The organism is Metabacillus niabensis (assembly GCF_020524345.1).
GTDB classification, from domain to species: domain Bacteria; phylum Bacillota; class Bacilli; order Bacillales; family Bacillaceae; genus Metabacillus; species Metabacillus niabensis_B.
In genome coordinates this window covers 1-57,671 of sequence record NZ_JAIVLH010000027.1, presented here as the reverse complement: position 1 = coordinate 57,671, position 57,671 = coordinate 1, and the positions used below count along the sequence as shown (strand labels likewise).

The following is a 57,671-nucleotide window of genomic DNA, read 5'->3' as shown; positions in this document are numbered from 1 at the left end:
TCGATTGTTTTCAAGGGGTGGCTTGCCGGGAGAAGAAGATCCTGAAGTCACAGTAGAAGCAATTGTAAAAGCAACAGATTATATGGCTAAAAGGCGTATTGGTGCACTTATGTCAATTGAAAAAGAAACAGGTATGAGCGACTATATCGAAACGGGAATTTCATTAAATTCAAGAATATCCTCTGAGCTCTTAATTAACCTGTTTATTCCTAATACACCATTACATGATGGTGCGGTTATCATACAGAAAAACCAAGTAGCTGCTGCTGCATGCTATCTGCCTTTATCAGAGAGCCCTTTTATTTCAAAAGAGCTCGGAACAAGACATAGAGCAGCATTAGGAATTAGTGAAGTCACAGATAGTTTAACAATTATTGTCTCGGAAGAAACAGGCAATGTGTCTGTTGCCAGAAATGGTGAATTACATCGTAACTTATCTCAAGATGAGCTGAGGGATATTCTCCAAAAAGAACTTTATACGCAAACAAAAGCTGTTTCCTCAAACCGTTGGCAATGGAGGGGGAAAAAAGATGGATAAGTTGATGAATAATCACTGGGTTATGAGAGTGATAGCCCTGTTTTTAGCTTTAATGCTTTATGCATCTGTAAATATTGAATCAGGTACTCAGGCAAATAAATCAACATCACCATTAAATACTTCAACTTCTTCTTCACTAGAGACAGCAGTTGTTACAGATATACCGGTTGTTACATACTTTGACGAAGAAGATCTAGTGGTAACCGGGGTACCGGAAACCGTAAATGTTACTTTAGAAGGTCCAACAGGTTCGTTGCTAAAGGCGAGACAGCAAAAAGACTTTGAAGTTTATGCAGAGTTAACTAATTTATCAATCGGATCACATCGGGTGAATTTAAAGATTAAAAATTTATCCAGTGATTTAAAAGCAACGATAAGTCCTTCAGTCATTACAGTTTCAATTGAAGAAAAGATATCAAAGGATTTTCCGGTTGAAGTGGAATATATAAATGAAGATAAATTAGAAGAGGGTTATTCACCTGATCAACCAATTGTTAGTCCAAATAGTGTCCGTGTTACTGCATCAAAAGAAATTATTGAACGAATATCTAAGGTTCAAGCGACCATTAATTTAGAAGGTGCAAAAGAGACAATAAATAAAGAATCCAGAATTACCATCTATGATAGTGACGGCAATATATTGCCTGTCGAGGTAGAACCGTCTGTAGTCGACGTTACAGTTCCTATAAAGAGTCCAAGTAAGGTTTTACCTTTTAAAGTGGTACGGGAAGGAGAACTGAAAAAAGGACTCAGTATTTTAAGTATGGAAACTGATCCGAAGGAAATTACAGCATATGGACCACTCGATGTGCTGGAAAATTATGATTTTATAGATGGGGTAAAGGTGGATTTATCCGAAATTGAAAAAGATACTGTGCTAGAAGTTGATGTACCTCTACCAGAAGGAATTGAAAAGATTAGTCCTGAAACGGTGAAAATTGAAATTGATGTAGATGAACAACAAGAGAAATCATTCTCGGATAAGAAAATTGAAGAAGTCGGAATGGCAGAAGGAAAGGTGTTTGACTTTCTAGATCCTGATATTGGAGTATTGGATATTAAAATCTATGGTGCTCCAAGTGTAATAAACGAAATTAATTCTGCGGATATCGAGTTATATATAAACCTTTCTAACTTAAGTGATGGAGAACATGAAGTACAAGTTCAAGTAAATAGTCCACAAAATATTACTTGGTCATTAGAGCAAGAAAAAGTAAAAGTGAGAATTTCATCTGCCTCCTAGGCAGATAAAATAAAGGAGCGAAACCAATGGGAAAGTATTTTGGTACAGATGGAGTACGAGGAGTTGCAAATAGTGAATTAACACCGGAGTTGGCCTTTAAAATCGGTCGATTTGGCGGGTATGTTTTAACTAAGGATAAAGAAAGACCAAAAGTCCTGATAGGTCGTGATACTCGTATTTCTGGTCATATGCTTGAAGGTGCTTTAGTAGCGGGATTATTATCAATTGGGGCAGAAGTCATGCGTTTGGGTGTAATTTCAACTCCAGGTGTTGCCTTTCTAACGAAAGCACTGGGAGCTGAAGCGGGTGTAATGATCTCCGCGTCTCATAATCCGGTCGAAGACAATGGAATTAAATATTTCGGTCCAGATGGATTCAAATTATCTGACGAACAGGAGCTTGAAATTGAGCGTCTAATGGACGAAGAAGAAGATACTTTACCAAGACCGGTAGGAAAAGATTTAGGACAAGTTAATGATTACTTTGAAGGTGGTCAAAAGTACCTGCAATTCCTAAAACAAACAGTGGATGAAGACTTTACTGGTATCCATGTTGCATTAGACTGTGCCCATGGCGCAACGTCATCTCTTGCTACACATCTATTTGCTGACTTAGACGCAGATGTTTCAACAATGGGAACTTCTCCTAATGGGTTAAATATAAATGAAGGTGTAGGATCTACACATCCGGAAGCGTTAGCTGCCTTCTTAAAGGAGAAAAATGCAGATATTGGATTGGCATTTGATGGAGATGGTGACCGTCTTAACGCAGTTGATGAAAATGGCGATATCGTTGATGGAGATCAAATTATGTACATATGTGCAAAGCACTTGAATAGCGAAGGACGATTAAAGAAAAGCACAGTTGTTTCAACTGTAATGAGTAATTTGGGTTTCTATAAAGCACTTGAAGAGCAGGATATTAAAAGTATTCCAACAGCAGTCGGTGACCGCTATGTTGTGGAAGAAATGAAAAAAAATGACTATAATTTAGGTGGAGAGCAATCAGGTCATATTATCTTTTTAGATTATAATACTACAGGTGATGGTCTTTTAAGTGGTTTACAATTGGTTAATATTATGAAGTTAACTGGTAAGAAATTGTCAGAACTTGCAAATGAAATGAAAAAATATCCACAATTACTTATCAATGTAAAAGTAACGGATAAGTACAAAGTAACAGAAAATGAAAAAGTAAGTGAAATAATCTCTGCGGTTGAACAAGAGATGGGTGGAAACGGACGCATTTTAGTTCGACCTTCCGGTACAGAACCGCTTGTACGGGTTATGGCTGAAGCGCCGACAGAGGAACAATGCCGTGATTATGTGGAACGAATTGTAGCAGTTGTTAAAGAGGAAATGGGATTAGAATAAGAGGCGGGTTAACCCCCGTCTTTTTTCATTTTATTAAGGATGGTCGTTGTTAACATAATAGCTTAAAAAACATATAAATAAGGTATGTCGATCAATTTAACCATTAAGGATGGTAAAAATTGATTGACGACTTATTTTCTTCTGTTGTATCATTAATTTTGTTGTTTTACTTATACTAACAGGAAGGAGTAATAGGAGATTTATTTGTATTCACCTAAAGCGCCTGAACTAAGCGTGAACGCATAACAGCTTAGTTGACGAGGATGGAGGTTATCGAAATTTCGGCGGATGCCTCCCGGCTGGTATGGTTACAGCCGTAAGCTTTTCCTTAAACCAAAGAGGTAACTTTTTGAACAAAGGGAAAAGTATAGCCTTCCAAAAAATAAAAACATGTGTGAGGGGACAGTGATGTCTCCATTTAAAGAATATTGGCTCCTGTCCCTGGTTTCACACTATGGGAGGAAAAAAACATGTGCGGAATCGTAGGTTATATTGGAAACAATGACTCAAAGGAAATTTTATTAAAGGGTCTTGAAAAATTAGAGTATCGTGGATATGACTCTGCAGGAATCGCTGCAATGAACCAAGAAGGGGTTCACATTTTTAAAGAAAAAGGACGTATTGCAAAGCTTCGTGAAATCGTAGACAAAAAGGTTGAAGCTTCGACTGGGATTGGGCACACAAGATGGGCAACTCATGGTGTACCTAGCCAAATAAATGCACACCCACATCAAAGTACTACTACAAGATTTACTCTTGTACACAATGGTGTAATTGAGAACTATTCAATTTTAAAACGTGAGCATTTGCAAGATGTTCAATTAAAAAGTGATACAGATACTGAAATTATTGTTCAAGTAATCGAAAAGTTCGTAAAAGAAGGATTAGAGGTTGAGGAAGCGTTCCGTCAAACGTTATTAATCTTAAAAGGCTCATATGCAATAGCTTTATTGGATGAGCAAAATCCTGACATGATTTATGTTGCGAAAAATAAAAGTCCACTACTAGTTGGTTTAGGCGATGGAAGCTTTAATGTCATTGCATCAGATGCAATGGCAATGCTTCAAGTGACAGACCAGTACGTGGAAATTATGGATAAAGAAATGGTATTTGTTGAACGCGAAACAGTTACAATAAAAGATTTAAAAGGTAATGTAATTGAACGTGCTCCTTACAAAGCTGAGCTTGATGCAAGTGACATTGAAAAGGGCACATATCCTCACTACATGTTAAAAGAGATTGATGAACAACCATTAGTAACAAGAAAAATCATTGCAAAATACCGCAATGAGGATGGAGGAATCACAGTTGATGCCGATATCGTCGAGGCAGTTAACAGCGCCGACCGTATTTATATCATTGCAGCAGGTACCAGCTACCATGCAGGATTAATCGGTAAACAATTTATTGAAAATTGGGCGAAAATCCCTGTAGAAGTGCATATTGCAAGTGAGTTCTCATATAATATGCCACTCTTATCGCCAAATCCACTCTTTATTTTCATCTCACAAAGTGGAGAAACAGCGGATAGCCGTTCAGTATTAGTCCAAATAAAAGAACTTGGTCATAAAGCATTAACAATTACGAATGTTCCAGGATCTACGCTATCTCGTGAAGCGGATTATACACTATTATTACATGCCGGTCCTGAAATTGCTGTTGCATCTACAAAAGCATATACAGCACAATTAGCTGTATTATCAATCCTGTCAGCTGTTGCAGCAGAAGCAAAAGGTCAATCTTTAGAATTCGACCTGACAAAAGAACTTGGTATTGTTGCAAATGCAATGGAAGTTTTATGTGACCAAAAAGAAGAAATGGAAGCAATCGCAAAAGAATTCTTTGCAACAACACGTAATGCATTCTTTATCGGACGATCTGTTGACTACTATGTTGGTCTTGAAGGTGCATTAAAACTAAAAGAAATTTCCTACATCCAAGCGGAAGGATTTGCAGGTGGTGAGCTGAAGCACGGTACAATCGCTCTTATCGAGAACGGCACACCAATCATTGCTTTAGCAACACAAGAACATGTAAACCTAAGTATTCGTGGTAATGTGAAGGAAGTAGTGGCTCGTGGAGCTAACCCATGTATTATCTCAATGAAGGGTCTTGAAGAAGAAGACGATCGTTTTGTTCTTCCAAGCATTCATGAGGAATTAGCTCCTTTAGCTGCCGTTGTACCACTACAACTGATCTCTTACTATGCAGCATTACACCGTGGTTGTGACGTAGATAAGCCTCGTAACTTAGCTAAGAGTGTGACGGTTGAATAAATTTGAAGCATAAGTATTAATAAATGTGGATTTGAAATAAAGTCACGATGTTTATAAAAAAGATGCGATGTTTTGAATAAAGTCGCGACGTTTATAAAAAAGATGCGAAGCTTTACCCCTTTGGTTATTATTTAGCCAAAGGGGTGTTTTTTATGTCGAAACGAAAAAGAATCACTCAAATTGAGAAATGGATAAAAGAAGGTCGAGGCTCTGGTATTGGTATAGATTATAAGCCGTGGTTAAAGATTCAGGATGTATCTTCATTAGGTCGCTCTACTCGTTTAAAAGGGATAAAGACGAGTAGGCAGCATGAGTTTTTATCCGATTTGGAACGAAACTATTTTTACTTAACTGAATATTCCGATGTCGTTATTGATATTCGAGAACAGTTTCCTTTATTGCCGTTGGAAGAAACAATAGTCATTGCAGATGAGTTAGGTATAAAACATCCTACTGATCCTAAAACTGGTGAACCTATTGTGATGACAACGGATTTTTTATTAACGATAGATAAAGGACAAGGCGTGTTTGAAGTAGCTAGGACAATAAAGATGAAAGATGAACTATTAAAAGAGCGTGTACTTGAGAAGTTTGAGATAGAAAGAGAGTATTGGCAGCGAAGAGACATTGATTGGGGCATTGTAACGGAAGTAGAAATTCCTAAAATGATGGCACGGAATATTAGCTATATACATGATTATTACGATATTCGAGATTATGACGTTTTTCAAGAAATGAGTTCACAGCATATTGAAGATTTATCAATGTCATTGATGCAGCGTTTATTAAACGGTAAAAGCAGTATTAGAGAGATTACGAGTAAATTTGATGCTGATACGCATCTGCCTTTTGGTAGTGGCGTTACATTGTTTTACCATTTACTCGCTCAAAAAATTATTCGAATTGATATGCTAGAGCCTATAAATTTAGAACACACAATAGCTATTAAGTCTATTGATGAAAGCAAGTTGAGGCAGGTGAAATACGGATGATTTACATTAATCAAGTACTTCAATATGTATCTGATTCTAAAAGAATACGTGTTATTGAAATTGAAGAATCATATGTATATATAGTGAATATTGATACAACCAGTGCTATGCCTCAAAGAGAACTATATTCCAATTTGCAAACAGAAATGAATCAAGGTGGGTTATTAGTTGTTAGTGATCCATATTCTAGAGCTATTCCTGATAATGAACTTTCTGAAGTGCAAATTTATAAACGTGAGGAAGATTGGGAAACCATCGAAAAATATATTATTCCCAATATGAAAGAGTTGCTGAAGAAAAAAGGTAGAGAAAAGAAAATTACTGAGATAGTTGACGAAAGTGGTCTTGGCAAAACTAAAGTAAAGAAACTTCTTAGCCGTTATTGGCAACGTGGTATGAGCAAAAATGCTATGCTTCCTGATTATGCCAATTCTGGTGGTAGAGGAAAAACTAAAACGTTAACGAAAGAAAAAGTCGGTCGTCCAAGAAGGGTGAATATCAGTGGAGAATATCAAAAAGGTATTAATATAACAGATGAAGTGAAATTGCAGTTTGAACATGCAATTAATAAATACTACCGAAAGACAAATAACTATTCACTAAAAGATGTCTATCACTTTATTCTTCGAGATTTTTACTCAGATCGTTATAAAGAAAATGGTGAGATGCAATACTGCATTTGGGAAGCTAATCGTATCCCTTCCTATAATCAATTTTACTATTGGTTTAAAAAATTCGAAGACCCTAAAAAGGATATTCAATTCCGCAAAAGTGCAAAAGAATATGAATTGAAGCATCGTCCTATTTTAAGTGATTCAAAGTCTGAAACAAACGGTCCAGGCACTCGTTTTCAAGTTGATGCAACCATTGCAGATATTTATTTAGTTAGTTCATTTGATGTGAATAGAGTGATTGGTCGTCCAGTTATTTATGCTGTGCTGGATGTATATTCACGTATTATTACAGGGTTATACGTTGGTCTTGAAGGACCATCATGGCTAGGTGCAATGATGGCATTAGATAATATGGTGGCAGACAAAGTGGAATTCTGTAAAGAATACGATATTGAAATTACTAAAGAACAGTGGCCATCACATCATTTACCTGAAATCATTATTGCTGATAGAAGTGAATTTGAAGGCTATGCTGTAGAGAGTCTGATTAATAACTTAAATATTAAAATTGAAAATACAACGGCTTATCGAGGCGATCTGAAAGGGATTGTGGAACGGAAATTCCGTACATTTAATGGCAAAGTAAAACAAAAGGCACCGGGAGCAATTCAAAAAGAATTTCGTGAGCGTGGCGATCAAGATTATCGTTTAGATGCTACGTTGAACTTAAAAGAGTTTACTGCATTAATCATTACATTAGCACTTCATCATAACCATAAGATCATTGATAAATATCCAATGGAAAAGGAAATGATTACAGATGGTGTAGTGCCATCGCCTATTAATCTATGGAATTGGGGTATCGAAAATCGTAAGGGTCGATTAAGAACAGTAGATCGTAATATATTACGTTTAAATGTATTACCACGAGGTAGGGCGACTATTTCTAGAGCAGGTATTAAGTTTAAAAACCTATTATATGGATCACGGAGAGCAATTGAAGAACAGTGGTTTTTAAAGTTGAAAAATCGCAGTTTAGATATTGTTTATGATCCTCGAAATGTTGAGAAAATTTATATCCCACATGATGATGGAATGGATTATGAAGAATATATTTTACTTGAGCCAAGCCAGCAATACCGAGATGATTTTTTAGAAGAAATTGTGTTTCAACAACAACTACGAAGTGAACTTGAAGAAATTGAACGATCTAATCAAATCCAATTAACAATCAATACAGATACAATAATGGATGAAATTATCAAGAAGGCAGAAAAGAAGAAAAAACAGTCACTACATCAACCGACTAGTAAGAAAGAAAAGATTGCCTCTATTAGGGAGAATAAGCAAGTAGAAAAAGAGGTTCAACGTGATTCGGAGAAATTTGATTTATCAACTGCACCAGTAAAAGAAAAAGCAGATGTGATTGATTTTTCTACAAAAGAAAAAATAAAGGATAAGGAGCCAAAAAAATCAAATTCAAGAATCATGGATAAATTACGGAAGAAACGAGATGAGCAATTTGGAAAAGACGACTAATCTAGTTTTAAAAGGTGATTTTGAAGAAGCAGAATACAAGGGACAAGCTTTATCAGAATACAGTAATAATCCTTTAATTGAAGCTCTTCCTCCAATTTTTGATGAAGATGATGTACTAGAGCGTTTTATGGTGACACCACGGATTACTGCACAAGATAAGCAAAGTGCAAGAAATATTCGCTATCATGTGTTGAAACGTATAAAAAATTTTATTCAGCCACTGCCTATTCATTTTGAAGTAGAGCGTAGACTATCTACGCTAATTCGCAGAGGCTACTTAGCTCGTAATCCTTTAGATAAGTCGTTTCTAGAACGAATTCGAGTGTTGCACCAATTGCGAGAGGATGAGGAAGAGGCACATAAATATATCGATGATCGGCTTAATTATATTCGTTCGACAGCTGACAGTTTATCAATTATTGGGATTTCAGGTATTGGAAAAACGACTGCAATTGAGCGTTTACTACTGATGTACCCGCAAGTAATTAAACATGATATGTATAAAGAGCAGCCATTTAATCGAACGCAAATTGTTTGGCTTAAAATCGATTGTCCGTACGATGGAAGTCTATCAACGCTATGTAAAAGCTTTTTCAAGGCGATTGATGATTTACTCGGAACTCGTTATTTAGAGAAGTTCGGTTACTTGAATAGAGTTACATCTACAATGCTTTTACACATGACATCTTTAGCGAGTATGTATGGTATCGGTGTGTTAGTAATTGATGAAATCCAACATTTACTGAATGCTAAAAATGATCAAGAGGAGATGCTTAATTTCTTTGTAACTCTATCAAATACAGTTGGTATTCCAACTGTATTAATTGGTACTTCAAAAGCAGAACAATTATTCAAAGGGAATTTTCGTCAAGCAAGGCGTGCGGCAAGTGATGGCTCTATCATTTGGGATCGTATGGCTGAAGAGAGTGAGGAATGGGAGTTCTTTTTAGAGACCCTCTGGGAATTACAATGTCTTAGAGCACACTCAGAACTTACAGAAGAAGTTAAAAAGGTATTCTACGAGGAATGCCAAGGAATCACATCAGTCGCTGTAAACTTGTTTATTTTAGCGCAAGAACGGGTTTTATTTGACGAAACCAGTGAAGTTGAAAAAATTACTCCGAGAGTATTAAAGAAAACAGCTAAAGAGGATATGAAAATTATCCAGCCAATGATGAATGCACTGCGTAAAAATGATCTGAATGCTATGTATAAGTACGAGGATATAATGATTAATCTTGATGAACTAATGATTAATCATAAAAGAAATACAGAATATGAAGGTCGCATTAAGTCTGCCATGAGAGAAAGACAAAATTCTATGCAGTACAAACGGCAGGATACGATTGAAAGTTTAAGTGTTGAAATAGCCTCTATCGGCATTTTTGATGTCCTCTCTTCTAAAGAGATTAATAAAATGGTTGAGAAAGTTGTCAAAGGATTTGTAATTGATACAGATTACAATGTCTTGAAACTTCAAGTAATTCAAGAATTGATGGAATTGAATCAAAAAATAAAGGAACGAAAAGAAAAATCAGTTTCTGTTGTGAAAGTATTGCCATTATTAGAACTAAGAGAACGTGCATTAAAACAGAAGAAACAAACTTACGATTTGTTAAATAGAAATAATTTTATTAGATCACCATTAGAGGAATTCTATTAATGAATAAAAAGAGTGGATAAGAAACAAAAGTTAGAATTCATCGAAAAATACAGATCAATACTTACAAATTGAAAAGCAATCTTTAGAGTCTAGAGTAGAGAAAAATGACTTATCTGCAAATGAACAAAAGGAAACTATTAAAAATATTAGGGATAAAGGTTTATCTCTATTAGGGCCTATAGGAGATGTAATTACTACGGTTATAAATTGGAATGAAGATGTGAATCAAAATATTAGTGAAGTGAAAAAGATGATTTTGTTAGAACAATATTTTAATCAAACTGATGAGCAATCAATAGCTATACAACAATTACAATCTTTTATTACAAATCCACAAGGTAATACTTTGTTTAATAAAATATTACGTATAGTAGGTGAATCTCCACCAGATCCAGAGCTAACAAAGCATTTATCAAGCGCTTAAAAAAAGATAGTGGATGATGGGAGATTTGGAGAACTATTCGAAAAGCATAAGTATTCCTTAGGACAGATTGAAAGACTTACTCCACAAGCATTAACAACTATTTCTGATTCAACTAATTGGCCACCAATGAATTTATCGACTTCAACAACTTTTGGGACAAGAGTTACATCGAATTTCTATACAGAGTCTACGGCGTCTTATAGTAAATCTAAAGGAATTACTGATACTACAAAGCTTGAAAGAATTAAACACAGTGTAATAGAATTACAAAACCTTGGATTAATTGAGACACATAAATATGATAGAGCTATTGCAGTGTGTAAATTAACAAATATCGGTTTAGAGCTAATGGAATACATTAAACCAATTAATTAGGACATTAAATTGATGCTACCCTTCTTAACAAACTCATACTCAGAAGAGTTGTTTGGTTTTTGCTTTTGATAATGACTGTGGAGATGGGGAACTATTTTACTTTGGGAGGAATGGAAAATGACGTATTGCTTTGCTTGGAAATTTGATGACGAAATTTATATTGTTGCAGATTCACTTACGTCAGCGAAATCAGAAACTGCTTTTGAAAGGGAAGCAACATTATCGAGTGTAGGGGAACTCTACGGAGAATATAACTCTTATTTTATTGCAGAGACAGATACAAAAATTGATGTGAAAAATAATATTGTAGTTGCTTATGCAGGAAAAAATGTGAGGATTTTTGAAGATGTGAAAAATTATTTAGATTTAATGATAGACCATTTAACACTTGAACAAATTATAAGTTATTTACCAGAGATATTAGTTGAGTCAGAATTAATTTTAGGAGTGAAAAATGAAAATAATAAATTATATCATTTGAATAATTATGGATTTAAGGAAATAGATCGTTATATAGCTATAGGCAGTGGGAGTAAAATACCAGATTTAAATAATTTAATGCAAGATTTTGCGGTAACATATCCTGATCCAAGCTATGAGCCAAGAAAAAAATTAACTGCAGCTACAGTCTATTTACAAATGCTATCCATAAAAAATAACTTTTTAGATTACGGTGTAGGGGGAGCTTTTTGTGGTGTTTGTATACATAAGGAAATAGAATGGAATGATGATTTATTATATTTCTTTTATGATGAGAAGTTCGAAAATAAAAAGTTAATAAATGTTATAATAAGAAAAAATAGTATCATTACAGGTTCGGATTTTACAGGATTAACGAAATTATTTAAACATAAGGAAATGGATGAAATTGAATTTAGAAAAATGTCTAGGTTTACACATAAATCTATAACATCTTATATACCTAGATATGTAGTCTTTTACAGTTTTGAATATAATAATATCTATTTCTGTGATATCTATAAATATGCACATACAGCTCTAATGAGAATGTTCCAACGAAAAGGTAAAAAAGCTGCTAAAACTGAATTATTTACTTCGCCTTTTTTATTAGAAAAGTTTTTATTAAAGAACAAGAATGATGAGAAATTTATTATTCCTTTTAATTATCTAGACACATCGCCTGTTAATTACATTCCTAGAGATCAATTAATAGAGAATGTAGAAAATATTTGGGATGTAGATTTTGAATATGAACATTTTGATTATCCTTTAGAAAGTATTCAGGTTCCTATTGAAATAAGCGGTGTTTTTAAATCTCAGATAGAGGAGTATGAAAATATAATCATTGTCAATTTTGAATATTTGGAATCAAAAATCTTAGAACTAAGAAATTTTTATAACGGTTTAAATGTTAGTTTTGATAGTTCAGAAATTTTAATGGGAATATGCAAAAGGATAGAAAAAGAGTTTGAAATTGATAATATCAAAATTCTTCTATTTAGCAACAGATATGAGTTTTTCTATAATAGAATTACTAATTTAGAGATGTACTTAAATCAAGTCGATTGTACTTATAAATTATTTACTGAAACATTGCTCCTTAATTATTACAAAGACGATAGATATTACCATTTGAATAAAATATTCATAATTGATGACAGCCCACATCTAAATGATGTATTCGAAATTCTGCCAGATTATAACGGAGATAGAGACGAAGCAGATATTTTTATGATAAAAAATCAAAATAGAGAATCTCAAGTAATTTATTCCCCCTATTATTATAACGCAGACATATTAATTTCTAAAATAGTTGGACTAAGTGACGAAGCATTAGGTTGGTGGGATCCAATTGGAACGCCTAAAGAAGAGTTAGAAAAAATAGCAGAGTATTTAAATTTTCAAATAGAGAACTCGATATTTTAGGAGTGATTACATGCTACCCTTCTTCACAAATCCATATCCAGATGAGTTGTTGTATTCATCCATTGCACGGTATCACTTTTATAGTGGCAATCTTGATTGTAAAGATACGTTGGAAGAGTTGTTTGGGAGTCGTTCTGTGATATCGAGTATAGAGATTGGAAGCCATTTTTTGATTTTGGCAGAGAAATTAGGTGGTCATTACTCGATTGAAAACATATTAGCTAATCATACAATTTATCCTTACTATGCTATGTTCCTTTCTAAAGAGCGTCAGCAGGAAATTTCACAAGATGTTGCAGAGGGTGGACAAGGTCTTTATGCAAGACTAGGAATAGTTGCGGGTAGTATTTGCAGAAAGGAGGGGCTGTATTATTGTACGTCATGTGCAAAAGGAGATGTAGAGCAGTATGGTGAGCCTTATATTCACAGAGAACATCAGCTACAAGGAATTGATTATTGCCCACATCATGAAGTTCCTTTAAGGAAATATCCCGTAACACCGAATGTAGTGAGCAGAATTGAGTTTATACGATTTGAAATAGAACAGATGGATTTAGTACATATTTATGAAGTTGATCCTTATGCAGAAATAAAAATTCATTTAGCAAAACAATCATATAAGCTGTTGCAGCAGCCATTGCATTTATTGTCAAGGCAAGACGTTTCACAGAAATATCTTGGATTATTAAGAGATTTAAAATTGGTTACATCATCTAACCGTATTCGACAAAAAGAACTTTATGAGAAATTTAAACAGAAGTTATCTGTTGATTTATTAGCACAATTTGAAAGTGTAGTGGATGTTGCTGATGAATATAATTGGCTAAAAGTGCTTACACGAAATATGAAGCGTCATGTGCATCCTTTTCGACATTTATTAATGCTATATTTTTTAGAACAAGATATAGATGATTTCATAGATTTAAAAACTGATATAGGCCCTTTTGGTAAGGGCCCATTTCCATGTTTAAATAGAGCTGCATCGCATTATCAGAAGCTAGTTATACCATCTGTTGAAGTAACAAGAGATTTTAAAACAAATGCTCCAATTGGAACTTTTAAATGCGTTTGCGGCTTTATTTATGCTAGGAAGGGTCCTGACAAGTCATCAGAAGACTGTTCTCGTATAGGTAGAGTAAAGCAATTTGGACATGTATGGCAAGGTAAACTAAAGCAACTAGCTGAAGATGATTTAAGTATTAGAGCAATAACAAGAGAACTGGGTGTAGATTCTAAAACAGTAAAAAGGTATTTATCGAATAGTGTCGAAATAAGGAAAGAAGCGTCAGAACTCAATCAAGAGCTGATGGCAAAGTATAAACAGGAGATTGTGAAGATTATTCAAAAGTTTCCACAATTACCTCGGACTAAATTGCGTGAGAAATGTAAGAAACAATACATTTTCTTATATCGACATGATAAAGAATGGCTACTGGATGTTTTGCCCTTCTAGTCAAAAGAAACAGCAGCCTACTAAAATAGTGGACTGGTCTAAAAGAGATCAAGAGTATGTAGTAAAAATAAAAAGGCTATATAAAGAATTATTAAAGTTAGAGAAGTCTGTCCGTATTACACTTTCTTTAATTGGCAGACAGTTCGGTATTTTAGCAAATTTAGAACGACATTTAGATAAACTACCGAAAACTGAAAGGCTTCTTTCAGAGATTACAGAATCTGTTCAACAATTTCAAATTCGCCGTTGTTGTATAGTAATTGACCGAATGATAATGAAGGATGAGCCAGTTATTTTATGGAAGGTGCAGAGGATAGCAGCAATGAAATCGCATCATTTCTATGAGATTAAGCCATATTTAGAGAACTATGTGCAGCAAAAGCAGGATGTGAAAAACGATGAGCAAACAACAAGTTAAATTGGATAATTGGCCGTTCAAAAATGGAGAGAAAGCGCAATTAGTATGGCTAAGCTCTCCTTTTTGGCAATCTAAAAAAATTATGATTTATGCATATTTCAAAGCTAAAGGGAAAACAGAAAGGGTATTGGCAGACTGGGGGACGTTGCCAGCATTAGCAATCCAACATTACTATATGAATGGCGATATAAGAAAAAGTATCGCACCAGCAGAGGCAAAAGAAGTTGAAATGACCATTTATCCTAATACTGTAAGCTATTTCGAGAAAGAATGGAGCATTTACGGTACACTTGATAAAGATATGTCACGTAGCTTTATCGTTTCTTCTAATAATAAAAACTATGTTCTTCCGTTGATTGAAGTCGTACGAAGTATTCTAGCACCAAATCGCTTTTTACTTTATCGACTGTTTGAAACAAATTCCTTTCCACAATATTTTATTGAGCAATACGAAGCGAATAAAATTCATCTAGATTTTTCATCACTGTATCATCGCAAATACACAAAAGACAATTTTCTCTATCAATTAGTTTGGTTACTTTCAAATCAAGATTTAAGAAGAGTATTTGAAAATGTAGCCTATACATTTATCAATACAGGTATAGTAAAGTTTGATTGGTTATTTACAAAGCCAATAACAATTAAAGCGATTGTTAAACTAAGTTCAAATGGTGGCACAATCCTTAGAATCACCAATGTTAAGAACAAACAAATTCCTTATAGTGAAATTTCATTTTCACACCCTGAAATCATACAAACTGAGAAGTCAGGAGAAGCGAAAAAGTACACCCTACATAGCCAAAACAGTAATGGTAGTCAACAAAATGAATTAGCGCTTGATGAAGACGTTGAAGGAACGACAGATAACTTTGACTTGATAGAAATGGACAATCAAGTGCATGAGTATGTGAAGCTACCGAAAGTAACAAAAATACGGAGGAATTCTAATAAACAGCGTAACTTTGAGAATGAAAATACTAAAAGATATTTTATTGATGATCAAGGTAGAAGATCTACTTCGGATGTTGGTGGAAGTAAGGTTGCTAAGGGATTAGAAAATAAATCCCTTTACGATATTCAAGTACAAGGAGAATTGGGAGAGTTTATTAAAGTATTAAAGGTATTAGAAAATTATTCTGAAGTGCAGTCGATAAATGTGATTCAAGGGAGTTTGAAGGAGTTTTCTGATATAAAAAGGTTTGTTTATTTGAGTGATGGTGTTACTGAAAGGAAGTATGTGATTGCTGAGATCAAGCTATTTCCAAATAAAAAAGTCAGCGTGATTGAAGTAGAGCGTGAAGACAGAGCATTATCAACTTTAATATGTTTCATTAATAACCAGCAGAATAAAAGCTATTGTTATCATCAAATTTTAAATGGATTAATTGATAGTCATAGAACTTGGGATAAGGAAGGGTTACATTTTAACAAAATAAATTTTTTGACTTTACGGCATGGAAAGAAAGATTTTAGGCATAGAGCTAAAGCAATAATTAGAAAAATTTATTAAGAGGTAATGTTATGTATAAAGATATAGCTATTAATTGGGATGTGTTTCAATATAAATTTACTGAGAAGGCTAGAGATGTATTTGAACATTTAGCTTATATACTCTTTTGTCATGAGTTTAAAATCGAAACAGGAATATTTAGATACTTTAATCAGCCGTATGTGGAAACTTTACCTGTAACAATTGGAGAAGGATGTATTGGATTTCAGGCGAAATATTACGATGCAGGTACTAGTATTGCTGATAAAAAAACAGAATTAAAAAATGCTATTAAGGGCGCAAAAACTAAATATTCTGAAATTGATAGATTTATAATTTATACGAATAAAGAATTGAGTGCAAGTAGTAAGAAAGATGCTGTAAAGCCTGAATATCAAACAGAAATTGAACAATATGGTCTTGAGAGAGATATTCTTGTGGAATGGAGAGTCAAAAGTAATTTCGAGATAATGTTAATGAGACCTGAATTGGAACTTATTAGAGATTATTTTTTTAATCCAGATTCAGGAATTAAAGGGTACTTAGCTCAAGTTAAACTTCATAGTCAAAGTAAATTAGAGAATATAAAGTCAACTATAAGATATAGAGACCAAATCATTAAAATAAATAATAATAATAATGATTTTGATATCCACTCTTTTTATCAGTCAGAAATTCCATGTTTAATTATTTATGGTGAGGGGGGATCGGGTAAGTCGGGCTTTGCAAAAGATTTATTAGAAAATGAAAATGGAGCTAATATCGCTTTTAAAGCGACAGATTTTGATGTTACTACTTTTGCAGAGTTCTCAAGGAGATTTGGAGAGTATACTTTTGAAGATTATTTAAAGCTTTTCCAAGACGAAGAAAATAAAGTTTGTTTGATTGATTCCACCGAAAAAGTTTTAGTGATGAATAACCGAGATACATTTAATGAGTTTGTGAACTTATCGATTAAGTATGGATGGAAAATTATTTTTACAGTAAGGACAGTACACAAGGATAATTTTATTAATACTTTTTTACATGGGGTAAGATATCAAGAATTAAAGATAGAGACTTTGTCAAAACAAAAATTACAATATTTATTAAAGGATTCAGATTTTCCCCTTCCGAAAGAAGAATCCTATATTAATCTAATTTGTAATTTGTTTTATCTAAATTTATATATTGAGATAGCTTGTGGAAATAATAGCGATATTTCAACAATTGAACAATTTATAGAAAGTATATGGACGTATAAAATTAAAAATACTAATCATTATAGAGAGTTGGATATTCGTAGAGAAAAGACTATTTGTAATATTGTCCTATCTTGTGCGAATAAGGGTGTATATTACTATGAATATCAACTATATGATGATTCAGAAGCAATTGCGGCACTCAGGGAAGATGAAATAATATTCTATGATGAAGTTATGAGAGGATATTCCTTGAGTCATGATATCTACGAAGAAATTGTATTAAAACATATATTTGAAAATTTATATATTAAGAAAGAGGACTGTAAAAGCTTTTTTGAAGAGATTGGTGACAGTTTAGTTGTGAGAAAAAATCTTCGTTTATGGCTTAAAGATAAGTTGGTACAAAAAACAGAAGATATTAAAGATTTTATTATAGAAGTATTTTATACGAGTGAAATTTCTTCAATTTGGCAAGATGAGATTTTGATAACTTTAATGAGCATTGAAGATAATCAAATTTCAATAAACCTTATAAAACCCATGTTAACTAGAGATGAATACAAATTATTATTCAGGGCAATATTCTTATTAAATACTACTTGTAGAATTATAAATAATGACTTTTGGAATAAAATTTTAACTTCTGAAGAACAAAAATCTGCAAATCTTTATAGATCCACAAAGCCAACTGGAGCAGGATGGGGTTATATTTTTAATTTCATCTATGAAAATCTAACAACAATAGAATGGAAACCTCAAAATATAATGTTAGTTATTGAATGTTTATATAATTGGACTTCACATAATGTAAAAGGCAGTGAAACCAAACATGCAGGTTTAATTGCATTATATTTATACAATAAAGTAAAAGCTGATGAATCGTTAATCTATAAGTTAAATGATAAAAAAATCGAGAAAATAAATAATGTGATATTATCAAGTGCCTGGGAAATTGACAGTGAGTTATCTATCATTGTAGAAGAGGTAACAACAGATACAGATTTCAATCATCTGCATAAATATTATGATTTGTGTGTGCAGGGATTAACTAATGTATATAATTGTGGAAATTTAGTTGACTCGAATCCTAAATTAGTATTTGATTTAGCAAATAAATATTGGTTTTTTAAAAAAGACAGTGTGTTTTATAGTCCACGTGAAATTGAAGATGCTTTTGGACTAAATGACTCAACTTCTCATGATTATTATCCATCAAGTGCTTTTCAAACTCCTATATTTAGACTATTGCAGTCTAGCCCTTGGGAGACAATAGATTTTATTATTGATTTATTCAATAAGATAACCATAGATTACTCCAATTCGGAATTGGTCGAGAAGTATGATGAACTCCTAACAATTAAAATTAATCTACCTAATGGAAAAGAAATAGAGCAAGTAGCGAGCGAACGTTTATGGCTGATGCACAGAGGTACATATCCAGCTCCTAATTTACTTGAAAGTATCCTGATGGCGTTAGAAAGATGGTTATTATTTGTTTTCAAAGAGATACCAGGAGTTATAGAAAAGATTTGTATAAAACTATTAAGTTCTCAATCGGCAGCTCTAACATCAGTAGTAGTAAGTTTAGTGGAGGCATACCCTCAAAAGTTATTTAACATCGCATGCATATTAATTTCTTCCAAAGAGATTTTTATATTAGATAACATCCGAGCTGTTAAAGAATTTGGATCAAATTTTTTGAAGGGTGTAGTTCCAGCTAACAAATTATATGAAGATGAGAGAATAAGGACCAATAATCAAGATTTTAGAAAGAAAAGGCTAGAAGATGTAATTCTTGAGTATCAATTAAATTTAGAAAAACTACCTATTGAAGTTTTAGAGAATAGAAATAAAATTTTATATAGTCAACTCGATAAAGTGTTTGAGAAAATAGAGCAATTTGAGGAAGAATATCAATTCGCATACTATAGAATGGATATCAGAAAAATAAAGCCTGATACTGATAATTCTTTCGAAAAGGATGGACACACATATGTCCCTTTGGTGACAGAACTACCTGCTTCTCTAGTTGAAATTCATAATGAAACAGAAGAGAAAAACAGAAAAATATTTAATAGAAATGATTTGTATATGTGGGCAATTGCACGTTTTGAGCATAAAAAGGATAGTGAAAAGTATATAGACTATGAAAATAATCCTTTAAAAGCCTTAGGGGAAGCTAGAGAAATTTGGGAGAGTAAAAATAATGAATATTTTTATCTTCAAAAATATGCTCCAATATATGTTTTCGCTATATTAATAAGGGACTATAAAGAATTAATTTCTGAAGATGACTATCACTACTGTAAAGATAGTATTTTAAATTATATTGAATTGAACATTGAAAGTGGAAATGTTATTCAATCAGGAAGTGGTTTTGAAGCGGCAATTAATATTTTTCCACTAATAATTTCTAATGGGGATATGAGTGACATATCTCTAAAGAAATCTATTGAATTACTTTTAATATTAATACTAGATTCTAATAAACTAGTAATTCAATCTTTTGCAACTAAAATGTGGGAACAAAATTTTAAAATAGCATCAGGAATTTTCTGTGGTTATGTTGAATTAAAACCTCTATATGATTCAGAGGTTAGTATATATAATGGAATTTCATCGATTGAATTTATCAATAAAAATCAACATGTAATAAATAATATTATAAAAAATGTCTATGCTATTCCGAATGATTTTTCAAATTTAAGTTATAATTCGTTACTTAATTTAAATATGCTTTTGGCACCAACTAATGAGATTACTGTAATGAAATCAATAGAAATCGGAAAAAATATTTGGGAAGTCTTATTTGAAAAACGACATAAAAGAAGAGAAGATGTTGTAGCAAATATAGAAACCGAAATGGAGTATATTAAATGGTTGGCAAAATATTTGATGTGTATATCATTAGAAGAACAAAAGAAGTTAATAAGAGCTTTTGAACCGTTTATAAATAGTTGTGAAAGCTTTGAGTGGCTTTTAAGAGATATTATTCTTAAACAAGATGAAATGGATAAGTATGATGAATTTTGGAATATATGGAACAATATTCACCCTATTATAATATCTTTATGTAAAAAAACAGAAGAAAGGGATAGAACCGTTTCTTCAAGAGAATATCATGATGATATTCATCAAATAGTTATAACTTATTTATTTGCATTCCATTGGTGGAACGATAAGATAAAATCTTGGCATTCATTAAAGAAGGATGACCATTTATTTTTTAGATATATAAGTTATGAATTAGGTTACAAGCCGGGTGTTTTGTATGCGATTGGAAGAGTTTTAAATACTGTTGGATATAATAATTATCTTTCACAAGGGATTGATTGGTTATGTGAAATAATTAACAATAATCCGCATCTTGAACAAAAAAAGTTAGAAGTAAATACGGAATATTATATAGAAGAGTATATGCAACGATATATTTTAGAAAATAGATTAAGTTTCAAGAAAAAACCTGCATTACGTAACAAAGTGATAGTTGTTTTGAATTTTTTGGTCAATAGAGGTTCTACAGTTAGTTATATGCTAAGGGAATCTATTGTGTAGTAAAAATAGTTGAGTGCCAACTTAAGATTATTATCTTTAAAGATAAATATGAAATAGTAGGAGTGTATTTAATTGTGAAATGTAAAGAATGTCAAAGCGCTTTACTGTTAACTCCTGAAAGTAATTATTGCGAAGAATGTACTGTAGAATTTTTTAAGTTTTCGCTTTTTAAAAGTATTGAATCTTGGGGAGAAACTTTGTTTAAAGATGACTTTTTATTTTATAGAAGCGAAATTTATTTAAGAGAACAATTTAATGGTATGGAATATACAGTAGAAAATATTAATCGATTAATTGAAGATATTAAACGCATTATTAAAGCACATTTGTCATTTTATACAAGAGAAGATGTAATTATGGTAATGCTTATGCATAGGCAATATTTTAGAGCTGCAATTGATTCAGGAGATAAAGAATACTGGCTTTGGATGAATGAATATGGTATTACAAATTTGTTGATTGAACTAGTTTATGAAATTGATAATGATGATTTTCTTGGTGCCTTTATAGGTGAATTAGAAGCGGGGTATTGTAACTTGGTTACTGCAATTTCCTTATCGAGAATATTAATAAACTTAGAGAATGTGTTAGATAGTATTTTTAAAGATAGACAAGAAAAACTTGATATTTCAGAGATATTAGAACGTCAAAAACAAGATGAAATAGTAGATACATACTATGAAAAATCAAGATTTGATTCTAGTATCGAGAAACCAGAGAATTACGTTATTAAAAATAAAAATTTATTATCTAAATTAGAAGAAATGAATTTGGATCTTTTATCAATGGAAGAAAAGGTAGAAGAGTTTCTAAAAGAAAAGTATGGTATTACCTCTGAAGAAATACGCTCTGTAGTTGCAATGCCTTTTAGATTAAAAAGTCTGTTTGACGAATATACATTTGAATATCAATCTTTACAATTAATTATGATTAGTAAAGAAAAATTATATGAAATCATCAAATGTGAATTGGGATTAGACAGGACCAAGTTTGAAAAAATAATAGATTTATTTTCTTTACAAAATTTAAGTATACAACAAAGTATAAATAATAGGATTATTTATGAGTTGAAATCTATAATAAGGGTAAATGGTCTCGTTATTTTTGGACCGTATGATTTAATTCAAAACTATGGAGTTTTTAAAGCTTTACATCACTCAAGTCATTTTCCATATTTCTTTATTAAGGATTATCAAAATAATATGTCTTTAATGAATACTGAAATGGATGAAATAACTAAACATATGACGAGTTATTTTGTTGCTAGCGTTGTAGATGTTTTAATGAATCATGGATATCGTTTACCTTCAGAGAAAAAGAAATATAATGGAAAAAATATTTTTGTTCCAAGATTCGAAATAAATAAAATTATCAATGGGAATAAAAATATTTTAGCCAATAAAGGTGATATTGATGTAATAGCCTTGGATGAAAAAAGGAAAATCATATTTAATATAGAAGTAAAGTATTATCAACCTGCGATTTCATTAAAAGAAATGAGATTTAAAGATGAAAAGAAAATTAGTAAAAAGAATACTATTGAAAAAATTAAGAATAGACATGAAGTAATTGAGTTAAATAAAAATTTAGTTTTAGATTTATTTGATATTCAAGATGAAAGTGATGAATATACAGTGAAATCATTAATCGTTACCGCAAGAGAAAATTTCTTTTTAACCTCAAATGATTATCCTTATTATAATTGGAATGAATTTAATAGAGTAGCTGAAGCCAACGAACTTTAATTTTAATCAATCTTTTTTATAAAAAATATCTTCAAGTAAAAATCAAACCCACACATTTTGATCAATCTTTTTTCAAAATGCATGGTTTTCTTCTCACTATAAAATCAATGTTTTCGGCAAGCTTTTGATCAAACTTTATTCCAAACCAACAAACAGTTGGAAATGGACTTATGATAAATTAAGAAAGTTGCTATCATTTGAATGAACAAAAAGTTTTATTTATAAATCGAATGAATAAATGATAGTTTAATTGGTGTCGCTTTATATATTGTAGAGAAATAGATTTTTTACCATACTGATCTTGCTGATGAAGTGTTCGGATGAATGGAAAGAAAACAGAGAAATGAGACCAAAATTTGATCGCTATTTTTTACTAGTGTAAAGGGTTTTCCCTAACAACAAAGAAGTATGTATATACATACCCATAGTGATGAATGGAGGAATTAGTTGTGACAAAGAAATATATTCTTGCTTTAGATCAAGGAACAACAAGCTCAAGGGCTATTCTGTTTAATAAAAAAGGAGAAATTGTTGAAGTCGCTCAACGAGAATTCCCTCAATATTTCCCGAACCCGGGTTGGGTAGAACATAATGCATTGGAAATTTGGAGTTCTGTACTAGCAGTGATAGCTGAATTATTAGCTAAAACAGCTATCTCACCTAAAGAAATTGCCGGCATCGGTATTACCAACCAGCGTGAGACAGCCGTTGTTTGGGAGAAAGATTCAGGAAAGCCTATTTACAATGCGATTGTGTGGCAATCAAGACAAACAGCTGATATTTGTGAAAGGTTAAAAGAAAGCGGTTATCAAGATGTATTTCGCAAGAAAACAGGATTATTAATAGACCCTTATTTTTCAGGAACAAAAGTAAAATGGATACTTGACCATGTCGAGGGAGCTAGACAAAAAGCAAATGAAGGTAAATTGCTTTTTGGGACGATTGATTCTTGGTTGATCTGGAAGCTTTCTGGTGGAGCAAAGCATGTCACCGATTATACAAATGCATCTAGAACTCTTATGTATAATATTTATGATTTGCAATGGGATGATGAGTTACTAACAATTCTAGATGTTCCAAAATCTATGCTACCGGAAGTTTGCTCTTCTTCAGAAGTGTATGCAGAAACGGTTGATTATCATTTCTTTGGAGAAGCTGTCCCGATTGCAGGTGTTGCTGGTGATCAACAGGCCGCATTGTTTGGGCAGGCATGTTATGAGAAGGGAATGGCAAAAAACACCTACGGAACAGGTTGCTTTATGTTAATGAACACAGGTGAGAAAGCAGTACCTTCAGATAATGGATTATTAACAACCATTGCTTGGGGCATTGATGGCAAAGTTGAATATGCACTCGAGGGTAGTATTTTTGTGGCAGGGTCAGCAATTCAATGGCTGCGTGATGGGTTAAGAATGATCGATAATGCCCCTATATCGGAAAAATATGCTGAAAGGGTAGAATCAACAGAAGGGGTCTATGTTGTACCTGCATTTGTAGGCTTAGGGACACCATATTGGGACAGTGATGCAAGAGGTGCTATTTTTGGTTTAACGCGTGGAACGACGAAAGAGCACTTTATTAGAGCTACGCTTGAATCACTAGCCTATCAGACGAAGGATGTTTTAAAGGCAATGGAAGCAGACTCACGTATCAAACTAAAGAAACTTCGTGTTGACGGTGGAGCTGTAAAAAATAATATGCTTATGCATTTTCAGAGTGATATTCTAAATGTTTCTGTGGAGCGCCCGATTATCAACGAAACAACTGCTTTAGGAGCGGCTTATTTAGCAGGACTTGCCGTTGGATTTTGGCAGGATCGTGAAGAGATCGCATCACTGTGGAAGGTGGATCAATCATTCGAACCAGGTATGGATGAACAACGACGAAATGAACTCTATGATGGTTGGCAAAAAGCAGTGAAGGCTACAATGGGGTTTAAACCAGGTGAAAATAAAAGGAATAGAAGTTGAATCTGAACTTTATAAAACTTCCGAGGGTAAACACCTAGTGATCTACCCTCGGAAATTTCCATGTTTTCAACCTTATTTAATTGATTCTGATAAAAACTCAATCACTTGACCAGGAGTTTTAGCGTTAGCACTATGTAAATGGGCTAGTTTTTCACCATTTTTAAACACCAATAAGCTTGGGATTCCCATAACACTATGTGTCTCAGCAATTTCTGGTAGTTCGTCTTTGTCAATTTCATACATCTTCACATTACCAACCTCTTCAAAAACAGTTGGCAAAAACATATCCATACGTTTGCAATCAGGACACCAGTCTGTAACGAATTTTACTACTACAGGCTCCTCACTTGTAATCAGATCTTGAAATTGTTTGTCTGTTTTTATATGTTCCATCATGATCACCTCTAGTATTATTTTACCCTTTTCTTGATGAAAAAAAAGTATTTTGTCTATAACTTAAAGATGGAAGGAAAAATCAGAAAAGTTGACGTTATTTATCTCCAAAACGTATACTTACTTACAATAAGTAAGTTAAATGTTAAGGGGAGAAAAATGTATGATTGAAGCAATAAAGGAGATTCCTCTAAAAACCTTAGAAGATAAAATAACGGTAGTACCTTATGAAGAGGGAATGACTTATATAGTTGGCCCAATTAATCTGCCAATACAATTAGATGATGAAGCATTATTTTTTAAATGGTATTGCTGGCTGAATGTAGAGGGGGAACAAGATTCTTCGTTGAAAACGTTAATAGATAGATTACCTACTCTTGAATTAGCTGGTCAGCAGCAATCAAGTGTATTGGTATACGGTGATTTTGAAACAGAAGAATCTGCACTTATCCGGATGCACAGCATATGCCATACAGGTGATATATTTGGAAGTAAAAGATGTGATTGTGGTTATCAATTAAAACAATCGTTAAAAATGATAAAAGAACATGGTGTTGGGGCATTATTCTACCTAGCAAATCATGAGGGCCGGGGAATAGGTTTATTTAGCAAGGCCTTTGCGTATCTTCTTCAGGAGGATGGGTTAGACACTGTTGAGGCAAATGAGCAATTAGGGTTTGCAGATGATATGAGAAGCTATGAAGAAGCTATACGAGTGTTAGCATCTCTTAGACAATTACCTGTTACATTAATTACAAATAACCCCCTTAAGCTTGAGGCACTTCATAAATCCGGTGCAAATGTAGATGGACGAATACCATTATGGGGAGATGTGTCCCACTATAATCAGCGATATTTAGAAACAAAAATGGAGAAGGCTGGCCATTTTAGAGGAGGATTTACGATTGAGTGAACATGAGGTTTATATGAACTTAGCCATAAATAATGCTGCTGCGATGAAAGGACAGACTGTACCAAACCCATTGGTAGGTGCTGTAATTGTCAATCAAAACCGTATTGTAGGAGTAGGAGCACATTTAAAAGCAGGTGGTCCGCATGCTGAAATACATGCTCTCAATATGGCGGGTGATCTAGCAAAGGGAGGCACAATGTATGTTACCCTTGAACCTTGTTCACATCACGGTCGAACAGGTCCATGTGCAGTTGCGATTGTAGAAGCCGGTATCAAAAAAGTAGTTGTTGCAACTCTTGATCCAAATCCCCTTGTTGCAGGGAATGGAATAAAGATCTTAAAAGATGCCGATATAGATGTGACTGTTGGTGTTTGTGAAGAAGAATCCATTATGATGAACGAAGTATTTAATAAATTTATTACAACAAAGATCCCGTTTATCACGATGAAATCTGCTACAACATTAGATGGCAAAATTTCTTCTTATACATCTGATAGTAAATGGATCACATCAGAGGAAGCGAGAAAAGATGTTCATCAATTAAGACATGAGCATGCCGGAATATTAGTAGGAGTTCAGACTGTCATGAAGGATGACCCTGAATTAACAACGAGAATTGAACATGGGAGAAATCCTGTACGCATCATTCTTGACAGTCGCTTAACGACACCGCTTCATTCTAAAATAGTGACTGACCAAAAGGCTGAAACATGGATCTTCACATCCCAAAGCTTTTCTCAATCTGCTAAGGACCAATTGGAAGTTTTAGGAGTAAATGTATTTATTACTTCAGGTGTTGAGCTGGTTGATTTACATGATACAGTCAGAATACTTGGTGAAAAAGGTGTCTCTTCTGTCCTGATTGAAGGTGGAGGAGAAGTGAATGCATCTTTTCTAGCTAAGCAATTAGTTGATAAGATCGTATTATATATAGCTCCTAAGATGATTGGAGGAAAAGGTGCCCCAGGCTTCATCGGTGGTCTCGGGATTGAAAAGATGTCAGATGCTATTACTATTAATCATCTAGATATAATGAAGATAGGAAATGATTTTAAGTTTACAGGTTATCCGAGTTATAAATAAAGGTTGTATTCGGAAAGATTGTTGCTTAAGTATATTATTTTAACTTTATAGTGAATTGGAATGTCTGGAGCGCAATGGAACGAACGACTTTTTAACCTGGAAAATCAAAGTTTGTAAAAACAGCCTAAATAAAAAAGGGATGATGTCAAACAATATTGGCATCATCCTTTTTAACATCAATCTCTGGTTGTGTAAAATGGAGGAATAGGTTAAAATGAAAATATAAAACCAAGTAAACTTATAAGAATAATTAAAATTAAGTATTTAAATAGTAAACCTGAGGATCTTGTAAATATCTAGGTAATATTAGAAGAATTAAGGAGGCGGTTTATTATGAATAACGAATTGCATCCCGTTCTTTCAGGAGCGGAAAGTTTATTTTTCAAAGGAAATGAAACAGGAATTGTTTTATGCCATGGTTTCAATGGTACACCGCAGAGTATGGAATATATAGGAAAAAGCCTTGCTGAATATGGCTATACAGTCTCTATTCCCCGATTAAAGGGACATGGTACTCATGTGAAAGATATGGAATCGAGTACATATGAGGAATGGATTGAAAATCTTCAGAAAGCCCATGAAACATTAAAGCAAACCTGTGAAAGGGTGTATATAGTAGGGCAATCAATGGGAGGAGCTTTAACACTTCAAGTAGCTTTAAGACAGAATGTAGATGGCATCTTCCTCATAAATGCCGCTGTTACAGATGTTGCATACAATGAGTATCGATATGAAAATACATTGAGCATGATTGAAGAAGGTCATCCTGATATAAAAAAACATGCTGTACATGAAATTACGTATGATCAAGTCCCGTTAAAAGCTATTCATCAATTGCTTGATTTAATGGATCATACAAAAAATAAATTGAAACATATATCAATTCCAACTATCATTTTTAAGTCGAAAATTGATCATGTTGTTTCACCAACAAATTCTGATTATATATTTAACAACATCTCTTCTTCTGAAAAGTTGCTAATTGAATTGAAAAATTCATACCATGTTGCTTCAATGGATTATGATGCACCATTAATTGTGGATAACATTCATGAATCTATTACAAACCTTAACAAAGATCGCCTATTTCAAGTGGTTGGTAGTAGTTCCTTTTAATAATAGTATGTGGATAACATAGGTACTTACCAACAGGTTATCCACATATTAACTGAATTATCAACAATTTTGTAAACACTTTCAATGTTTACGGATTTTATTATTGAGGTTTCGATCCTTTCTGGCAATCTCACTGGAATCGCTTGCATTTTAATTCGTTTTATGAAAAATAAATGTTATAATCTGTAATTATCTACTAAACTTATTAAAGAGGGATTTTATGACATTACACATTCGTAGAATGAATGAAGGAGATATAGAGCAAGTACAACGTGTTGCGAAGTCAAGCTGGCATAGTACATATAAGGGAATTATACCTGAACATATACAGGAAAGTTTTGTTAATATTGCATATTCAGATGAGATGTTAATGAAGAGATTAACGGAAACACTTTTTCTTGTTGCTGAGCAAGAAAGTAATATTATTGGTTTTGCAAATTTCACTCCTCTTAAGGATGAAAAAAAGGTTGAACTTGGAGCTATTTATTTATATGAGGAATACCAGGGTAATGGAATTGGCACAGAGCTTTTAAAGACAGGTCTAGAGAAGTTGCAGTATTTAAAGAAAATGTACGTAAACGTGGAGAAAGATAATCAAAGTGCTGTAAACTTTTATAAATCAAAAGGATTTATGATAGAAACAGAATATGATGATGTGTTTGACGGGCATACATTAAAAACAGTCAGGATGATGCTGGAAAAATAAATGCTGAGCCTGGTGTGTGTAAAAACAAGAGAAAAGGATAAGCGTACAATCACTGCTTATCCTTTGAGAGCCTTAACCGATGTGATTATGAAAATTGTTTGGTAGCTTCAGGCTTTACTGATTGTGTTACTTTGTCACTCCTGGAAATATAACTATGTAATACCATACCGATCATAACTAATGCCATCCCGAAGAGGGAAAGAGAGGTTGGCAAAGCTGCTCCTAAGAAAAGGATTTCACCTAATAAAACAAAAAGTACTTGAATCGACTGAGTTGCCTCGACTGCTGCAAGCTGTGCCATATTATGCTGTACCATATTCGTAGCTTGAAAGAATAGTAAAGTTGCGATTAAGCCTGAACATATGGCTACCCAAAAGGATTGGATCGTTTGTGTTTTTGTCGGCAGACCTGTTGTGGATAAAGCAAAGATGGCGAAAATAATCCATAAAGGCAAGCTGCCTAATGTCATTCCTAAAACACGCTGAAATACATCTAATCTTCCATCACAAAGTGCCATCATTTTGCGGTTTCCAAGCGGATAGGCAAATGATGCAATGAGAACTGGGATGATAGTTAGTAATACAGGTTTTAGTGATAAATGACTGGCATGTTCATATTGCATTACAGCAACACCTAGAAGAATGATCATTGACATGCTCAGTCCTTTAATAGGGATTTGTCCCCGAACTTTTAAAGGGCCATTTGCCGTTTGAATTTCCTTGAAAAAGAGCGGAGCAAGAAGTGAGCCTGAAAGGATTGTCATCTGCCAAGTTGCCGCAATTAACCAACCAGGTCCGAATGCACCTGCAAAACAGATCGGAGCATAAAATAAACCAAATCCCACTGTACCCCATAATAGCCATTGAACCGGATGTTTTTTCATTTCCTTCATAAGCGGAGACCATTTTTTTGTCCCTATGACAAAAAGAATAAGAAAAGGGAGCATGAAAAAATACCTCAAGGATGAACTCCATAACCAACTTCCTCCGGATAGCTCCATAGAACGATTTAAGACAAATGTAAAGGCAAAAAAGAAGGAAGAACAAACGCCCAGTAGGATAGCTCTCAAAGTAAACACCCCCAATGATATAATTTACAATTTAATGGTAAGAGATTGATCATACTATAACATATTAACAATATAAAGTGTGATTTTTCTGTATTGTTCAAAAGTTCCTGCAGAAATATAATGAAACTAACAATAATCTTGTAATGGAGAGTGAAATGGATAATGAAAAAAAATCTGCAGTACCCCATCGGCGAATTTGTACCTCCGGAAAATGTTACTAAAAAGGATTTAGAAGGGTGGATCGATACAATAGAAGGGGCTCCTGAACAACTAAGGAAGGTCCTTGATTCACTGCCGGTATCGTTAGTAGATACTTCTTATCGACCTGGAGGATGGACCGTAAGACAAATTGTCCATCATCTTGCTGATAGTCATATGAACAGCTATATACGGTTTAAGTTGGCTCTTACAGAAAATGGCCCTACTATAAAAGCATATGATGAAAAGGCTTGGGCTAATTTACCAGATTGCCAGACTTCAATAGATGTATCCCTGCAGTTGTTGGAATCTCTCCACAAACGCTGGTGTCATCTCTTAAAGTCTATGTCATTATCAGACTTTGAAAAGACTTTTTATCACCCTGAAACAAGGCAAGATGTTAAGCTGGCAACAAATATTGCATTATATGCATGGCATAGTAAACATCATATCGAACATATTAAATTAGTTTTGGTTCATTAAATAGCCGCAGCATTCTCTTTTTAGGGAATGTTCTTTTTTGAAAAAATATAATATTAAATATTGAAAGAGAAACTAAAAAACATAGCCTACATAAACTGGGATTTTCCTGAATATGATGTACAAGCATACATAATTAAATGGTTACATCAGATACTGGAGGTTTGGATGTTGAGTAGTTTATTTAGCTATGTTTTTCTAGGTGTATCTTTAGCAGCACCAATCGGCCCTGTTAATGCAGGTCAAATTGATCGGGGGATAAAAGGCGGGTTTTTCCATGCCTGGATGTTTGGACTTGGAGCTACAACAGCTGATGTCGTGTACATGTTTTTAGTATACCTGGGCTTTGTTAATATTCTTCAAATCTCTATTGTGCAAACTTTTTTATGGTTATTTGGATTTTTTGTCTTGGTGTATACAGGAATTGAAAGTCTACTATCTGCTAAAAAACATATGATGATCAATGGAAGAGGAAGTGTAAGTTACATAAAATCATATTTTTCCGGTTTTTTTATGTCCTTACTTAATCCGTTGAGTATCTTATTTTGGATTGGGATATATGGATCTATTTTAGCAAACACCGTGGTAACTGAAGGTGCTGCACATTTTATTTTTTATTCTGCAGCTATTCTCTGTGGTGTATTATTATGGGATTTCATGATGGCGATTCTTTCAAGTTTTTTGAGAAAGTATTTAACACATACATTACTTGCGGCTATTTCAGTTATTTCAGGAATTTCGTTAATTTTGTTCGGTTTGTATTTTGGTTATCAAGGAATAAACGCCTTATTTTGATTTCAAGTGAATTGTGTTTATGAAGGAATGAATAGGGTTATTGATTAGGGACCGAAGTTGGGAGAAAGAGGTGCCGAAATTGATAAAATCCTTCAAAAAACAATTTAGTGTTCCAAAAGGATACTTAGGGAAAATTGCTGGAAACATCATGGCATTAGAAAATAAACGCTTAAACAATTGGACCTTATCGTTATTGAATATAAACAATAAAGGTTATGTTCTTGAAGTGGGGTATGGACCCGGCGTGTGTATGAAGAAAATCCTTCAAAATTATTCCCAAGTGACTATACATGGAATTGACGTTTCTGAAACAATGAAAGAGCAGGCTGAACATAGATTAAAAGAGTTTATCGAAGATGAAAGAGCAAAGGTTTTGGTTGGTGATATAGAAATGGCAGATCTGCCAAATGATCGTTACAACAAGGTACTCTCAGTTAATAACTACACCATTTGGAAGCATCCGAAAAAGGGACTAGAGCGGTTGTATAAATCGATGAAGGAAAATGGACAGATTGCTATTACCATGCAGCCAAGAGAAGAAAATGCAAGTACAATAAAAACAAGAATGTTTGCAAATCAAATTTACCAGGACTTATGTGATTGTGGATTTAAAGATGTGAATATCTGTTATAAGCGGCTTTATCCAATCCTTGCCGTTTGTGTGACGGCAACAAAGGTATAAAAAACAGGTAAGAAAGTATAAAATTTTGTACTTAGTGTGGTGTCTAGCTCCAGCGCCTAGTCCCTCGAGGTCATAAGGCAATTTGGAATTGAAGGCAAAGAACGCCCTTTATTCCAAATCGCCTTATGCTTGTCGGGACTGATCAAGGCGCTTACGCTTTTCTTAATAAAGAACTGACCAATCCTATTAGGATACCTAAACACGCACCACCTGCGACTTCAGCCGGCTGGTGACCAAGAAGTTCATTTAATTCTTTTTCTTGTTTTACATGAAAAAGACCAGGCATATGTCCGGATAAAAGCTCTATATCTGCATCAAGATCGTTAACGATCTTTGCAATCTCACCTGTATGTCTTCTTATTCCTTGTGCATCATACATGACAATAATTCCAAAAATAACTGCTAAAGCTGTTTCAACAGAGTGTATACCTTTTTTAGTTGCAACATATGTTGCGAGGGCTGATACTCCTGCTGAATGTGAGCTGGGCATTCCGCCTGTTTGGAAGATTGGCCGCCAATCCCAAACATCATTCTCTTTTTTGTGTGTAAATATTTTAAGACCCTGTGCAATTCCAATCGCTGAAAGAGCGGTCCAAATTCCTCGATTCATATCCCTCACCTCTATGTGAGTAGTGTTTATCAAAATGAAAACAATATGCACAGGGAAAAAGAAAACGTTTAAAGAAGTAGAGATATTGAGGTAAAAAAACATAGGTAGTTACCTATGTTTGTTCAGAAGTAATCCATTTTGTTAATAAAGGTGGTTTATACGTACGGAATTTATTGATAAGTTCTTGTGGATCCTGTTCGACGATCACCATGGAATGATATTCAGGCTTTAAAAATTCTTCTTGAATCATATGACTGAAGAATGCCAACAGTTTATCATAGTATTGATTGGCGTTAATCATTCCGATTGGTTTTTGATGCTCCCCTAGTTGAGCCCATGTGTATACTTCAAAAAATTCTTCCATAGTACCGGGACCCCCAGGTAGCACAATGAATCCATCCGAGAGCTGTTCCATTTTTGCTTTGCGTTCATGCATGGTATTGACAACAATTAACTCTGTTAAGTTTGTATGTGCAAGTTCCCTTTCCATTAACATTTTTGGAATGATTCCAATAACCTCTCCACCAGCTTGGAGAGCTGCGTTAGCTACTGAGCCCATAACCCCGAGTTTAGAACCGCCGTAGACAAGAGTAATTCCTTCTTTGGCTAAATGGCTTCCGAGTTTTTCTGCTGCTTCTAAATATAAAGAAGAAGCACCCGGACTTGATCCGCAAAAAACACTAATTCGCTTCATTTTTCTTCCCTCCATTTCTAAAAAGCTAAGACACCTTTTAGTTCAATTCCTTTGTTTAAGAAACTACTTACTCTCTAGTTTAGATTGTTTTTAGCAAGATGAACATAATGTTTACACCTTTTTTATAATAAATATGAACAACCTTTCGTTCTTATATCAATTTGATGATGTTTACATAATTTTCAAGTATAAGTGGGAAGTTAGAAGCGTACTTATGTATTTTAGGAGAGATGCAAAAATGACGTTAGGATTGAAATGGTTTGTTATGGATTCACTTCAGTCGTATATACAGGAAAATGAATTAGTGAGTGCTGTTGATTTTTATTATGAAAACCTAAAGGAAATAAAAGGTAAAGTCCTTGAATTAGGTCAGAATCATTTGCATTTGCTTCCGCAATTTATCGCTCGTGGCTTGAAGATGGAAGGTGTCATTGATTCTGAAACTGGAAAAAAAGATTGCTATGAAAAATGTAAAGAGATTAGTCTGTCTCCAAAATTACTGCAAGCTATGCTTCCTAATTTCAAAACAGCCTCGTTATATGAAGCGGTCATCCTTCCTTTTGGAGTTGTGTCTTCAAAGTCAAGAAGAGTTGATGCAATAAAAATAGTGAAAAATAGTTATGATCATTTAAAAGAGAACGGCATCTTCATTGTTGATCTTTTTTTACAAAGTGAATTTTCGGTTCTGCAAGCGGAAAACTTAGTTCTTGAAAAAAATGATAACTTGTTTGTTGGAGAATCCAAACTTGTGAAGCTGGACTTAATCGAACAAAAAGCCACATATACCTTAACGATTGAACATTGGAAAGAAGGAAAAAGCCCATATAAGGAAAGTAAGGTTCAAACATATACATGGTTTGGAATTAAGGAATTTAAGTTAATTCTTGAGAGAATAGGCTTTTCATCTGTAACAGTTTATGCAGATTACTCCAGTAGTAAAAGTGATTTATCAGAAGGAAAGGTGTTTACATTTTTGGCACAAAAATAAAGGCAAACCTCCTCGGAAAATTCTTATCTAAACAGGTGTCACCCTATAAAATGAGGGCTATATACGGATTATATAGTGGCAATAACGAGTTTTCCCGAAAACTTATTACATAAAAAAGGAATCAGTAATAACAATTTTGCCCTAAAGTGATAAAATAAGAATGATGAAAGAACTGAGGAGGATAATCCAGATGAAAATGAAATTAGGTCTTATCTATGGTGGGAAGTCTGCAGAGCATAATGTTTCCCTGCAAACGGCCTTAGCTGTTATAAATGCGTTGGATATGAGTAAATTCGATATACATCCTATATATATTAAAGAAGATGGAGAATGGGTAAGAGGTAAGGCATTAAATGAGCCTGTCAAGGAAGTGAGTTCATTAAGACTCCAGGGAAATGGAGATGTTGTTTCGCCTGTTTCTCTTAATTCGGATTTATTTCCTGCAACTGTAGCAGAACAAGATAAAATTGATGTCATCTTCCCGCTTTTGCATGGACCAAATGGTGAAGATGGAACAGTTCAAGGGCTTCTTGAGTTATTAAACATTCCATACGTAGGGAACGGTGTATTAGCATCTGCGGCAGGAATGGATAAGGTTGTCATGAAGAACCTCTTTGCTCAGGCAGGCTTAGCACAGGCAGACTATGTATCTTTTATTAAAAGTGATTATGATCAGTCACCTGAAACTGCTTGTGAAGAGATTGAAAAAAGACTTGGATACCCATGCTTTGTAAAGCCTGCTAATCTTGGCTCAAGTGTCGGGATTAATAAATGTCAGGATCGTCCTTCATTAGAGGCGGCAATTAAAGAAGCATTTGAATATGATCGCAAGGTTATTATTGAAGAAGCAATTACAGGTAGAGAAATAGAAATTGCTGTAATCGGAAACGATCAACCTCAATGTTCAGTTGTGGGTGAAATTGCTCCGAAAAAAGAGTTCTATGATTATAAAGCGAAGTATGAAGATGGCGATACAGATTTAATCATTCCGGGAAATGTGACAGATACAGAGTATGAAATGATTAAAGAAATGGCGATTGCATCCTTTAAAGCTATAGATGGTTCAGGTCTGGTTCGTGCAGACTTTTTCCTAACAGAGGATGGTAGAGCATTAATAAATGAAGTGAATACTATGCCGGGGTTTACTCCATATAGTATGTTCCCGCTAATGTGGAAACACACGGGACTAGAATATGCACAACTCATTGAAAAGTTAGTAGATCTTGCATTAGAACGTTATGAGCAAAAACAACTCATTAAACATTCTTTCTAAAGTAAAAAAGCGTTTATATAAGATGAATGAGGGGAACTGAATAAAGCACCAGTCAGTTCCTTTTTCCATTTAACAAAATAGGAGTGGGGATATGATTAAAAGATCGTTGCTTGAAATAGAAAAAATGGTCGATGGATATGGTTTGGCGGAAGAATATAAGAACCTTTACATCTCAGGTGTTACAACAGATTCCCGTCAGGTTGAAAAAGAAAGCTTGTTCATTCCACTTGTGGGGGATATTTATAATGGTCATGAGTTTGGAGAAAAGGCATTAAAAGATGGAGCGGCAGCAGTGCTTTGGCAAAAGTCGGAGAAGAATCCACCAAAAGATGCCCCGGTAATTTTTGTTGAGAATACACTTACAGCGTTGCAGACGCTTGCGAAATCGTACATGAACCAACTGCAAGTAAAAGTTGTTGGAATCACCGGCAGTAATGGAAAAACAACAACAAAGGATATGGTGGCATCTCTATTAGAAACCACATATAACGTACATAAAACAAAAGGTAATTTCAATAATCATATTGGATTGCCATTAACTGTATTAAGCATGAGTGAAGAAACTGAAGTGGCTGTACTGGAAATGGGCATGAGTGGCAGAGGTGAAATAGAGCTTTTATCAAAAATTGCTCATCCAGATGTAGCGGTAATTACAAATATTGGTGAATCACATTTAATGGATCTAGGCTCAAGAGAAGGAATTGCAGAAGCAAAACTGGAAATTACAAAAGGATTAAAAAGAGATGGCTTGTTCATTTATCATGGAGACGAACCTTTATTACAGGAAAGAGTATCAGACTTGTCGTTAAAAACAGCTACATTTGGTGAAAAGTCAACAAATGAATATTACCCGGCAGAGATCACCCAGGAGCTAACTGGTACATCATTTAAAGTGGAAAATGAGGAATACTTTATTCCAGTCCTAGGAAAACATAATGTATGGAATGCATTAGCTGCATATGCTGTTGCTGAACATTTAGGTGTAAATAAGGAAAAGATTAAGGCAGGCTTTTTGTCGATTAAGGTTACGGGTATGCGCTTGGAATTAATTGAGGCAAAAAGTGGTGCGTCTATCATTAATGATGCATATAATGCCAGCCCTACTTCAATGAAGGCAGCAATTGACTTAATTGAAAACCTAAATGGATTTGAGCAAAAGTTTGTTGTTCTTGGCGATATGTTGGAACTGGGTGAGGAAGAAAAAGAATATCATCGTGAGGTGGGGAGAGCGATCAAGCAAAATAACATCTCACATATCTTTACCTTTGGACGTTTAGGTGCAGAAATAGCTGCAGGGGCAAAAGAAAATTTTGCTCAAGAATTTGTACATCATTTTGAAGAGAAAAGTGCATTGATTACATTGTTAAAGTCACTCGTCCAAAAGAATGATGTTGTGCTTGTGAAAGCATCAAGAGGGATGAAACTTGAAGAGGTAGTGAACGCTCTTATTACTTGATATTTTCCTATTGGGAACTAATGAATATGAATTTTCTGATACCGTTCAAAGGAGGCTTTTAATTCTATGAAAGGCTGTCTATTTATTCATGGTTTTACTGGCGCCCCTTATGAGGTTGAGCCGTTAGCGAGCTATATTAAAGAAAAAACAGGCTGGGTTGTTAAGGTGCCAACCCTGCCTGGACATGGTGTAACTCTTTCCTTAAAGGGGCATACATATATGGAATGGATTACATATGCTGAACAAGAGCTTTTAACCTTAATGGATGAGGTGGATGAGGTATATGTAATTGGTTTTTCAATGGGAGGGATCATTGCCTCTTATTTAGCAGCTAATTATAATATCCAAAAGTTGGTTTTGCTTAGTGCCGCAGCATATTATGTAAATCCAAAACAAATCTTCCTTGATTCAAAAGAAATGATAAAAGATTTAATGAATGGGAATATTAAAGATAATGAGCTGTTTAACCGGTATAAAATGAAAATCATGCATACACCAATTAAAGCTACTTTTGAATTTCAAAAACTTGTGAAGAAAGTAAAGCCTTATTTTCAGTATCTCAACATACCGGTTTTGATTATTCAGGGTGAGTGTGACGGAATTGTACCGGTGAAAAGTGCTTATTATTTATATAACAGCATTCCTTCAAAACAAAAAAAGCTACACTTATTACCGTGTTCAAAGCATCACGTTTGTCACGGAGATGATTATGAAGACCTAAAAAACTATGTAGAAGAATTTCTATATAAAGAAGATAAAGTACTAACACAATGATCTTTTAGGTCTTTTGTAAGGTGTATATTAAACAGATTTTGTTTTACTGGTTTTGACATTAAGTTGAAATACATTACTGGTAGTGGTATGATTACATTTAAAGTGTTTGCGGGCTTTAAATAAGGTAAACTGCTGCCCTTCGTTAATAAAGGGCATTTTTTCTTGCAAATAATCAGAACGGTTTAACATGTATAAGGAAAACTTTGTTCATTAAGATATAACATGTTTTCTAACACACCTGACTGTTTTTTCATGATGACACAACAGTTGATAATCTTTTTTTATACTATCAATATGCATATAGCGTATGGAAGATAGTATAAGAAGAACGAAGGCTTTCGCCATTAGAACTTGTCGATAAGCCAAGTTTTTCTAATGTTTCTGGTAGTGACCAGAGATTAGGATTGAATATAAACATCGTTTCATTATGAAGACGATTTTGGATTACCTATAAGGTCTGTAAATATTTACAGCAAACGATATAGAAGGAGTATGAATACATTGACAATAACGTTTCAAGATTTAGGTTTAAGTTCGTCATTGATGGAATCTATTAGCAAAATGGGGTTTGAAGAACCTTCACCAATTCAAGCCCAAACCATTCCATTAGCCTTGCAGAAGAAGGATGTTATCGGGCAAGCGCAAACGGGAACTGGAAAAACAGCCGCATTTGGTATCCCTCTTATTGAGAAAATTGATGTGAAAAATAACAGCATACAAGCTGTTGTTGTTGCTCCTACACGTGAATTAGCGATTCAAGTTTCAGAAGAACTATATAAAATTGGTTATCATAAACGCTCTCGAGTTCTTTCAATTTATGGTGGTCAGGATATTAACAGACAAATTCGTTCTCTTAAGAAAAATCCTCACATCATTGTTGGAACGCCTGGTCGTTTACTTGACCATATTAATCGTAAAACCATTCGCTTAAACAACGTTCATACGATGGTATTAGATGAAGCAGATGAAATGTTAAACATGGGATTCATTGAAGATATTGAATCAATCCTTTCAAATGTACCAGATGAGCGTCAAACATTACTTTTCTCAGCTACAATGCCTGACCCGATTCGTCGTATTGCAGAAAAGTTTATGACAGAGCCTGAGCTTGTAAAAGTAAAAGCGAAGGAAATGACAGTTCCGAATATTACTCAATATTATTTAGAGGCACAGGAAAGAAAGAAATTTGATATCTTAACAAGACTACTTGATATCCAATCACCTGAGCTTGCCATTGTGTTTGGTCGTACAAAACGACGTGTTGATGAATTATCTGAAGCGTTAACTTTAAGAGGTTACACAGCAGAAGGAATTCACGGTGACTTAACACAGGCTAAACGTATGTCAACATTACGTAAGTTCAAAGAAGGTACGATAGAAGTTCTAGTTGCAACAGACGTTGCTGCGCGTGGATTAGATATCTCTGGTGTCACACATGTTTACAACTTTGATGTACCACAAGATCCGGAAAGTTATGTTCACCGTATTGGACGTACTGGTCGTGCAGGTAAAACAGGTATGGCGATGACGTTTGTGACACCAAGAGAATTGGATATTGTGAAAAATATCGAGCGCACAACAAAACGTAAAATGGAACGTATGAAGCCGCCGACTCTTGATGAAGCAATTGAAAGTCAACAACAGATGACAGTTGAAAAAATGCGCTCAATTATTGAAAACGATAATTTATCTTTCTACAAGCGTACTGCTGAAGAGCTTTTAGAAGAGTTTGATGCACAAGTAGTTGTAGCTGCTGCCATCAAATACATGACAAAAGAGCCTAACTCTGTTGAAGTAAAATTAACGGAAGAAGCACCACTATACTCAAAATCCAAAAACAAAGGTCGTTCTTCTAGCAACAACAGAAGAAAAGGTGATTTCAACCGCAGAGATGGACAAAAAAACCGTTCATCATACGGAAGCCGTGACCGTAATAAAAGTGGCCAAGGTAACAAACAACGCCGCTACTCTAACTCAAAATAATAAGTTTAGGAAGACTGAATCGTGATTAAGATTCGGTCTTCTTTTTTTAATTTTATATGAACTAATAGTTGGGGAAGCTAAGGGAAAATGGATTAAAGAGGTGTAATGTAACATGACCATTATCCAATTAGGCTATGTAGCAATGAGTATGAATTTGCAAAATTGCTCTCCCTCTCAGACGATGACATTTGCCCAATTTCAAAAAATTAAAGACAGAGAAGCTGCTATTAAGAAACTTGAAAAAATTGCAATGTCAAATCTCTCAAATTGTCTGCGGTTATTAAAGCATAATATTGCTCATGACATTCACTTTTTTCGGTTTAGCTCAAAACTAATTCCTCTCGCTAATCATGAAGAACTGAGTGACTGGAAGTACATGAGAAACCTTAACGGACCACTAAAAGAAATAGCGGAGTTTATTGTTCAACACCCTATGCGAGTTGGGTTTCATCCGGATCATTTTGTTGTCTTGAATTCAACGAAACCGGAAATTATGAAAATGTCTGTCAAAACATTACATATGCATGAAATGCTTCTAAAGGGCATAGGGGTGAACCCTGAACACCGGTGTGTTATTCATATTGGTGGAGCTTATGACGATAAAATAAAAGCGTTAGAACAGTTTATTCATAACTGGGGGATCATTCCTGCTACCATACAAAGAATGCTTCTTTTTGAAAATGATGATACAACGTTTCATTTACAAGATGCCCTTTATTTATGTGAAAAGCTTGGAGTGCCTCAAGTGTTTGATTATCATCATCATTTAGCCTTCCATGAAGATCCGGAATGGGAGCAGCAGTGGGAGAGAGTTATTGGTACTTGGCAGGCATCACCATTACCGGTTAAAATGCATATTTCAAGTCCAAAAAATGAAAAAGATTTTAGAGCTCATGCTGATTATATAGATCCAAATATGTTTATGAAGTTCCTACATGTTGTAAAGGGAAGTGTTCAGCAAATTGACTGTATGATCGAAGCGAAACAAAAAGATAATGCTTTATTTCAATTGGTAACAGATTTACAATCGGAAAAAAGCATTGAATGGATCGATCAGTCATCTTTTAAAATACATTAAATCCCCTCTGAAGAATACAAGCTTACTGTGCTATAATAAAATGGGATAATTTTCTTTTTTTCTGTTATCAAAAAGCATGAGAAAAATAGTTAAAATTCAAGTTTTGAAGGTGAAGGAGAGAGTAGGTTGAGGAAACAACCGCAAAATCAGATTAGTCTAAGGGCGCTAACTGTGTGGAGATTTAGTGCTTTGATAAGTGCCGGACTATCATTTTTAATCTTGATTGGTCTGGGGATAGGTGCCTATTTTCTTGAGCTGTCGTACTGGTATACTGTTGGTGCAGCAGGGATATGGGTGATTTACTCAATTATTAGTGTATTTATAGTCCCAAAGGTCAGACATCGAGTATGGAGATATGAAGTTCATGAGCATGAAATTGATTTGCAATTTGGCCTCTTTATTATTAAGAGGGTGTTAATACCAATGGTAAGGGTTCAGCATGTAGATACCCACCAAGGGCCGCTTCTTAGAAAGTATAAATTAGCGTCAATTGAAATCTCAACAGCTGCTACAAAGCATGAAATACCTGCACTTGATCTTGCTGAGGCAGATCAGCTAAGAGATCATATCTCAAGGTTAGCAAGGGTGACAGATGATGATGTTTGAGCCGAAGAGAATTCATCCTGTAGGAATGATTTTAAGCTTTGCCAACACGATAAAATCATACATTATACCTGCAATTATCTTCTTTTTCGTTAGTAGTAATGAATCCTTCAATTTATATATCATTATTGGAGGATGTCTTCTGGTTTTATTCGTTGTGGTGACCAGTATTTTAGAATGGTGGAAATTCACCTATATCATTGAAGATGGAGAATTAAGGATTGAACATGGAATATTCGTTAAGAAAAAAAGATATATTCCAATTGAGAGAATTCAAACCATTAATATAAGCGCAGGAGTTATTCAGCAAATTTTCCGCTTGGTGAAGTTGCAAATTGAAACAGCCGGAAGCGGAATGGAAGCTGAAGTGAGTTTAACTGCTATTAAAAAACAAGAAGCAGATCGAATTCAGGAAGAAATATCCAACTATAAGCAGCTATCGAAGTTATCAATTTGTGAGGATGAACAAGGAGAAGTCCTACTTGATCAGCCAACCTATAAAATGACTACCAAAGATTTATTAGTTGCTGCTAGTACTTCCAGTGGAATCGGCGTCATAATCTCAGCAGTAGCTGCCTTCGTATCTCAATTTGATGAATTTATTCCGTATGATCAGATTATCGATCGTTTCGACTTTCTAACAAATGCTAGCATTACCCTCTATGCCATTTTAATTTTTATTGCTTTTTTTATCGCATGGATACTTAGTATCATAGGTGTAGTCTTAAAGTATGCTTATTTTACTGTCATGAAAGGTGAAGAAGAATTAAAAATCTCAAGAGGGATTTTTGAGAAACGACAAATTACCATTCCAACAAAGCGTATTCAAGCAGTCCAAATTGTTCAAAATCCTCTAAGACAGCTCTTAGGATACACCACAATTTATATTGAAAGTGCAGGAGGAAATTCAGGTGACGAAGGTCTTTCTACCATTTTATTCCCTGTTGTATCAAAGAAAAACGTTGAACAGCTTTTATTAGAGTTTCTACCTGATTTTAAACAACAAAGAGACTTGCATCGATTACCAAAGAGATCAATGATCCGCTATTGTTTCCGAAAGACAATACCCGCTCTTATCGTCATGATACCGGCAGCATATTTTCTTCAACCTTGGGGCTATGTATCCATCATTCTTTTACCTGTTGCTGCTTGGTGGGGATATGCTTCCTATAAGGATGCAGGATGGAATTATCACGGAGATCAATTAAATATTGTATTCCGTATCATATCCAAAACGCATGTGCTTGTTAATCGTAATCGACTACAGTCTATTAAGAGCAAAACAACGTATTTTCAAAAAAGGGCCTCCTTGGAAACCTTTGAGTGCACAATAAAGTCAGGACTGCTGGGACGCAATTTTACAGTTAAAGATCTTGATCAACAGGATGTAGAAAAGATCATAAACTGGTATTCTTATGAAAAAAGTAAATAGGTTAATTAAAGAAACAGACACAGCAATTGGCTGTGTCTGTTTCTACGAAAGCCTAAAGATTAAGCCTAAAAAAATAAGGATACTAAACAAAATCCAAATGATATGCTTAGGGCTGAAGTTAAGGCTGAATTTAGTTCGACTGTAGTTTGGGTTGTAAAAGGATTGGTGTGAAAATTGAGCTCTTTTCCTGATAACAAAGGGAGCAAATATAAATCCTCCAATCATTCCAAATATATGTGCAACAACATTAATATTTGAATTGAAAAAAGTCATAACAAGACCGATGACTAAGATGCTGATGATCATTTGCGAATTTGCTTGATCAATGAGCCCTTTTCTATAAACAATAATAAATAGATATACACCTAAAATGCCAAAAATAGCACCAGAGGCCCCTAAATGAGAATATTGAAGCGGTTCAATTATATACGTTGCTATATTGGCAACCATTCCAGAGACAATATAGATCAAAATGAATTTTGCTTTTCCCAGCATTCTCTCTAAAGCTGGCGCAAATAAGATAAGAGATATGGAATTAAAAAACAAATGAGCAAATCCAATATGCAGAAAGATGGGTGTAATAAGTCTCCAATACTCTCCGTTTGCTATCCCGGCATTATATCCCTCTAATAAACCTAATAAGATCTTGAGTTGAGGTATAGGTATCTGAAGTAGTAACCAAAATAAGATGTGAATACAAACAAGAACCGATACAACAGGGTATAATTGAAGAAACGTACGAAAGTTTTCAGATCTAGTAAACATCGTGTCCTCCTTGCAGTTATTTATTTTAAAGCTGGCAGGCAGATAGCTTTTTTTAAAACATGTAATATTAGTTTTATACTAACACGAATATGTACAAGATATGGCAATTAGTACTATTAATAGGTTTGGAAGGTGTTGTTATACATATGATAACAGGAATCGGCTTGGATATAATTGAACTTGACCGCATTAGAAGAATTGTAGAGCGCCAACCGGGCTTTATAAAGCGGATATTAACGATAAACGAAATTGAGAAGTTCGCAACACTTTCGAAAGAAAGAAAGGTTGAATTTTTAGCAGGGCGGTTTGCTGTCAAAGAGGCTTATTCAAAAGCATTGGGAACAGGAATAGGTGAGGAAATAGGATTTCAAGATATCGAGGTTAATAATGATGAAAAAGGAAAACCTTACATCAATATATTAAAAGAAACACCGGGAAACGCAAGTATTTTTGTTTCAATTACACATACGCGCCAATATGCAGCTGCTCAAGTTATTTTACAAGAGAGGTAAGGTAGTCCTTACTTCTTTTTTTCTTTTTCCTGGCTAGTCTGCATATTCGATAGTGTTGTCTCATATATTGGGTAATGCGATAGGGAAGACAAGTTGTTTTCATAGATATCATCTGTAAATAAACATGAGAGTTATGGGATGAGGTCTAGTGAACGTCCTTCCTGTATAACGTTATATGAGGCAAAGGGGTTGAAAAAGTTGAAAAAAAGCTTGGTGTTATTTTTAGTAGGGCTTTTAACAGTACTAGTTCTAGCGGGATGTGGGGAGAAATCACAGGCTGATGTTGTCCAAGCATTGGAAAAGAAGATTGAAGAAATGTCAGGTTACAAAGCAAAAGGAAAAATGACACTTCAAACTGGAAGTGAACCACAGGAGTATGAAATTGAAATTTGGCATAAAGGACCAACATACTACCGAGTAAATCTGAAAAATTCCCAAAAAGATCAAAGTCAGATGATCTTGCGTAATGATGAAGGTGTGTTCGTGTTAACTCCAGCACTTAATAAGAGTTTCCGATTCCAAAGCGATTGGCCACAAAACAGCAGTCAAGCATATCTCTTTGAATCATTAGTTAGTGATATTTTAAAGGACACAGAAGCGAAATTTAGTGCTGCTGAGGACAAATATGTATTTGAAACAAAAACAAATTACCAAAATAATAAAATGCTACCAGCACAAGAAATTACGTTCAACAAAAAAGATTTAGCGCCAACAATGGTGAAAGTTATGGATACTGACAGAAACCCATTAGTTGTTGTTGAATTTTCAAGCTTTGAATTCAATGCATCATTTGATGACAACTCATTTGATGTAGAAAAAAATATGTCGAGTGCTCAAATTGAAGTTCCGACAATGGCAACAGGTGACCGTGAGCCATTTGCTGTAAAGTATCCTTTAGAGCAACCAAACGGTGTTAAGCTTCTGGAGGAAACGGAAGTCGAAACTGATAATGGTAAACGAGTGATCTTAAGCTTTGGTGGAGAAAAATCATTCACGTTAATTCAAGAGACTGCAGAGATTGCGACACCGGCATCAGCTTCAGCATCAACATATGTTGATGGTTACCCTGCTGATTTAGGCTTTACAATCGGGGCGATGTCAGAGAATTCTTTAACATGGTCACATGATGGAGTAGATTATATGCTAGCCTCAGAAGATTTAACGGAAGAAGAAATGTTAATGGTTGCCCAATCTGTCCAAGGTCAAACAGCTAAGTAAAAAATCGGGTGGTCATCCACCCGATTTTTCTCTTCAATCTATCTCCCTCACATTTTACCACATGGACATTTTTACCCAATTTCCTCAAATTTTTCTCATCATTATTTGACATTACTGTCTCTTAATCGGGATAATCATTCTTAGAAGATAAGATGAGGAAGTGGAGTTATGCAAGTGGGTTTTTATCGTGATACATGGGTAGAAGTAAATCTGGATGCAATTGAACATAATGTTAGAAAGATGAAAAAACATATAGGTGAAAAAGTAAAACTAATTGCCGTTGTCAAAGCAAACGGTTATGGACATGGGGCAAAGCAAGTAGCTGAATCAGCACTTCATGCTGGTGCATCCATGCTGGCTGTTGCGTTTATAGATGAAGCAATATCCTTAAGGCAACAAGGGATTAAAGCTCCAATATTGGTGTTGGGGGCAATTCGTGCTGCTGATATTGAAATTGCTGGTAAGTTTAATCTTATTCTTACGTGCTATTCGATTGAATGGCTTAAAGAAGCAAGTGAGAATTGTGAGTCTCAGGAGATCCATCTTCATATTAAGGTTGATACAGGTATGGGACGCTTGGGGGTAAGGGAAGAGCATGAGTTGAAGGAAATAGTTGAGTTCGTTGATTCTTCACCATCCTTTCAAGTTACAGGGATCTTCACGCATTTTGCAACAGCTGACGAGGATGAACCATCATATTTTTTAACCCAATACGAAAGATTTCAGCAATTTCTATCAGTTATTGATCATGAACAATTACTTGTTCACTGTGCAAATAGTGCAACAGGACTAAAATTCCCTTCAAAATTATATAATGCAGTGAGACTAGGGATTTCAATGTATGGATTATCACCTTCAGTAGAAATGAAAAATAATCTTCCTTTTGCATTGGAAGAAGCTTTTAGTTTGCAAACGAAATTAGTTCATGTGAAAAAGGTGCCAAATGGAACAAAGATCAGCTATGGTGCCACTTATGAGACGCAGCAAGATGAATGGATTGGAACGTTGCCAATTGGATATGCTGATGGATGGATAAGAAAACTAAGAGACTCAGAAGTATTAATCGATGGTAAACGTTTGTCACTAGTAGGAAGAATTTGTATGGATCAGTGTATGGTAAGGCTACCTTACGAACTGCCTGTAGGTACTAAAGTAACGCTGATTGGTGAGCAAAAGGGACAAAAAATTTCAATAGATGAGGTTGCAAAGCGACTTGATACAATTAACTATGAGATTCCTTGTATGATCTCAACTCGTGTTCCTCGTACGTATCTGAAAGACAATCAAATTTCAGAACAAAGCAATCCTCTTTTAACTAATATGTCCAAGGAATCCTTACTTTTGAAATGTCTCCAAGATAATGAATAAATAAAATATACATGACGATAATAGAGAAGGGTAAACATTTAAGGGTAGTCATGACCCTTCTTTTGTATAAATATCAAGGATGCAGACCAAAGCACTTGCAGTTTTCTTTTTGTCTAGCTCTTGAGTACAGGGGCGTGCAAGTGCAGTTATAGCGACAGGAAGCGCGTTTATAACAGCCTCGAGTCATAAGTCAATTTGAAATTGAAGGCGAACGCCTTCTATTTCAAATCGCCTTATGCTTGTCGGGGCTGACCAAGGCGCTTCCGCTTTTCTTTATTAAAATGCTTTGCATCTCGTAAAGTAAATGTTATTATTAAATGTGGAATGAATATAATAGGATGGTAAGTTTGGTGGAGGTGTATGTTTGTGTCTGAATCCAGCGCAACAACAGAAATTTTAATTCAGTTACCTCAAGCATTAGTATCGGAATTGGATGGACTGGTGAAACAGGAGAACGGAAACAGAAACGAGCTTATTTATCAAGCGACAAAAATGTATATTAGAGAGCGTAAAAAACGTCAGATTCGTGAATCTATGCGACGTGGATACATGGAAATGGCAAAGATTAATTTAAACATTGCATCTGAAGCATTTTTGGCAGAATCTGAGGCTGACCATACCGTAGAACGCTTAGTAAGCGGGGGTTAATCATTTGATTGTTAAACGTGGCGACGTTTATTTTGCCGATCTTTCCCCTGTTGTAGGCTCTGAGCAAGGCGGAGTACGTCCAGTATTAATTATTCAAAATGATATTGGAAACCGCTTTAGTCCTACAGTCATTATAGCGGCAATTACGGCGCAAATTCAAAAAGCAAAATTGCCAACTCATGTTGAGATTGATGCGAAGCGTTACGGGTTTGAAAGGGATTCGGTTATCCTTCTTGAACAGATTCGAACGATTGATAAACAAAGACTGACTGACAAAATTACCCATCTTGATGATGAAATGATGGATAAAGTTGATGAAGCTTTACAAATAAGCTTAGGACTTATCGATTTTTAATGTATGTTAATAGATAATAGAGCTGCGAAACGAAAACAAAAGGGTGCCAATTAAAGCATCCTTTTTTGTATTATTAGAAAAGTTCTCTGTATAAAGATCGACAATATGTATGCACTTGCGTCTTATTTGCCCGAGGCTGATCAAGGCGCTTGCGCTTTTGTTCTTAGCGTATATCTTTTTTTTAACTTCTAATAACTGTATAATTGACATTGATGACATGACCGTAAATTTTTAAGGAGGAGTATCAGAAATATGAATCAAGCTTCTAATCCATTTTTGGCGTTTATTCAAGGTAATAGAGAAGAACTTATAGAAAAATGGGAATTAAAGATGAAAAAGGAAGATGATCAAAAGCTTTCATCTGTTATCTCAGACCAAACCTATACAAATATTTGCAATGAATATATTAATATATTATTACAGTCTTTTATGAATCCAGATGACGAAGAAGTCTTGAGTAAGATTAGTGACTTTTCTCAGAAAATCGTTCAGTTAGGATGGTCACTACGTTTCATTTCAACTAGTTTATCTGAAATGAGTCGGATCTTGTTTGAAATGATGACTGTGGATAAAACAGAAGAAGAAAAGATGAGCTTAGTATGGGCTTTCGATAAATGGATTGCACCAACCAATAGTGAAGTTCTTCATCACTATGCTTCATCGTGGGAGCGCACAGTTTCCCTTCAAAAGATAGCCCTTCAGGAATTGTCAGCACCTTTAATTCCTGTTTTTGATAATATTACTGTGATGCCTCTAGTAGGTACAATTGATACGGAGAGAGCAAAGCGCATTATGGAAAACCTTCTACAAGGGGTTGTTAAACATCGAGCTGAAGTCGTATTAATCGATATTACGGGTGTACCTGTTGTTGACACAATGGTAGCGCATCATATAATTCAAGCTTCTGAAGCTGTGAGATTAGTTGGAGCAAAGTGTTTATTAGTTGGTATCAGACCTGAGATAGCCCAAACAATTGTGAATTTGGGAATAGATCTAAGTCAGGTAATCACAAAGAACAGTTTGCAAAAGGGAATAGAATCGGCATTAGAAATAACAAATCGTCAAATTGTATCCTTGGGGGAATAGCAAATGAATCCTAGAATACCGATTTTAAAATTGTATAATTGTTTGCTCATATCAATCCAATGGGAGTTAGATGATCAAACAGCCCTTCAATTTCAAGAAGATTTACTTCACAAAATCCATGAAACGGGTGCTAATGGGGTAGTCATTGATCTTACTTCTGTAGATGTCATAGACTCCTTTATTGCTAAGGTTTTAGGTGATGTGATAAGTATGTCCAAATTAATGGGTGCAAAGGTTGTTTTAACAGGAATACAACCAGCGGTAGCCATTACATTGATCGAGTTAGGCATCCAGCTTGAGGATGTGCAAACAGCCTTGGATTTAGAAAAAGGTCTTGAAACATTACAGCGGGAGTTGGGGGAGTAAAGCATGGAAAACCAATCCTGTGTTAAAATTGTCACCGAATGGGACATTGTAGCAGCTCGACAACTAGGTCGGAATGTTGCTAAAGAGCTTGGATTTGGTACGGTTGATCAAGCGCGAATTACAACTGCTATTTCCGAGTTAGCTCGTAATATATATCTATATGCAGGACAAGGGGAAATGCGCATTGAACGCATTCAGGACCTTGGTAAAAAAGGTTTGAAAGTAATAGCCATTGATAGTGGACCCGGTATTCCTGATATACGTAAAGTTATGGAAGACGGCTTCTCAACCTCCGGGGGATTAGGAGCGGGATTACCAGGGGTAAAACGTTTAATGGATGACTTTGATATTTCTTCCTCTGTAGGTGAAGGAACAAATATTCAGGCGGTGAAATGGCTTCGGTAGGAGGGTGTAAATGGATTATCGCGATGTGCTTGAACCGAAATATCGGGAACTGCTTAGAAACTATTTAAATGAACAAACTGAAACTGCTTTATATCAAGGTCAAAAATTCAGTAGGAAGACGATTGAACATCAAATTCCACCTGAAGAGATTATTAGTACTCATCGGAAAGTATTACAAGAGCTTTTCCCGAATATACAAAAGGATGTTTTAGCTTCGTTAGACTTTTTGCTTGAGGTTATGATGGGTTATGGCCTTGCTTATCAGGAGCATCAAAGTTTACGGGATCAGCAACTTGAGATTCGATCTGAAATACAAATTGCTGCAAATGTTCAGCAAACTCTTTTGGAGACAACTGTACCTTGTATTCATTCATTAGATATTGGGGCAATTAGTGTCCCTGCTAAGCAAATGAATGGAGATTATCATCACTTTGTTCAAGATGATCAAGGAATTAGTATTGCAGTAGCAGATGTGATAGGAAAAGGTATTCCTGCCGCTTTGTGCATGTCGATGATTAAATATGCGATGGATAGCTTTCCTGAATCACGTAAAAATCCGAATCAAATCTTGGAAAATCTAAATCGTGTGGTTGAACGCAACGTTGATCCAAGCATGTTTATTACAATGTTTTACGGGATGTATAATATTGAAGATCATACGTTTACATATGCTTCAGCAGGACATGAGCCCGGCTTCTATTTTAAAGCTGATACACAAACCTTTGAAGATTTAGATGCGAAGGGGCTTGTTTTAGGTATAGATCAAAATTATAGATACCTGCAATACCAGGCCAAGGTAGAACCTGGTGATATGATTGTTTTATTATCAGATGGCGTAACAGAATCACGAACAGATGAAGGGTTTGTTGAAAGATCTGCGATTACAGATTTGATTACCCGATACAAAGATTTATCAGCTCAGGAAATGGTGGATAAAATTTACAGGCATTTTGAAAAGATGCAGGATTTCCAATTGAGAGATGATTTCACACTAATAATAATGAAAAGAATGGTTTAATGAAACTTTTTACGGGGTATGTAATAGCATAAAGATTCTTTTCGAGGTGATAACGGATGAATATAAAAGTTGATATAAATAATCTTGATGATCAGACGGTCGTATCAGTAGCTGGAGAAATTGACGCCTATACGGCACCTAAGTTACGGGAGGCAATTTTACCTTTAGCTGAAGAAGCGAATCCAAACATTACGATTAATTTGAAAGATGTATCTTATATGGATAGCACGGGCTTAGGAGTTTTCGTTGGGTTGTTAAAGAGTGTGAGAAAAAACAACGGTCAATTGAATTTGGTTGAGTTGTCGGATCGTTTGGAGCGCTTATTTACTATAACTGGACTAAATGACATCATTGATATATCTTCAAAATCAGAGGGTGGGGTACAATGAAGCAACTAGTAGATTATATAGAGATGAAGGTTCCGGCTAAACCAGAGTACGTAGGGATTATCCGTTTAACACTCTCTGGGATTGCTAGTAGAATGGGATATTCATATGATGAAATAGAAGATTTAAAGATTGCGACAAGTGAAGCTTGTACAAATGCTGTGCAACATGCTTATAAAAACAGTGAAGAAGGCGAAGTAGTAGTAGGCTTTGGTCTTTACGATGATCGTCTTGAAGTCATGATTGCTGATAATGGAAAAAGCTTTGACTTTGAAAAAACGAAAAACGAACTAGGTCCTTATTCTTCTACAAGCCCTGTTGATCAACTTCCAGAAGGAGGTTTAGGTCTCTATTTGATGGAAACGCTCATGGATGAAGTCCGTGTACTTGTTAATTCTGGAGTAACGGTCTTCATGGTCAAGTATTTAAGCGGGGAGCGAATTGATCATGGCACAACCATCTCAAAGTATGAAACTAACTAAAGAGCAGGTAATCGAGCTTATTCTTGAATTTCAACGAAATGAATGTGAAAAGGCTCAATTAGCACTCGTTGAACACTATACAGGATTAGTTGAAACCTTAGCGAAAAAATATTCTAAGGGGAAAAGTTTCCATGAAGATCTAAGACAAGTCGGAATGATTGGTCTATTAGGTGCGATTAGAAGATATGATCCATCTGTTGGTAAGCCGTTTGAGGCATTTGCTATCCCAACAATTATTGGAGAGATTAAGAGATTCTTACGGGATAAAACATGGAGTGTACATGTCCCTAGAAGAATTAAAGAGTTAGGACCGAAAATTAAAGCGGCAGTAGAACAGCTAACAAATGATAACCAACGTTCACCTAAGGTGCTGGAAATAGCGGAATACTTAGATGTGACAGAAGAAGAAGTTTTAGAAACAATGGAGATGGGCAAAAGCTATCAAGCCTTGTCTGTTGATCATTCAATTGAAGCGGATTCTGATGGGAGCACGGTTACAATCCTTGACATTGTAGGCTCTCAAGACCAGGGTTATGAGAAGGTAAATCAAAAACTTATGTTACAAAGTGTATTGCATGTTTTATCGGAAAGAGAAAAAGAAATCATCGAATGTACGTTTATCTTAAATAAAAGTCAAAAAGAAACTGGTGAGCAACTTGGCATATCACAAATGCATGTGTCGAGGTTGCAAAGGAGAGCTATTCAAAAACTGAGAGAAGCGCTTTCGAAAGACATGCCGCCGGAGCTAAATAGATGATTGTAAAAGAATTTAATGAACATGTTCATACATTGGCATTCCAATTACCTAAGGAAGGTAAAACCTGTTGTGGTGATAGCTTTTATATAAAAACAACAGATAACTTTATGATCTGTGCTTTAGCCGATGGTCTTGGAAGTGGTGAGCGAGCTAACGAATCTTCTGCTGCAATTAGCTCATTAGTAGAACAAAACTATGATGAAGATGTCGATACGTTGATGCGATTGTGCAATGATGAACTCAAGGATAAACGGGGAGCAACTGTTTCGATCTTAAAGGTCGATTTTCACACTAAAAGTTTTACGTATAGTTCTGTTGGTAATATTCGATTTATGCTCTATGGACCTTCAGGAGCATTTATTTATCCACTCCCTATTTTAGGCTATTTATCAGGTAAACCACAAAAATATCGAACACAAACATATTCCTATGAGATAGGTTCGAAGTTTATCATTTATACTGATGGCTTAGTATTGCCGGGGATAAAGGCATTATTGAATAAAGGAAATTCTGTTGAAGATCTATCACGACAACTTGACATATATACAAAAAAAAGAACTGATGATTTAACATACATAGTCGGCCAGCTGTTTTAATTATTGAATTAGCTGGTCGGCTTTTTTGTTTGGTAATGTGGTAGAAGGTAAAAATTGGTTCCTTTCATTGTGTTCCGGACACAAGGCCCGCCGGGGAGGAAGCCAAGCCTCATGGGTGACATATTTTATTAGCAGCAAAATATTTGGTAAAATGGTTTTAAGTGTTTTCAAGTATTTACTTAGAAAAGCAGATGTCTCGTTTGGAGGATTAAAAATGATAGAAAGACAAGAACGTATTATGAATCATATTAGCAAAGAGCTGGGAATCAATTTAAAACAGGTGTCTAATGTGATTTCACTTCTGGAAGAAGGAAATACAGTACCATTTATCGCAAGGTACCGAAAAGAACAAACAGGTGCTTTAGATGAAGTGCAAATTCGAGATATATCAGAAAAATGGACATATACTCAAAACCTAGAGAGCCGCAAAGAAGAAGTATTACGTCTAATTGATGAACAAGGAAAATTAACAGAACAACTTGCAGCTGAGATCCACTCATCAATGAAGCTCCAACAAGTTGAAGATCTATACAGACCTTATAAGCAAAAGAGAAGAACAAAGGCAACAGTTGCAAAGGAAAAAGGCTTAGAACCTTTAGCTGAATGGATATCTACATTGCCTAATCAAGGGAGTATAGAGCATAAAGCAGAGGATTTTCTTAATGAAGAAAAAGGAGTAACTTCTGTTGAAGAGGCCATTCAAGGAGCACAAGATATTATCGCCGAACAAATTTCTGATCAACCTAAGTACCGTCAATGGATACGGGATACAACATTTCGTAAAGGCCAAATCACTTCTTCTGCCAAAGATGAAGAGAAAGATGAAAAAAATGTATATGAAATGTATTACGAGTATGAAGAACCTATACATAAAATTGTCCCACATCGAATATTGGCGTTGAATCGTGGAGAAAAGGAAGAAGTCATTAGGGTTTCTATTCAGCCGCCTGCTGAACAAATTATTGAGTACCTTAAGAGAGAAGAACTTAAGCGAAAAACATCCATAGTTAATGAAGTGATGATAAGTGCGATTGAAGATGCATATAAAAGGTTAATTCAACCTTCTATTGAGAGAGAAATTAGAAAAGAATTGTCTGAGAAGGCAGAAGACCGTGCCATTCATATATTCTCAGAAAACCTCAGAAACTTACTCTTGCAACCTCCATTAAAAGGAAGAATGGTTCTTGGAGTCGACCCTGCTTATCGAACTGGATGTAAGTTAGCGGTTGTAGATGAGACAGGTAAAATGCTTCATATTGGTGTCGTTTATCCACACCCGCCAGTTAATAAGAAAGAGCAAGCAAAAGAAAAAGTTATGGATGTGTTAAAGACATATAGAATTGAAGTGGTAGCGATAGGGAATGGGACAGCTTCAAGAGAAACAGAGCAATTTATTGCTGATATATTAAAGGAATTGAACGGTGATACTTCGTATCTAATCGTAAATGAAGCGGGTGCAAGTGTTTACTCTGCGTCTGATCTTGCCAGAGAAGAGTTCCCGGATTTACAAGTTGAAGAACGAAGTGCTGTTTCCATTGCTAGAAGGTTACAAGATCCATTAGCTGAACTTGTTAAAATTGACCCCAAATCAGTCGGTGTTGGTCAGTATCAGCATGATGTTTCACAAAAGAAATTAAATGACTCTCTAACCTTTGTTGTTGAAACAGTTGTTAACCAGGTAGGTGTAAATGTAAATACGGCCTCACCTTCTCTTCTTCAATACGTGGCAGGACTAAGTAAAGCAGTTGCAAACAATGTTGTTAAGAAGAGAGAGGAATTGGGTAGATTTTCCAATCGAAAACAACTAAAGGATATTCCTAGATTAGGTGCAAAAACATTTGAACAATGTATAGGTTTCTTACGAGTAATCGATGGAGATCATCCTCTAGATCGAACAAGCATACATCCTGAACGATATGGTGAAGTAGAAAATCTTCTTAAAAAATTGGATGCATCACTATCAGATTTAGGAACTGAGGAACTTAGGGAGAAAATTAAAAACTTGAATATGAAGGAAGCGGCTGAAGCTCTTGGTGTGGGAGAGTTAACGTTAAAGGATATTTGTGACGCTCTTATTCGTCCGGAAAGAGATCCCCGTGACGAAATTTCTAAGCCGTTATTAAAAAAGGATGTCCTTAAGTTGGAAGATTTACAACAGGGCATGGAGTTACAAGGAACAGTAAGAAACGTTGTCGATTTTGGAGCGTTTGTTGATGTTGGTGTCAAACAGGATGGCCTTGTTCATATTTCAAAGTTAAGCAATTCTTTTGTGAAACATCCATTAGATATTGTTTCCGTAGGAGATGTTGTAACGGTCTGGGTTGATGATGTGGATTTCAAGAAAGGTCGTGTAGCTCTCACGATGGTAAATAAATAAGAATATAGAAGAAACACTGCTTTATGAGCAGTGTTTTTCTCTATAAAAGAACCAGCATTGATTGAGTAATTTTATTTGGTAACGATTTTTTTCTAAAAAGGCACGTTGCATTTGATTTTGTAACCATGATGGCATTGCTCATACCTCCTCAGCTATTATAATGGAGTATGGGTGTTTATAATGTATGCAGGTACAAGTTTGAGTGTTACTCGAAATGGGGGATTTTTTTGGATGATCTAATGCTGCAAAGTTTAGTTGAAGAAATATCAGTAACTTATTTTGAAAAAAAATTTAAACATAGAGCATATTTTAACAACCGTCTTAGAACAACTGGCGGAAGATACATGTTGCATAGTCATAACATTGATGTAAATCCTAAGTATTTTCAAGAGTACGGGCTAGATGAGGTGATTGGGATTATCAAACATGAATTATGCCATTATCATCTTCATTTAGAAGGTAAGGGGTATAAGCATGGTGATCAGGATTTTAAATTATTGTTAAAGAAAGTAGGCGCTCCGAGATTTTGCCGCTCATTAGGTAATGAAACAAAAGTTCAGAAAACATTTTTGATATATCGATGTAGAGATTGTCATCAAGAATATAAAAGAAAGAGAAGAGTGGATACGACAAGGCTTGTTTGTGGGAAATGCTCTGGAAAAATCTATCTTTACAGAAAGGGTTGACTCTAAAGTTGATACTGTGTTAAATTATAAAAGCCGTCGCTGGTAACGGTTGAAAATTGAATTTTTTAATAATCTAAGTCTTGACAGGACAAACCCTAATTAATATAATTAAGGAAGTCTGTAAGAAAATATTCCGCAGTAGCTCAGTGGTAGAGCTATCGGCTGTTAACCGATCGGTCGCAGGTTCGAATCCTGCCTGCGGAGCCATATGGGGAAGTACTCAAGTGGCTGAAGAGGCGCCCCTGCTAAGGGTGTAGGTCGCGTAAGCGGCGCGAGGGTTCAAATCCCTCCTTCTCCGCCATATTCATTTTGGCCCGTTGGTCAAGCGGTTAAGACACCGCCCTTTCACGGCGGTAACACGGGTTCGAATCCCGTACGGGTCATATCATATCACGAGTATACTAGGAAGTGGGTGCACTTGCGAAATCTAAAGCCCACCTCCTATTTATTTCTCGAAACTTAAAAAAATCCGGTCCGGTAGTTCAGTTGGTTAGAATGCCTGCCTGTCACGCAGGAGGTCGCGGGTTCGAGTCCCGTCCGGACCGCCATTTATTTCAAAAAAACATCTTGAAGTTCCTAGGTGGATATGATAGAATTTAATTCTTGTGATTTTAATGTTAATGGGCTATAGCCAAGCGGTAAGGCATCGCACTTTGACTGCGACATGCGTTGGTTCGAATCCAGCTAGCCCAGCCATTTTTTAGTTGAGAGTATTAAAAAGAGAAGAAATTATTTTTTTACATCTCAATATAAAATGAGCCATTAGCTCAGTTGGTAGAGCATCTGACTTTTAATCAGAGGGTCGAAGGTTCGAGTCCTTCATGGCTCACCATTTACACACCGTGCGGGTGTGGCGGAATTGGCAGACGCGCTAGACTTAGGATCTAGTGTCCTTGTGACGTGGGGGTTCAAGTCCCTTCACCCGCACCATTATTTAGTTTCGCGGTCGTGGCGGAATGGCAGACGCGCTAGGTTGAGGGCCTAGTGGGGGCGACCCCGTGGAGGTTCAAGTCCTCTCGGCCGCACCAAAAACATTTAAGTTTTTTGAAAAAAGAACTTGACTTTGATGTTTAAAGGTGTTACTATAGAAAAGTCGCTTGTTGATAATAAGATATTGCGCCCGTAGCTCAATTGGATAGAGCGTTTGACTACGGATCAAAAGGTTAGGGGTTCGACTCCTCTCGGGCGCGCCATAATACATTTACGGGAAGTAGCTCAGCTTGGTAGAGCACTTGGTTTGGGACCAAGGGGTCGCAGGTTCGAATCCTGTCTTCCCGACCAGACGTATCTCTTGCGGGTGTAGTTTAGTGGTAAAACCTCAGCCTTCCAAGCTGATGATGAGGGTTCGATTCCCTTCACCCGCTCCAATTTAAATGATCTTTGAAAACTAAACAAAACCAAGCGTGCCAACGTTAATTTCGATTAACAAAAACGTACTATATAGTACAAACTTTTATGAGCAATATCAAACACTTTATTGGAGAGTTTGATCCTGGCTCAGGACGAACGCTGGCGGCGTGCCTAATACATGCAAGTCGAGCGAATCTGAGGGAGCTTGCTCCCAAAGATTAGCGGCGGACG

Annotated in this window: 52 protein-coding genes, 11 tRNA genes and 1 rRNA gene (1 of these 64 running past the window's edge); 58 read left to right on the top strand and 6 right to left on the bottom strand. The window is 35.2% G+C overall.

Features of this window, described 5'->3' with window-relative positions; translation table 11 throughout:
* From cdaA to glpK, 16 genes are all read left to right on the top strand, one after another.
* Positions 1–538: the 3' portion of a diadenylate cyclase CdaA gene (gene cdaA, locus LC095_RS23075; protein WP_226530362.1), read on the top strand. Its footprint begins 302 nt before the window's first position; only the last 538 of its 840 coding nucleotides appear in the window; its start codon lies beyond the left edge, outside the window; it ends in the stop codon at positions 536–538.
* Positions 531–1,781: a YbbR-like domain-containing protein gene (locus LC095_RS23070; protein WP_226530361.1), complete on the top strand. Its 1,251-nt coding sequence runs from the start codon at positions 531–533 to the stop codon at positions 1,779–1,781. The genes cdaA and LC095_RS23070 overlap by 8 nt, the downstream gene beginning before the upstream one ends.
* Positions 1,782–1,807: 26 nt before the next feature.
* Positions 1,808–3,154, top strand: a complete 1,347-nt coding sequence (gene glmM, locus LC095_RS23065) for a phosphoglucosamine mutase (protein WP_226530360.1) — start codon at positions 1,808–1,810, stop codon at positions 3,152–3,154.
* Between the two features lie 470 nt (positions 3,155–3,624).
* The gene (gene glmS / locus LC095_RS23060; protein ID WP_226530359.1) at positions 3,625–5,430 is read left to right on the top strand and encodes a glutamine--fructose-6-phosphate transaminase (isomerizing); all 1,806 of its coding nucleotides are present in this window, start codon (positions 3,625–3,627) and stop codon (positions 5,428–5,430) included.
* A gap of 152 nt (positions 5,431–5,582) precedes the next feature.
* Positions 5,583–6,422: a TnsA endonuclease N-terminal domain-containing protein gene (locus tag LC095_RS23055; protein ID WP_226530358.1), complete on the top strand. Its 840-nt coding sequence runs from the start codon at positions 5,583–5,585 to the stop codon at positions 6,420–6,422.
* A complete protein-coding gene (locus LC095_RS23050) occupies positions 6,419–8,575 on the top strand; it encodes a Mu transposase C-terminal domain-containing protein (protein WP_226530357.1) in 2,157 nt (718 codons plus the stop codon). Before LC095_RS23055 ends, LC095_RS23050 begins: the two co-directional genes overlap by 4 nt.
* Positions 8,550–10,238, top strand: coding sequence for an ATP-binding protein (locus LC095_RS23045; protein WP_226530356.1), 1,689 nt, complete (start codon positions 8,550–8,552; stop codon positions 10,236–10,238). The genes LC095_RS23050 and LC095_RS23045 overlap by 26 nt, the downstream gene beginning before the upstream one ends.
* Before the next feature lie 220 nt (positions 10,239–10,458).
* Entirely contained in the window at positions 10,459–10,662 is a 204-nt protein-coding gene (locus tag LC095_RS23040; RefSeq protein WP_226530355.1) for a hypothetical protein, read from the top strand.
* 9 nt (positions 10,663–10,671) lie between these two features.
* A complete protein-coding gene (locus tag LC095_RS23035) occupies positions 10,672–11,037 on the top strand; it encodes a hypothetical protein (protein ID WP_226530354.1) in 366 nt (121 codons plus the stop codon).
* Between the two features lie 117 nt (positions 11,038–11,154).
* On the top strand, positions 11,155–12,924 hold the full coding sequence (locus tag LC095_RS23030) for a hypothetical protein (protein WP_226530353.1): 1,770 nt from the start codon (positions 11,155–11,157) through the stop codon (positions 12,922–12,924).
* A gap of 10 nt (positions 12,925–12,934) precedes the next feature.
* Complete coding sequence (locus LC095_RS23025; protein WP_264196173.1) at positions 12,935–14,377, top strand: TnsD family Tn7-like transposition protein; 1,443 nt, start codon at positions 12,935–12,937, stop codon at positions 14,375–14,377.
* Positions 14,340–14,795, top strand: coding sequence for a TnsD family Tn7-like transposition protein (locus LC095_RS26965; RefSeq protein WP_264196172.1), 456 nt, complete (start codon positions 14,340–14,342; stop codon positions 14,793–14,795). Before LC095_RS23025 ends, LC095_RS26965 begins: the two co-directional genes overlap by 38 nt.
* The gene (locus tag LC095_RS23020) at positions 14,776–16,305 is read left to right on the top strand and encodes a Tn7-like element transposition protein TnsE (protein ID WP_226530352.1); all 1,530 of its coding nucleotides are present in this window, start codon (positions 14,776–14,778) and stop codon (positions 16,303–16,305) included. Before LC095_RS26965 ends, LC095_RS23020 begins: the two co-directional genes overlap by 20 nt.
* An 11-nt stretch (positions 16,306–16,316) precedes the next feature.
* Complete coding sequence (locus LC095_RS23015; RefSeq protein WP_226530351.1) at positions 16,317–21,023, top strand: hypothetical protein; 4,707 nt, start codon at positions 16,317–16,319, stop codon at positions 21,021–21,023.
* Positions 21,024–21,097: 74 nt separating this feature from the next.
* Positions 21,098–22,768: a hypothetical protein gene (locus tag LC095_RS23010; protein ID WP_226530350.1), complete on the top strand. Its 1,671-nt coding sequence runs from the start codon at positions 21,098–21,100 to the stop codon at positions 22,766–22,768.
* 449 nt (positions 22,769–23,217) lie between these two features.
* Complete coding sequence (gene glpK / locus LC095_RS23005; protein WP_226530349.1) at positions 23,218–24,738, top strand: glycerol kinase GlpK; 1,521 nt, start codon at positions 23,218–23,220, stop codon at positions 24,736–24,738.
* Between the two features lie 72 nt (positions 24,739–24,810).
* Here the strand turns inward: glpK and LC095_RS23000 are convergent, their stop codons facing one another.
* A complete protein-coding gene (locus LC095_RS23000) occupies positions 24,811–25,131 on the bottom strand; it encodes a thioredoxin family protein (RefSeq protein ID WP_226530348.1) in 321 nt (106 codons plus the stop codon).
* Positions 25,132–25,294: 163 nt separating this feature from the next.
* On the opposite strand from LC095_RS23000, the gene LC095_RS22995 reads away from it, so the two are divergent.
* From LC095_RS22995 to LC095_RS22980, 4 genes are all read left to right on the top strand, one after another.
* Entirely contained in the window at positions 25,295–26,044 is a 750-nt protein-coding gene (locus tag LC095_RS22995) for a GTP cyclohydrolase II (RefSeq protein ID WP_226530347.1), read from the top strand.
* The gene (ribD, locus tag LC095_RS22990) at positions 26,037–27,128 is read left to right on the top strand and encodes a bifunctional diaminohydroxyphosphoribosylaminopyrimidine deaminase/5-amino-6-(5-phosphoribosylamino)uracil reductase RibD (RefSeq protein ID WP_226530346.1); all 1,092 of its coding nucleotides are present in this window, start codon (positions 26,037–26,039) and stop codon (positions 27,126–27,128) included. Before LC095_RS22995 ends, ribD begins: the two co-directional genes overlap by 8 nt.
* A gap of 333 nt (positions 27,129–27,461) precedes the next feature.
* The gene (locus LC095_RS22985; protein WP_226530345.1) at positions 27,462–28,244 is read left to right on the top strand and encodes an alpha/beta hydrolase; all 783 of its coding nucleotides are present in this window, start codon (positions 27,462–27,464) and stop codon (positions 28,242–28,244) included.
* 220 nt (positions 28,245–28,464) lie between these two features.
* Complete coding sequence (locus tag LC095_RS22980; protein ID WP_226530344.1) at positions 28,465–28,950, top strand: GNAT family N-acetyltransferase; 486 nt, start codon at positions 28,465–28,467, stop codon at positions 28,948–28,950.
* An 85-nt stretch (positions 28,951–29,035) separates the two neighbouring features.
* Here LC095_RS22980 and LC095_RS22975 read toward each other — a convergent pair whose 3' ends face one another.
* Complete coding sequence (locus LC095_RS22975; RefSeq protein ID WP_226530343.1) at positions 29,036–30,019, bottom strand: multidrug resistance efflux transporter family protein; 984 nt, start codon at positions 30,017–30,019, stop codon at positions 29,036–29,038.
* 162 nt (positions 30,020–30,181) lie between these two features.
* On the opposite strand from LC095_RS22975, the gene LC095_RS22970 reads away from it, so the two are divergent.
* The 3 genes from LC095_RS22970 (at position 30,182) to LC095_RS22960 (ending at position 32,174) form a co-directional block, all read left to right on the top strand.
* Positions 30,182–30,700 (top strand): YfiT family bacillithiol transferase, encoded by a 519-nt coding sequence (locus LC095_RS22970; protein ID WP_226530366.1) that lies wholly within the window; start codon positions 30,182–30,184, stop codon positions 30,698–30,700.
* Between the two features lie 168 nt (positions 30,701–30,868).
* Positions 30,869–31,492, top strand: a complete 624-nt coding sequence (locus LC095_RS22965; protein ID WP_226530342.1) for a LysE family transporter — start codon at positions 30,869–30,871, stop codon at positions 31,490–31,492.
* A gap of 70 nt (positions 31,493–31,562) precedes the next feature.
* On the top strand, positions 31,563–32,174 hold the full coding sequence (locus tag LC095_RS22960) for a class I SAM-dependent methyltransferase (RefSeq protein WP_226530341.1): 612 nt from the start codon (positions 31,563–31,565) through the stop codon (positions 32,172–32,174).
* A 151-nt stretch (positions 32,175–32,325) separates the two neighbouring features.
* Here the strand turns inward: LC095_RS22960 and LC095_RS22955 are convergent, their stop codons facing one another.
* Together LC095_RS22955 and LC095_RS22950 are read right to left on the bottom strand one after the other, a co-directional pair.
* A complete protein-coding gene (locus tag LC095_RS22955; protein ID WP_226530340.1) occupies positions 32,326–32,793 on the bottom strand; it encodes a divergent PAP2 family protein in 468 nt (155 codons plus the stop codon).
* Between the two features lie 103 nt (positions 32,794–32,896).
* The gene (locus LC095_RS22950; protein WP_226530339.1) at positions 32,897–33,478 is read right to left on the bottom strand and encodes a TIGR00730 family Rossman fold protein; all 582 of its coding nucleotides are present in this window, start codon (positions 33,476–33,478) and stop codon (positions 32,897–32,899) included.
* Positions 33,479–33,716: 238 nt separating this feature from the next.
* Here LC095_RS22950 and LC095_RS22945 point away from each other — a divergent pair, with 238 nt between their 5' ends.
* The 8 genes from LC095_RS22945 (at position 33,717) to LC095_RS22910 (ending at position 43,065) form a co-directional block, all read left to right on the top strand.
* On the top strand, positions 33,717–34,466 hold the full coding sequence (locus LC095_RS22945) for a hypothetical protein (RefSeq protein ID WP_226530338.1): 750 nt from the start codon (positions 33,717–33,719) through the stop codon (positions 34,464–34,466).
* A 190-nt stretch (positions 34,467–34,656) separates the two neighbouring features.
* Complete coding sequence (locus tag LC095_RS22940; RefSeq protein WP_226530337.1) at positions 34,657–35,739, top strand: D-alanine--D-alanine ligase; 1,083 nt, start codon at positions 34,657–34,659, stop codon at positions 35,737–35,739.
* A 91-nt stretch (positions 35,740–35,830) separates the two neighbouring features.
* The gene (locus LC095_RS22935) at positions 35,831–37,195 is read left to right on the top strand and encodes a UDP-N-acetylmuramoyl-tripeptide--D-alanyl-D-alanine ligase (RefSeq protein ID WP_226530336.1); all 1,365 of its coding nucleotides are present in this window, start codon (positions 35,831–35,833) and stop codon (positions 37,193–37,195) included.
* Between the two features lie 66 nt (positions 37,196–37,261).
* A complete protein-coding gene (locus LC095_RS22930) occupies positions 37,262–37,969 on the top strand; it encodes an alpha/beta hydrolase (RefSeq protein ID WP_078433148.1) in 708 nt (235 codons plus the stop codon).
* A 501-nt stretch (positions 37,970–38,470) separates the two neighbouring features.
* The gene (locus tag LC095_RS22925; RefSeq protein ID WP_319005837.1) at positions 38,471–39,952 is read left to right on the top strand and encodes a DEAD/DEAH box helicase; all 1,482 of its coding nucleotides are present in this window, start codon (positions 38,471–38,473) and stop codon (positions 39,950–39,952) included.
* Between the two features lie 112 nt (positions 39,953–40,064).
* Positions 40,065–41,030 (top strand): UV DNA damage repair endonuclease UvsE, encoded by a 966-nt coding sequence (gene uvsE / locus LC095_RS22920; RefSeq protein ID WP_226530334.1) that lies wholly within the window; start codon positions 40,065–40,067, stop codon positions 41,028–41,030.
* Between the two features lie 126 nt (positions 41,031–41,156).
* Complete coding sequence (locus LC095_RS22915) at positions 41,157–41,636, top strand: PH domain-containing protein (protein ID WP_226530333.1); 480 nt, start codon at positions 41,157–41,159, stop codon at positions 41,634–41,636.
* Positions 41,629–43,065, top strand: coding sequence for a PH domain-containing protein (locus LC095_RS22910; protein WP_226530332.1), 1,437 nt, complete (start codon positions 41,629–41,631; stop codon positions 43,063–43,065). Before LC095_RS22915 ends, LC095_RS22910 begins: the two co-directional genes overlap by 8 nt.
* A gap of 42 nt (positions 43,066–43,107) precedes the next feature.
* On the opposite strand, the gene LC095_RS22905 is transcribed toward LC095_RS22910, so the two are convergent.
* Entirely contained in the window at positions 43,108–43,830 is a 723-nt protein-coding gene (locus LC095_RS22905; RefSeq protein ID WP_226530331.1) for a rhomboid family intramembrane serine protease, read from the bottom strand.
* A gap of 146 nt (positions 43,831–43,976) precedes the next feature.
* Here LC095_RS22905 and acpS point away from each other — a divergent pair, with 146 nt between their 5' ends.
* From acpS to LC095_RS22835, 14 genes are all read left to right on the top strand, one after another.
* Entirely contained in the window at positions 43,977–44,342 is a 366-nt protein-coding gene (gene acpS / locus LC095_RS22900; protein WP_226530365.1) for a holo-ACP synthase, read from the top strand.
* Positions 44,343–44,540: 198 nt separating this feature from the next.
* Positions 44,541–45,560, top strand: a complete 1,020-nt coding sequence (locus LC095_RS22895; RefSeq protein ID WP_078433155.1) for a LolA family protein — start codon at positions 44,541–44,543, stop codon at positions 45,558–45,560.
* Between the two features lie 168 nt (positions 45,561–45,728).
* Positions 45,729–46,928 carry an alanine racemase gene (alr, locus tag LC095_RS22890; RefSeq protein ID WP_226530329.1) on the top strand — a complete coding sequence of 400 codons (1,200 nt, stop codon included), beginning with the start codon at positions 45,729–45,731 and terminating at the stop codon, positions 46,926–46,928.
* A gap of 366 nt (positions 46,929–47,294) precedes the next feature.
* Positions 47,295–47,576, top strand: a complete 282-nt coding sequence (locus LC095_RS22885; RefSeq protein WP_026562079.1) for a CopG family ribbon-helix-helix protein — start codon at positions 47,295–47,297, stop codon at positions 47,574–47,576.
* 4 nt (positions 47,577–47,580) lie between these two features.
* A complete protein-coding gene (ndoA, locus tag LC095_RS22880) occupies positions 47,581–47,931 on the top strand; it encodes a type II toxin-antitoxin system endoribonuclease NdoA (RefSeq protein WP_026562078.1) in 351 nt (116 codons plus the stop codon).
* 252 nt (positions 47,932–48,183) lie between these two features.
* The gene (locus LC095_RS22875) at positions 48,184–49,017 is read left to right on the top strand and encodes an STAS domain-containing protein (RefSeq protein WP_226530328.1); all 834 of its coding nucleotides are present in this window, start codon (positions 48,184–48,186) and stop codon (positions 49,015–49,017) included.
* A 3-nt stretch (positions 49,018–49,020) separates the two neighbouring features.
* Positions 49,021–49,383 (top strand): STAS domain-containing protein, encoded by a 363-nt coding sequence (locus LC095_RS22870; protein ID WP_026562076.1) that lies wholly within the window; start codon positions 49,021–49,023, stop codon positions 49,381–49,383.
* Positions 49,384–49,386: 3 nt separating this feature from the next.
* Positions 49,387–49,788 carry an anti-sigma regulatory factor gene (locus LC095_RS22865; protein WP_226530327.1) on the top strand — a complete coding sequence of 134 codons (402 nt, stop codon included), beginning with the start codon at positions 49,387–49,389 and terminating at the stop codon, positions 49,786–49,788.
* Positions 49,789–49,798: 10 nt separating this feature from the next.
* Positions 49,799–50,806: a PP2C family protein-serine/threonine phosphatase gene (locus LC095_RS22860; RefSeq protein ID WP_226530326.1), complete on the top strand. Its 1,008-nt coding sequence runs from the start codon at positions 49,799–49,801 to the stop codon at positions 50,804–50,806.
* 56 nt (positions 50,807–50,862) lie between these two features.
* Positions 50,863–51,195 (top strand): anti-sigma factor antagonist, encoded by a 333-nt coding sequence (locus LC095_RS22855; protein ID WP_226530325.1) that lies wholly within the window; start codon positions 50,863–50,865, stop codon positions 51,193–51,195.
* Positions 51,192–51,674, top strand: coding sequence for an anti-sigma B factor RsbW (gene rsbW / locus LC095_RS22850; RefSeq protein ID WP_078433160.1), 483 nt, complete (start codon positions 51,192–51,194; stop codon positions 51,672–51,674). The genes LC095_RS22855 and rsbW overlap by 4 nt, the downstream gene beginning before the upstream one ends.
* Positions 51,640–52,431, top strand: a complete 792-nt coding sequence (gene sigB / locus LC095_RS22845; protein ID WP_226530324.1) for an RNA polymerase sigma factor SigB — start codon at positions 51,640–51,642, stop codon at positions 52,429–52,431. Before rsbW ends, sigB begins: the two co-directional genes overlap by 35 nt.
* Positions 52,428–53,027 carry a PP2C family serine/threonine-protein phosphatase gene (locus tag LC095_RS22840; RefSeq protein WP_226530323.1) on the top strand — a complete coding sequence of 200 codons (600 nt, stop codon included), beginning with the start codon at positions 52,428–52,430 and terminating at the stop codon, positions 53,025–53,027. Before sigB ends, LC095_RS22840 begins: the two co-directional genes overlap by 4 nt.
* Before the next feature lie 214 nt (positions 53,028–53,241).
* Positions 53,242–55,404, top strand: coding sequence for a Tex family protein (locus LC095_RS22835; RefSeq protein ID WP_226530322.1), 2,163 nt, complete (start codon positions 53,242–53,244; stop codon positions 55,402–55,404).
* 21 nt (positions 55,405–55,425) lie between these two features.
* Here the strand turns inward: LC095_RS22835 and cmpA are convergent, their stop codons facing one another.
* Positions 55,426–55,539: a cortex morphogenetic protein CmpA gene (gene cmpA / locus LC095_RS22830; RefSeq protein WP_098799762.1), complete on the bottom strand. Its 114-nt coding sequence runs from the start codon at positions 55,537–55,539 to the stop codon at positions 55,426–55,428.
* Positions 55,540–55,631: 92 nt separating this feature from the next.
* On the opposite strand from cmpA, the gene LC095_RS22825 reads away from it, so the two are divergent.
* The 13 genes from LC095_RS22825 to LC095_RS22765 all read left to right on the top strand — a co-directional run.
* Complete coding sequence (locus LC095_RS22825; protein WP_226530321.1) at positions 55,632–56,090, top strand: SprT family protein; 459 nt, start codon at positions 55,632–55,634, stop codon at positions 56,088–56,090.
* A gap of 132 nt (positions 56,091–56,222) precedes the next feature.
* Positions 56,223–56,297 (top strand) — tRNA-Asn (locus LC095_RS22820).
* A gap of 3 nt (positions 56,298–56,300) precedes the next feature.
* A tRNA-Ser gene (locus LC095_RS22815) sits at positions 56,301–56,391 on the top strand.
* Between the two features lie 10 nt (positions 56,392–56,401).
* Positions 56,402–56,473, top strand: a tRNA-Glu gene (locus LC095_RS22810).
* Positions 56,474–56,561: 88 nt separating this feature from the next.
* A tRNA-Asp gene (locus LC095_RS22805) sits at positions 56,562–56,638 on the top strand.
* Between the two features lie 73 nt (positions 56,639–56,711).
* Positions 56,712–56,786: transfer RNA gene (locus LC095_RS22800), tRNA-Gln, on the top strand.
* Between the two features lie 60 nt (positions 56,787–56,846).
* Positions 56,847–56,922: transfer RNA gene (locus tag LC095_RS22795), tRNA-Lys, on the top strand.
* 12 nt (positions 56,923–56,934) lie between these two features.
* A tRNA-Leu gene (locus tag LC095_RS22790) sits at positions 56,935–57,020 on the top strand.
* A 12-nt stretch (positions 57,021–57,032) separates the two neighbouring features.
* Positions 57,033–57,118: transfer RNA gene (locus tag LC095_RS22785), tRNA-Leu, on the top strand.
* Positions 57,119–57,206: 88 nt separating this feature from the next.
* A tRNA-Arg gene (locus tag LC095_RS22780) sits at positions 57,207–57,283 on the top strand.
* Positions 57,284–57,294: 11 nt separating this feature from the next.
* Positions 57,295–57,371, top strand: a tRNA-Pro gene (locus tag LC095_RS22775).
* A 12-nt stretch (positions 57,372–57,383) separates the two neighbouring features.
* A tRNA-Gly gene (locus LC095_RS22770) sits at positions 57,384–57,457 on the top strand.
* Between the two features lie 107 nt (positions 57,458–57,564).
* Positions 57,565–57,671, top strand: a 16S ribosomal RNA gene (locus LC095_RS22765); the annotation flags it as partial.

Excerpts from the sequence above, each read along its gene's own strand:
- LC095_RS23070 (WP_226530361.1), top strand. The coding sequence starts at position 531 with ATGGATAAGTTGATGAATAATCACTGGGTTATGAGAGTGATAGCCCTG.
- glmM (WP_226530360.1), top strand. The coding sequence starts at position 1,808 with ATGGGAAAGTATTTTGGTACAGATGGAGTACGAGGAGTTGCAAATAGT.
- glmS (WP_226530359.1), top strand. The coding sequence starts at position 3,625 with ATGTGCGGAATCGTAGGTTATATTGGAAACAATGACTCAAAGGAAATT.
- LC095_RS23055 (WP_226530358.1), top strand. The coding sequence starts at position 5,583 with ATGTCGAAACGAAAAAGAATCACTCAAATTGAGAAATGGATAAAAGAA.
- LC095_RS23050 (WP_226530357.1), top strand. The coding sequence starts at position 6,419 with ATGATTTACATTAATCAAGTACTTCAATATGTATCTGATTCTAAAAGA.
- LC095_RS23045 (WP_226530356.1), top strand. The coding sequence starts at position 8,550 with ATGAGCAATTTGGAAAAGACGACTAATCTAGTTTTAAAAGGTGATTTT.
- LC095_RS23030 (WP_226530353.1), top strand. The coding sequence starts at position 11,155 with ATGACGTATTGCTTTGCTTGGAAATTTGATGACGAAATTTATATTGTT.
- LC095_RS23025 (WP_264196173.1), top strand. The coding sequence starts at position 12,935 with ATGCTACCCTTCTTCACAAATCCATATCCAGATGAGTTGTTGTATTCA.
- LC095_RS26965 (WP_264196172.1), top strand. The coding sequence starts at position 14,340 with ATGATAAAGAATGGCTACTGGATGTTTTGCCCTTCTAGTCAAAAGAAA.
- LC095_RS23020 (WP_226530352.1), top strand. The coding sequence starts at position 14,776 with ATGAGCAAACAACAAGTTAAATTGGATAATTGGCCGTTCAAAAATGGA.
- LC095_RS23015 (WP_226530351.1), top strand. The coding sequence starts at position 16,317 with ATGTATAAAGATATAGCTATTAATTGGGATGTGTTTCAATATAAATTT.
- LC095_RS23000 (WP_226530348.1), bottom strand. The coding sequence starts at position 25,131 with ATGGAACATATAAAAACAGACAAACAATTTCAAGATCTGATTACAAGT.
- LC095_RS22995 (WP_226530347.1), top strand. The coding sequence starts at position 25,295 with ATGATTGAAGCAATAAAGGAGATTCCTCTAAAAACCTTAGAAGATAAA.
- LC095_RS22985 (WP_226530345.1), top strand. The coding sequence starts at position 27,462 with ATGAATAACGAATTGCATCCCGTTCTTTCAGGAGCGGAAAGTTTATTT.
- LC095_RS22980 (WP_226530344.1), top strand. The coding sequence starts at position 28,465 with ATGACATTACACATTCGTAGAATGAATGAAGGAGATATAGAGCAAGTA.
- LC095_RS22970 (WP_226530366.1), top strand. The coding sequence starts at position 30,182 with ATGAAAAAAAATCTGCAGTACCCCATCGGCGAATTTGTACCTCCGGAA.
- LC095_RS22950 (WP_226530339.1), bottom strand. The coding sequence starts at position 33,478 with ATGAAGCGAATTAGTGTTTTTTGCGGATCAAGTCCGGGTGCTTCTTCT.
- LC095_RS22945 (WP_226530338.1), top strand. The coding sequence starts at position 33,717 with ATGACGTTAGGATTGAAATGGTTTGTTATGGATTCACTTCAGTCGTAT.
- LC095_RS22940 (WP_226530337.1), top strand. The coding sequence starts at position 34,657 with ATGAAAATGAAATTAGGTCTTATCTATGGTGGGAAGTCTGCAGAGCAT.
- LC095_RS22935 (WP_226530336.1), top strand. The coding sequence starts at position 35,831 with ATGATTAAAAGATCGTTGCTTGAAATAGAAAAAATGGTCGATGGATAT.
- LC095_RS22930 (WP_078433148.1), top strand. The coding sequence starts at position 37,262 with ATGAAAGGCTGTCTATTTATTCATGGTTTTACTGGCGCCCCTTATGAG.
- uvsE (WP_226530334.1), top strand. The coding sequence starts at position 40,065 with ATGACCATTATCCAATTAGGCTATGTAGCAATGAGTATGAATTTGCAA.
- LC095_RS22910 (WP_226530332.1), top strand. The coding sequence starts at position 41,629 with ATGTTTGAGCCGAAGAGAATTCATCCTGTAGGAATGATTTTAAGCTTT.
- LC095_RS22905 (WP_226530331.1), bottom strand. The coding sequence starts at position 43,830 with ATGTTTACTAGATCTGAAAACTTTCGTACGTTTCTTCAATTATACCCT.
- acpS (WP_226530365.1), top strand. The coding sequence starts at position 43,977 with ATGATAACAGGAATCGGCTTGGATATAATTGAACTTGACCGCATTAGA.
- alr (WP_226530329.1), top strand. The coding sequence starts at position 45,729 with ATGCAAGTGGGTTTTTATCGTGATACATGGGTAGAAGTAAATCTGGAT.
- LC095_RS22875 (WP_226530328.1), top strand. The coding sequence starts at position 48,184 with ATGAATCAAGCTTCTAATCCATTTTTGGCGTTTATTCAAGGTAATAGA.
- LC095_RS22870 (WP_026562076.1), top strand. The coding sequence starts at position 49,021 with ATGAATCCTAGAATACCGATTTTAAAATTGTATAATTGTTTGCTCATA.
- LC095_RS22865 (WP_226530327.1), top strand. The coding sequence starts at position 49,387 with ATGGAAAACCAATCCTGTGTTAAAATTGTCACCGAATGGGACATTGTA.
- LC095_RS22860 (WP_226530326.1), top strand. The coding sequence starts at position 49,799 with ATGGATTATCGCGATGTGCTTGAACCGAAATATCGGGAACTGCTTAGA.
- LC095_RS22855 (WP_226530325.1), top strand. The coding sequence starts at position 50,863 with ATGAATATAAAAGTTGATATAAATAATCTTGATGATCAGACGGTCGTA.
- rsbW (WP_078433160.1), top strand. The coding sequence starts at position 51,192 with ATGAAGCAACTAGTAGATTATATAGAGATGAAGGTTCCGGCTAAACCA.
- sigB (WP_226530324.1), top strand. The coding sequence starts at position 51,640 with ATGGCACAACCATCTCAAAGTATGAAACTAACTAAAGAGCAGGTAATC.
- LC095_RS22840 (WP_226530323.1), top strand. The coding sequence starts at position 52,428 with ATGATTGTAAAAGAATTTAATGAACATGTTCATACATTGGCATTCCAA.
- LC095_RS22835 (WP_226530322.1), top strand. The coding sequence starts at position 53,242 with ATGATAGAAAGACAAGAACGTATTATGAATCATATTAGCAAAGAGCTG.
- cmpA (WP_098799762.1), bottom strand. The coding sequence starts at position 55,539 with ATGCCATCATGGTTACAAAATCAAATGCAACGTGCCTTTTTAGAAAAA.